General features: G+C 63.5%; 42 protein-coding genes. 32 read left to right on the forward strand and 10 right to left on the reverse strand.

Annotated features, from left to right (window positions below; translation table 11 throughout):
* On the forward strand, window positions 1-462 hold a 462-nt coding region (locus JHD73_RS08620; RefSeq protein ID WP_199029764.1), incomplete at its 5' end, for a PLP-dependent transferase.
* Window positions 463-473: 11 nt separating this feature from the next.
* Here JHD73_RS08620 and JHD73_RS08625 read toward each other — a convergent pair.
* Window positions 474-926, reverse strand: coding sequence for an Lrp/AsnC family transcriptional regulator (locus tag JHD73_RS08625; RefSeq protein ID WP_048936044.1), 453 nt, complete (start codon window positions 924-926; stop codon window positions 474-476).
* Window positions 927-1,059: 133 nt separating this feature from the next.
* Here JHD73_RS08625 and JHD73_RS08630 point away from each other — a divergent pair, with 133 nt between their 5' ends.
* The 7 genes from JHD73_RS08630 (at window position 1,060) to JHD73_RS08660 (ending at window position 5,597) form a co-directional block, all read left to right on the forward strand.
* Window positions 1,060-1,962: a DMT family transporter gene (locus JHD73_RS08630; RefSeq protein ID WP_199029766.1), complete on the forward strand. Its 903-nt coding sequence runs from the start codon at window positions 1,060-1,062 to the stop codon at window positions 1,960-1,962.
* Between the two features lie 146 nt (window positions 1,963-2,108).
* Window positions 2,109-2,360, forward strand: a complete 252-nt coding sequence (locus JHD73_RS08635; RefSeq protein ID WP_199029768.1) for an H-NS family nucleoid-associated regulatory protein — start codon at window positions 2,109-2,111, stop codon at window positions 2,358-2,360.
* Window positions 2,361-2,665: 305 nt separating this feature from the next.
* Entirely contained in the window at window positions 2,666-2,932 is a 267-nt protein-coding gene (locus JHD73_RS08640; RefSeq protein ID WP_199029771.1) for a DUF2282 domain-containing protein, read from the forward strand.
* A 28-nt stretch (window positions 2,933-2,960) separates the two neighbouring features.
* Window positions 2,961-3,830 (forward strand): DUF692 domain-containing protein, encoded by an 870-nt coding sequence (locus tag JHD73_RS08645; protein WP_199029774.1) that lies wholly within the window; start codon window positions 2,961-2,963, stop codon window positions 3,828-3,830.
* On the forward strand, window positions 3,817-4,593 hold the full coding sequence (locus tag JHD73_RS08650; protein WP_199029777.1) for a DNA-binding domain-containing protein: 777 nt from the start codon (window positions 3,817-3,819) through the stop codon (window positions 4,591-4,593). Before JHD73_RS08645 ends, JHD73_RS08650 begins: the two co-directional genes overlap by 14 nt.
* Window positions 4,590-5,075 carry a DoxX family protein gene (locus tag JHD73_RS08655; RefSeq protein WP_199029780.1) on the forward strand — a complete coding sequence of 162 codons (486 nt, stop codon included), beginning with the start codon at window positions 4,590-4,592 and terminating at the stop codon, window positions 5,073-5,075. Before JHD73_RS08650 ends, JHD73_RS08655 begins: the two co-directional genes overlap by 4 nt.
* Before the next feature lie 84 nt (window positions 5,076-5,159).
* The gene (locus JHD73_RS08660) at window positions 5,160-5,597 is read left to right on the forward strand and encodes a BON domain-containing protein (RefSeq protein WP_199029783.1); all 438 of its coding nucleotides are present in this window, start codon (window positions 5,160-5,162) and stop codon (window positions 5,595-5,597) included.
* Here JHD73_RS08660 and JHD73_RS08665 read toward each other — a convergent pair.
* Window positions 5,594-6,016: a hypothetical protein gene (locus JHD73_RS08665; protein WP_199029787.1), complete on the reverse strand. Its 423-nt coding sequence runs from the start codon at window positions 6,014-6,016 to the stop codon at window positions 5,594-5,596. The genes JHD73_RS08660 and JHD73_RS08665 overlap by 4 nt on opposite strands.
* Before the next feature lie 84 nt (window positions 6,017-6,100).
* On the opposite strand from JHD73_RS08665, the gene JHD73_RS08670 reads away from it, so the two are divergent.
* The 5 genes from JHD73_RS08670 to JHD73_RS08690 all read left to right on the forward strand — a co-directional run bounded on the left by JHD73_RS08670 (window position 6,101) and on the right by JHD73_RS08690 (window position 12,927).
* Window positions 6,101-6,487 carry a MerR family transcriptional regulator gene (locus JHD73_RS08670; RefSeq protein WP_199029790.1) on the forward strand — a complete coding sequence of 129 codons (387 nt, stop codon included), beginning with the start codon at window positions 6,101-6,103 and terminating at the stop codon, window positions 6,485-6,487.
* Between the two features lie 165 nt (window positions 6,488-6,652).
* Window positions 6,653-8,047, forward strand: coding sequence for a TolC family protein (locus JHD73_RS08675; RefSeq protein WP_199029793.1), 1,395 nt, complete (start codon window positions 6,653-6,655; stop codon window positions 8,045-8,047).
* Between the two features lie 4 nt (window positions 8,048-8,051).
* A complete protein-coding gene (locus tag JHD73_RS08680; RefSeq protein ID WP_199029796.1) occupies window positions 8,052-9,212 on the forward strand; it encodes an efflux RND transporter periplasmic adaptor subunit in 1,161 nt (386 codons plus the stop codon).
* A 2-nt stretch (window positions 9,213-9,214) separates the two neighbouring features.
* A complete protein-coding gene (locus tag JHD73_RS08685) occupies window positions 9,215-12,310 on the forward strand; it encodes an efflux RND transporter permease subunit (RefSeq protein ID WP_199029800.1) in 3,096 nt (1,031 codons plus the stop codon).
* A 173-nt stretch (window positions 12,311-12,483) separates the two neighbouring features.
* A complete protein-coding gene (locus JHD73_RS08690) occupies window positions 12,484-12,927 on the forward strand; it encodes an Hpt domain-containing protein (protein WP_199029802.1) in 444 nt (147 codons plus the stop codon).
* Here the strand turns inward: JHD73_RS08690 and JHD73_RS08695 are convergent.
* Window positions 12,924-14,336, reverse strand: a complete 1,413-nt coding sequence (locus JHD73_RS08695) for an APC family permease (RefSeq protein WP_199029804.1) — start codon at window positions 14,334-14,336, stop codon at window positions 12,924-12,926. The two genes, JHD73_RS08690 and JHD73_RS08695, sit on opposite strands and share 4 nt — an antisense overlap.
* 352 nt (window positions 14,337-14,688) lie before the next feature.
* On the opposite strand from JHD73_RS08695, the gene JHD73_RS08700 reads away from it, so the two are divergent.
* From JHD73_RS08700 to fdhD, 4 genes are read left to right on the forward strand one after another with little or no spacing between them, the layout of a single operon-like run.
* Complete coding sequence (locus JHD73_RS08700) at window positions 14,689-16,344, forward strand: OFA family MFS transporter (RefSeq protein ID WP_199029806.1); 1,656 nt, start codon at window positions 14,689-14,691, stop codon at window positions 16,342-16,344.
* 27 nt (window positions 16,345-16,371) lie between these two features.
* Window positions 16,372-18,711: an FdhF/YdeP family oxidoreductase gene (locus JHD73_RS08705; RefSeq protein ID WP_199029808.1), complete on the forward strand. Its 2,340-nt coding sequence runs from the start codon at window positions 16,372-16,374 to the stop codon at window positions 18,709-18,711.
* Window positions 18,711-18,956 (forward strand): MarR family transcriptional regulator, encoded by a 246-nt coding sequence (locus JHD73_RS08710; protein WP_199029810.1) that lies wholly within the window; start codon window positions 18,711-18,713, stop codon window positions 18,954-18,956. The genes JHD73_RS08705 and JHD73_RS08710 overlap by 1 nt, the downstream gene beginning before the upstream one ends.
* A complete protein-coding gene (gene fdhD, locus JHD73_RS08715) occupies window positions 18,953-19,768 on the forward strand; it encodes a formate dehydrogenase accessory sulfurtransferase FdhD (RefSeq protein ID WP_199029812.1) in 816 nt (271 codons plus the stop codon). The genes JHD73_RS08710 and fdhD overlap by 4 nt, the downstream gene beginning before the upstream one ends.
* A 41-nt stretch (window positions 19,769-19,809) precedes the next feature.
* Here fdhD and JHD73_RS08720 read toward each other — a convergent pair whose 3' ends face one another.
* Window positions 19,810-20,880 carry a LacI family DNA-binding transcriptional regulator gene (locus JHD73_RS08720; RefSeq protein ID WP_233176852.1) on the reverse strand — a complete coding sequence of 357 codons (1,071 nt, stop codon included), beginning with the start codon at window positions 20,878-20,880 and terminating at the stop codon, window positions 19,810-19,812.
* A 243-nt stretch (window positions 20,881-21,123) separates the two neighbouring features.
* Here JHD73_RS08720 and JHD73_RS08725 point away from each other — a divergent pair, with 243 nt between their 5' ends.
* From JHD73_RS08725 to JHD73_RS08740, 4 genes are read left to right on the forward strand one after another with little or no spacing between them, the layout of a single operon-like run.
* Window positions 21,124-22,494, forward strand: coding sequence for a uracil-xanthine permease family protein (locus JHD73_RS08725; protein WP_199029814.1), 1,371 nt, complete (start codon window positions 21,124-21,126; stop codon window positions 22,492-22,494).
* Window positions 22,495-22,527: 33 nt separating this feature from the next.
* A complete protein-coding gene (locus JHD73_RS08730; RefSeq protein ID WP_199029816.1) occupies window positions 22,528-23,985 on the forward strand; it encodes an amidohydrolase family protein in 1,458 nt (485 codons plus the stop codon).
* A gap of 30 nt (window positions 23,986-24,015) precedes the next feature.
* A complete protein-coding gene (locus JHD73_RS08735) occupies window positions 24,016-24,732 on the forward strand; it encodes a TSUP family transporter (protein WP_199029818.1) in 717 nt (238 codons plus the stop codon).
* A gap of 44 nt (window positions 24,733-24,776) precedes the next feature.
* Window positions 24,777-25,865 carry a porin gene (locus JHD73_RS08740; protein ID WP_199029819.1) on the forward strand — a complete coding sequence of 363 codons (1,089 nt, stop codon included), beginning with the start codon at window positions 24,777-24,779 and terminating at the stop codon, window positions 25,863-25,865.
* Window positions 25,866-25,997: 132 nt separating this feature from the next.
* Here JHD73_RS08740 and JHD73_RS08745 read toward each other — a convergent pair whose 3' ends face one another.
* Window positions 25,998-26,414, reverse strand: a complete 417-nt coding sequence (locus tag JHD73_RS08745) for a 4-oxalocrotonate tautomerase (protein ID WP_199029821.1) — start codon at window positions 26,412-26,414, stop codon at window positions 25,998-26,000.
* A gap of 311 nt (window positions 26,415-26,725) precedes the next feature.
* On the opposite strand from JHD73_RS08745, the gene JHD73_RS08750 reads away from it, so the two are divergent.
* A complete protein-coding gene (locus tag JHD73_RS08750; protein WP_233176853.1) occupies window positions 26,726-27,274 on the forward strand; it encodes a TetR/AcrR family transcriptional regulator in 549 nt (182 codons plus the stop codon).
* 8 nt (window positions 27,275-27,282) lie between these two features.
* On the opposite strand, the gene JHD73_RS08755 is transcribed toward JHD73_RS08750, so the two are convergent.
* The gene (locus tag JHD73_RS08755; protein WP_199029849.1) at window positions 27,283-29,178 is read right to left on the reverse strand and encodes a potassium transporter Kup; all 1,896 of its coding nucleotides are present in this window, start codon (window positions 29,176-29,178) and stop codon (window positions 27,283-27,285) included.
* Between the two features lie 353 nt (window positions 29,179-29,531).
* Here JHD73_RS08755 and JHD73_RS08760 point away from each other — a divergent pair, with 353 nt between their 5' ends.
* Together JHD73_RS08760 and JHD73_RS08765 are read left to right on the forward strand one after the other, a co-directional pair.
* Window positions 29,532-29,735, forward strand: coding sequence for a cold-shock protein (locus tag JHD73_RS08760; RefSeq protein WP_021192552.1), 204 nt, complete (start codon window positions 29,532-29,534; stop codon window positions 29,733-29,735).
* 212 nt (window positions 29,736-29,947) lie between these two features.
* On the forward strand, window positions 29,948-30,154 hold the full coding sequence (locus tag JHD73_RS08765; RefSeq protein WP_199029825.1) for a cold-shock protein: 207 nt from the start codon (window positions 29,948-29,950) through the stop codon (window positions 30,152-30,154).
* Window positions 30,155-30,229: 75 nt separating this feature from the next.
* Here the strand turns inward: JHD73_RS08765 and JHD73_RS08770 are convergent, their stop codons facing one another.
* The gene (locus tag JHD73_RS08770; RefSeq protein ID WP_199029827.1) at window positions 30,230-31,753 is read right to left on the reverse strand and encodes a CoA-acylating methylmalonate-semialdehyde dehydrogenase; all 1,524 of its coding nucleotides are present in this window, start codon (window positions 31,751-31,753) and stop codon (window positions 30,230-30,232) included.
* A gap of 1 nt (window position 31,754) precedes the next feature.
* Complete coding sequence (locus tag JHD73_RS08775; RefSeq protein ID WP_199029829.1) at window positions 31,755-33,092, reverse strand: aspartate aminotransferase family protein; 1,338 nt, start codon at window positions 33,090-33,092, stop codon at window positions 31,755-31,757.
* 160 nt (window positions 33,093-33,252) lie between these two features.
* Between JHD73_RS08775 and JHD73_RS08780 the strand changes: the two genes are divergently transcribed.
* The 4 genes from JHD73_RS08780 to JHD73_RS08795 all read left to right on the forward strand — a co-directional run bounded on the left by JHD73_RS08780 (window position 33,253) and on the right by JHD73_RS08795 (window position 37,841).
* Window positions 33,253-34,656 (forward strand): PLP-dependent aminotransferase family protein, encoded by a 1,404-nt coding sequence (locus JHD73_RS08780; RefSeq protein ID WP_199029831.1) that lies wholly within the window; start codon window positions 33,253-33,255, stop codon window positions 34,654-34,656.
* 357 nt (window positions 34,657-35,013) lie between these two features.
* Window positions 35,014-35,757 (forward strand): acetoacetate decarboxylase, encoded by a 744-nt coding sequence (locus tag JHD73_RS08785; RefSeq protein WP_199029833.1) that lies wholly within the window; start codon window positions 35,014-35,016, stop codon window positions 35,755-35,757.
* Window positions 35,758-35,791: 34 nt separating this feature from the next.
* Entirely contained in the window at window positions 35,792-36,577 is a 786-nt protein-coding gene (locus tag JHD73_RS08790) for a 3-hydroxybutyrate dehydrogenase (protein ID WP_199029835.1), read from the forward strand.
* A 13-nt stretch (window positions 36,578-36,590) separates the two neighbouring features.
* Window positions 36,591-37,841, forward strand: a complete 1,251-nt coding sequence (locus JHD73_RS08795) for a patatin-like phospholipase family protein (protein WP_199029837.1) — start codon at window positions 36,591-36,593, stop codon at window positions 37,839-37,841.
* 6 nt (window positions 37,842-37,847) lie between these two features.
* On the opposite strand, the gene JHD73_RS08800 is transcribed toward JHD73_RS08795, so the two are convergent.
* Both JHD73_RS08800 and JHD73_RS08805 read right to left on the reverse strand, forming a co-directional pair.
* Window positions 37,848-39,983: a cation:proton antiporter gene (locus tag JHD73_RS08800; protein ID WP_199029839.1), complete on the reverse strand. Its 2,136-nt coding sequence runs from the start codon at window positions 39,981-39,983 to the stop codon at window positions 37,848-37,850.
* On the reverse strand, window positions 39,980-41,080 hold the full coding sequence (locus tag JHD73_RS08805) for an oxidoreductase (RefSeq protein ID WP_199029841.1): 1,101 nt from the start codon (window positions 41,078-41,080) through the stop codon (window positions 39,980-39,982). Before JHD73_RS08805 ends, JHD73_RS08800 begins: the two co-directional genes overlap by 4 nt.
* A 314-nt stretch (window positions 41,081-41,394) precedes the next feature.
* On the opposite strand from JHD73_RS08805, the gene JHD73_RS08810 reads away from it, so the two are divergent.
* The 4 genes from JHD73_RS08810 to JHD73_RS29735 all read left to right on the forward strand — a co-directional run.
* On the forward strand, window positions 41,395-43,461 hold the full coding sequence (locus JHD73_RS08810; protein ID WP_199029851.1) for a TonB-dependent siderophore receptor: 2,067 nt from the start codon (window positions 41,395-41,397) through the stop codon (window positions 43,459-43,461).
* Between the two features lie 34 nt (window positions 43,462-43,495).
* Window positions 43,496-44,626, forward strand: a complete 1,131-nt coding sequence (locus JHD73_RS08815) for a PepSY-associated TM helix domain-containing protein (RefSeq protein WP_368735524.1) — start codon at window positions 43,496-43,498, stop codon at window positions 44,624-44,626.
* A gap of 55 nt (window positions 44,627-44,681) precedes the next feature.
* Window positions 44,682-45,224 carry a spermidine N1-acetyltransferase gene (gene speG / locus JHD73_RS08820; protein WP_199029845.1) on the forward strand — a complete coding sequence of 181 codons (543 nt, stop codon included), beginning with the start codon at window positions 44,682-44,684 and terminating at the stop codon, window positions 45,222-45,224.
* A 178-nt stretch (window positions 45,225-45,402) separates the two neighbouring features.
* On the forward strand, window positions 45,403-45,485 hold an 83-nt coding region (locus JHD73_RS29735; protein ID WP_368735496.1), incomplete at its 3' end, for a transposase.

Raw genomic sequence — 45,485 nt, forward strand, 5'->3', positions numbered from 1 at the left:
TCGCCCGATGACTGCAGCCTGGCGCTGCGTGGCCTGCAAACCCTGGGGCTACGGCTGGAGCGCCTACAAGCCTCCACGCTTGCGGTGGCGCGCTGGCTGCATCTGCAGGACAGCATCGCCACCGTGCTGCATCCGGCGCTGCCGTCCTGCCCTGGTCACGAATTCTGGAGGCGCGACTTTACCGGCGCGACAAGCGTGTTCTCGGTGGTGTTTCAGGAAAGCGTGTCAGCCGCACAGGTCAACGTGTTTATTGATGCGCTACGTGTATTCCGGATTGGCATGAGCTGGGGCGGCACAAGCAGCCTGGTGATGCCGTACCCCGATCTGGTACGTCCGAACCGCCAATATCGCGGCCGCCTGGTGCGGCTCAATGTCGGACTGGAGGCACCGGAAGACCTGATTGCCGATCTGCGGCAAGCCATGGCGCATGCGTTCACCACCCAGCTGGCCGTCACTGCATAGTGCCCAATACGTCAGTCGGCCGACACAAACGGCGGCGCCCGCCGCCGCACCGGCTGAGCCTTGACGATGGCAGTGTTGGTCTCGGCATGGTCGGCCACACGATCGAGGATGTGGTCGAGCTGGTCGATCGAGCGCACGTACAGCCGGGCGATAAAGCAATCCTCGCCCGTGACCTTGTCGCATTCGCCAATCTGCGGAATCTCTTCGATCAGCTTCTGCACGATATGCAGCTTGCCGGGCATGGGCCGCACCCGCACGATGGCCTGCAGCGTGTAGCCCAGCGCTTTCGGGTCAATGTCGACCGTGTAATGGCGGATCACGCCGCGCTCCTCCAGCCGGCGCAAACGCTCCGACACACTGGGGGACGACAGCCCCACCTGCTCGGCCAGTTGCTTGAGCGAGATGCGGGAATCGGTCAGCAGGACATCCAGAATCCGCTGATCCAGCTCATCAATCGTACTCATTGCACCTCCTAACGGCCATTGCTGTCTTTGGCCTTATTTCATTAGCAAGAACCCCGATTTTGCCTCAGAAAAGCAATGGAAGTCTGGCAATGCGCGTGCGATCCTTCTCGCATCCAACGCACAGGGTGTACGCATGAACGAGAAAACTCGCGGCACGGTCGAGATGACCACCGCCATGACGATTTCCGGGACGATCGGCTGGTTCGTGGTCCGCTCCGGCCAACCAGTGATGGACGTGGTGTTCTGGCGCTGCGTGTTCGGCGCGCTCACGCTGCTGGCGGTATGCGCAGGGCTGGGACTGCTGCGCGGCGCCATCACCTGGAAGCGCACCGGCATTGCGGCGCTGGGCGGGGTGGCCATCGTCATCAACTGGCTGCTGTTGTTTGCTGCGTATCCGCGGGCGTCCATCTCAATTGCCACGGCGGTCTACAACACGCAGCCGTTCATGCTGGTAGGGCTGGGCGCCCTATTCCTTTCAGAGCGGCTAACGTCGGCCAAGCTGACCTGGCTGGCCATCGCCTTTGTCGGGGTCGTGTTGATCGTGCAGGTGGGGCCGGCGGCGGCTAGCGGCACAGACTATCTGATGGGCATCGCGTTGGCGCTGGGTGCGGCCTTTGCCTATGCGGTGGCAGCCATCATCACCAAGAAGCTGGCCGGTACGCCACCGCACCTGATTGCGCTCGTCCAGGTGTGTGTGGGCGTGCTGATGCTGGCGCCACTGGCCAACCTGTCACACCCGCCGGCCGATGCCCATACGTGGGTGTTGCTGGTGACGGTGGGTGTAGTGCATACCGGGCTGATGTACATCCTGCTGTATGGCGCCATTCAACGGTTGCCGACGCACCTGACGGGGTCGCTCTCGTTCATCTACCCAATCGTTGCGATTGTCGTTGACATTATTGCCTTCGGGCACCGGCTGCAATTTGCGCAGTTTCTGGGGGCAGGGGCGATCCTGCTGGCGGCGGCGGGCATGAACCTGGGTTGGTCGCCATACCGGTGGCTGCGGCCGGGGGCAGATTCGGCCGCTGTCAAATAATGCAATACGCTTAAGCCCCCACAACACGAATCCGCCGCCCAACTGCTGTTATTCTTGTGCGTTTTCCGCCGGCCTCGGGCGCGCCCAGCGTCCGTCTCTCTCTCTTGACGCCGGACGGACACAAAACTCCAAAACATACGCACAAGATGAAGGATGGCAACCCGCCGCAGCCGGGCCGCGAAGCCGCGATCGCCTGGATCCGGGAACAAATGCAAACCTATGAGCTGTCGGTCGAAGACCTGCAGGCACGGGGCTGCTTCGATTTACCCCCCCCGCCCGTCGGCCCTATCTATATGAGTGCCGACGGTCAGCATTGGGACGGCGCAGGCGACATGCCCGACTGGCTGCAGCGCGCTGTCAACGCTGGGCAGAGCATCGAGCATTTCCGTGTGAGCTGAAAAAAGCTGTGCCCCATCTGGGGTAGTCGCTGGCGGCGCATTGAAAATGCGTCGCGCGCAATTGATTGACGTCCTCCCCCCTGTTCTGCACGAAGGCGACCCATTTCGGGCCGCCTTTTTTCTTGGGCAATGCGGTTTTTCGCCCGCCAAAAAAAAATTTCGTTTTCCGTATCAGGAATCTGTCAGTGCGGCGACCAAGTTGCACGGAACGCGTTTGCGCATTGCCGCGGCGCGCCGTACGGTAAAGACAGGGCAATCACGCCCTGTCCCCGTCAAAGACACCTGCTTAATCAAGGAGAACGCAAATGAAACAACAAGCCATCATCGCCGCCGCCCTGGGTAGCCTGCTCGCACTGGGCGCCCTGTCGACTCCGGTGCAAGCGGCAGACGCCGCTGGCAAGGAAAAGTGTTACGGCGTGGCCAAGGCCGGCCAGAACGATTGCGCCAGCCCGGGCAGCGCCCACGCCTGCGCCGGCCAATCGAAGATCGACAAGGACCCGATGTCGTGGAAGTACGTGCCGGCCGGTACCTGCGCGCAGATGGGCGGCACGATGCAGCCGATGTCCAAGTAAGCATCAGCCGACGACCCGGGTAACCGCCATGCAGACCACTCTGCCCACGTGCGCCGGCGCAGGCCTGCGCGCCCCGCACTTTCCCGCCCTGCTGCACGGGGAGGCCCGCTTCCCCTGGGTGGAAGTGCACAGCGAGAACTACCTGTATGGCGGCCCCGCCCGCGCCGCGCTGTTGGCTGCACGGGCCCACCAGCCCGTAAGCCTGCACGGCGTGGGCATGGGGCTCGGCAACGCCGATGGGCTGGACACCGACCACGTGCGTGCCATTGCCACGTTGGCCGAAGCTGTTGCGCCCGCCGCCATTTCCGAGCACCTGTGCTTCAACCGCAGTGGTGCCCAGGTCGTCAACGACCTGCTGCCCCTGCCCTATTCCCGCGAGTCGCTCGACCTCGTGTGCGCCAATGTCATGCGCGCGCAGGACATCCTCAAGCGGCCGCTGCTGATCGAGAACATCGCTGCCTATATAGACTGCCGCGCGCTGGTCGATGCCGATGAGGCCGTCTCCGAAGGCGCCTTTCTCACCGCACTCGCGCGCCGCACCGGCTGCGGCATCCTGCTGGACCTGAACAACCTCTACGTCAACAGCGTCAACCATGGCGTGACGGTGGAATCTGTGCTCGCCGACATCGACCCGACCCTGGTGGGCGAAATTCACCTGGCTGGCTTCAGCGTGGAAGACGGCATGCTGATCGACACGCACAGCGCGCCGGTACACGCGCCAGTCTGGGCGATCTACGAAGCCTGGATCGCCGCCCATGGGGCTCGTCCGACGCTTATCGAGTGGGATGCCGACATCCCGCCCGTGCAGGTGCTGCTGCAGGAGGCCGAACGTGCCCAGGTCGTCCTCGACCGGCATGCAAGTTCCACAGTCACGGAGAGCGATCATGCGCCTGCCTGACTGGGAAGCCCACCTCATCGGCACGCTCACAACGCCAACGGGCGGTGACGACTCGCACGGCGTAGCCATCTATCGCAACGCGCGCCTGGCCATCCTGCGCAACACGCTGGCGGGTGCCTATCCGGTCTGCCGTGCACTCGTTGGCGATGACTGCTTCGATGCCATCGTGCGCGACACGCTGGCAGTGCAAGGATCGACCTCGGCCAACCTGCATCGGTACGGAGATGCCTTGCCCGAGGTGATTGCGCAATCACCGCTGGCCGGCAGCGTGCCGTATCTGGCTGACGTGGCGCGATTGGAATGGCATGTGCACTGGGCGCACTACGCACCCGATGCGCACGCTCAGGTGCTGGACGCCGCTGCGCTCGGCACGCTGCTCGCGCAGCCGGCGGACACCCTCCGTGCCGGTCTCGTCGATGGGGCTTGGTACGTGACATCGCCGTGGCCGGTTGTGTCCATCTGGCGGGCGCATCAGCCCGACGCGGCCATCGCGTTGAGCAGTATTGACCTCGGCACGCGTGAAGCGGCGGTCGTCACCGTGCAAGACCACCGCGTCGTCGTGCTCGACCTTGATCCGAGCACCGCAGCATTTCTCGCTGCCTGCGATGCAACGCCGTCACTAGAGGCGGCCCTCACACAAACACTGACCGCCCAGGCAGATTTCGACCTCACCGCCTGCCTGGCTGGCCTCTACCGCGCAGGGATACTCGCACTGTCCGCGCAACCTGCATCCCCCCGCCTGCCTATTGGAGACACCCCATGAACACCACCCCACTTGCCCCGCTCACGCGCATCCGCGCCGCATTCGATCGCTTTGCCGGCCCACAGAGCGGGTTGTGTTCGTTCATCCTGCTGATCGCGCGGGCTTACCTCTTCTACGTGTTCTTCCGTTCAGGCCTGACCAAACTGCACGACTGGGACACCACCGTGCTGCTCTTTACCGAGGAATACAAGGTACCGTTGCTGCCGCCCATGCTGGCCGCAGCGCTGGGCACCTTCGGTGAAGTGGTCCTCCCAACACTGATGCTGATCGGCATCGTGCCGCGGCTGGCGGCTGCGGGGCTGTTCTTCGTCAACGTTGTCGCGGCACTGTCGTATTGGGCAAGCCTGTCCGCGTCGGCCGTCGAGTTCCACTTCGTGTGGGGTGTGCTGATCGCGATCGTGGCGACGGTCGGGCCAGGCTGGCTGGCATTGCAGACCTTGTGGCAGCGCAAGCAGAACACCGCGCCAGGGCACGCTTATTGACCAGCAGACTGCAAGACGCGCAGTTCCGGTGCAGGGCGGCAGGCTTATCATGTGGGCCTGTCGCCATTTTTTTCAGGAGCATCGATGCGCTTCCCCTTGTTGTCCCTGGTGGTCCGGTCTGGCGTGGCACGCCGGCAGATGGGTGTGCTGGCAGCAATCTGCGCCGCCTCGGCGCTGGCAGCTTGCGCCTGGGGTGATGGCCCCAACAACACCGGCGCCCGCATGACCGACGACTCCTTATTGTCGTATCAGGTGAAGGCCGCACTCGATCAGGACACCGCCCTGAATACCCGTCAGATCCGCATCCACACCACGCCAGAGGGCAAGGTCACCCTGACCGGCTGGGTCGATTCCGCCGAAATGGCGCGCCGCGCAGGTGAAGACGTCAAACGCTTCGTTGACCCCGCCAAGCTCGACAATCAATTGCGGATACTCTCCCGCAGCCAAGTGCTCGGCGGCGGCCCACTGATCCCGGCCGGTCTGCCGCCCGCAGTGCCGGCCAGCGCTCCGGCTGCACGCTAAGCGTGTTGCGTGTCCGCCCGGGCGGGCACGCGCCCCACCGGCATCATCTGCAACAGCCCAAAACCCACCTCCACGATCAGGAACGGCACCACCAGCAGCGTAGCCCCTGATATCAGCGCAAACACCTGCCAGGCTGAAAAGAGCCAACGTGCGACGGCATCGTAGCGGCCCAGCGTCACGCTCGCCTGCCGAATCCGCAATACAGACCACACGCACACCACCGATCCCATCAGATTGGCCATCAGCAAATGCGCAGGCTCAAACGCTGGCAACCCGCCGATGCCCAGCGCCTGAGCCACCGCGCTCAACGCCTGATGCAGCCAGGCGAACGTCCAGGGCGTTGCAAACGGAGCGCTCACGATCAAGTCGTACCAGGCGCTGGCGCGCACGACGCGCATAAAAGTCGATTCGGAAACCACGGCAAGACTCCAGAAGTGAAAGAAGCATCACCGTAAAGCCTGGTGTACGCTCCAAGGTCAAGCCCGTTTCTGTTGCGAGACCCCATGCCCGCCACCCTCCCCGCCCATATCGATGACCTCTCCATCGGTGATCTGGCCGCTGCCACCGGCGTCTCCCGCGATGGCCTGCGCTTCTATGAGACACGCGGCCTGATCCGCGCCCGCCGACGCAGCAACGGCTACCGCGCCTATCCGCCCGAAACCGTTGAACTGGTGCGCTACGTGCGCACGGCACAGCAGCTCGGCTTCACGCTGGCCGAAATTGGCGAGGGCATGACCCAGGTGTGGCAGCAGCCCGACACGGATGCCGCAGTCACCGCCTTGCTGCGCGAGAAGCTGATCAGCATCGACGCCCGCATCGCCAGCCTACAGGCCATGCGCGACGCCGTGGCCACTCGGGTGGGCCTGCCGTGCCCACTTGCAACGACCTGAGAAGGTCAACATGTCTTGTCATATAACTGACGCAGACTGCCGCCTTGGAGCGATTTGCTGCGGCTTTTTTGCGTTTTCCCACCTCCTGACGGCTTGCTGAGTCGTGAAAGGCGCTTGAAAGATCGCGTCGGTAAAAACGCTCCCGTCTCAAGGGGAGTCTCTGCAGTGAAACATTGGGGTGCATTCCATCCACGTGCCTGGGCCGCGCTGTGCGTGGCAACCAGCCTGCCGCTGACAGCGGCCTGGGCAGGCTCGTCAAAGCCGGCCACACCGGTACCGATGCCGACGATGCCGGCTGCCGCCAGCATGCCCGTCGCCACCATGCCGCCGGTCAAGCCATCGGTGGCAGGCGTGACCGGGCCGGGCTTCAACCTGGTTGAGCTGCTTCAAGAGTTGAAGAGCAACAACCCACAACTCATGCAGGCCCGCCACGTCTACCTCTCGGCCAAGGCGGTGCCGCCGCAACTGGCTGCGCCCAACAACCCGCAGATCGGCTACATCTGGAACAGCATCCCCAAGGGGTTCCCGCTGGCCGTCAACCGTGCGGGCGGCAGCCAGTACAACCTGACGCAGCAGATTCCGTTTCCGGGCAAGAAAGCACTGGCCGCCGAGATTGCGGACCGCCAGGCCGAGTCGCTCAACGCGCAGTCCGACGCGCTGTACCTGCAGCTCTACGCACAGCTTTCGACTACGTACTACCAGGCGATCTCGCTGCAGAAGCAGATCGACGTGCAGAAGCTGACCATCACGCGCCTGGAGCAGGTCAAGCAGATCACGCGCGTGCGCTACGCCAACAACGCGGCGGCGTATGCCGACTTCCTCAACGCGCAGGTCATGCAGAGCAGCGCGCAGAACGACCTGTTTGCCGCGCAGCGCCAGTACGACAGCACGCTGCAGACGCTCAACACCCTCATCGGCAAGGACCCGACCTTCCCGCTGGAACTGCGCACCGACGATGAATCCGTGCGCCTGCCCGACGAGCCGCTGCCCGAGCTGGAAAACCAGGCGCTGCGCGAGCACCCGTCGATCAAGGCATCCGCCGAGCTGATCGACGCCGCACGCAAGAGCGTGACGCTGGCGCGCAAGGCGTACCTGCCCGACTTCCAGGTCATTGCCACGGTCACGACGGACAACCCGCCGTACGGCGTGCGCCCGAACAGCTATCAGATCGAGCTGGACCTGATCATTCCGTTCTGGTTTTTCACCAAGGAGAAGTACGGCGTGAACCAGGCGGTGGAAAGCCAGATCGCCACCGAGGCCAATGACGTGTCCGTGCGTCAGCAAACGCTGCTGGCCGTCGATACCTCTTACAACACGCTGCGCCAGACGCTCGCGCAGCTCGACTTCAACAAGCAGCGGCAACTGCCGCAGGCGCTGGCGGCCTATCGCGTGACGATGACCAATTACGCCAGCAACAACGCCGATTTCAATGACCTGCTGACCGCGCAGGGCGCACTCAAAAACGCCGAACTGGCGGTCGCCCAGGCGCAGGCCACGGCCCTGCAGGCTTATCACGCATTGCTCGCGGCCACCGGCCGTTCGCCGGTTCAAGCTCAATAAGACCATGAAGAAGTTCTCTCCTATCGTTGCCGTGATTGCCCTGGCTGCCGCTGTTGCTGTTGGCGTGGTGGTCGGACGCAAATGGCCCGCTGCCCCGTCGCCCAACGCCGCCGAAGCTGCCAAGCCTGCAAGCAACGCTGCGTCAGCACCCGCCGCCACCGCAGCGCGTCCAAAACCGGATTCTGTGGAGATCCCGGCCGGCGGCTTCGACCCGCAGCAGGTGCAGGTCGCGCACGTCAGCCAGCTCACTGTGCCGGTGGAGCTGTCCTCCCCGGGCAAGCTGGCTTACAACGCCGAGCGCACCAAGCTGGCCTCTGCCCGCGTGGCTGGCCGGCTGGACCGCATCCTGGCGTTCGAAGGCGCATTGGTGCGCGAGGGCCAGCCGATTGCAGAGCTGTACGCACCGGATTTCATCTCCGCGCAGAAGGAATACCTGCTGGCGCTGAATACCGCGCGCCAGCTCAAGGGTTCCAACATGAAGGACTTGCAGGAAGACGCAGAAGCCACCGTGCAGTCCGCCGCCGGCCGCCTGCATGTGCTTGGCGTGAGCAACGATGAGGTTGCGCAGATCGCCAAGCGCGGCACGCCTGCCGAGCACCTGACGCTGCGTGCGCCGCTCTCGGGCACCATCGTCAAACGCAACATGGACCCGGGCGCCTTCCTGAATGTGGGCGACTCGTTCATGAGCATTGTCGATACGCGCCTGCTGTGGTTCACCGGCAATGTGTATGAGAACGACATTGCCAGCGTGCACATCGGCCAGCCCATCACGCTGCACACGGCCGCGTATCCGGATCGTGATTTCACTGGCCGCGTGAGCTTCATTGCCCCGAATATCGACCCGGCCACGCATACGCTGACGGTGCGCTGCGACGTGCCCAACCCCGATGGCCTGCTGCGCCCCGAGATGTATTCGACCGCGCGCATCCAGATTGGCAGCGGCCCGGCGTCGGTGGTGCCGAAATCCGCGCTGGTCAAGGAGCGCGGCAGCTACTACGTGATCGTGCAAAGCGATGCAACGCACTTCAAGCGCGTGCAGGTACAAGGCAAGGACACGGGCACCGATGGCAGCTTTGCGGTCACATCCGGCCTGGATGCCTCATCGCAAGTGGTGGTGCGCGGTGCCGCCCTGCTCAATGAAATGATCGTGAAGGCGGGAGCGTAGGCATGGGCTTCAACCCGATCGCGGGCATTCTCAAGCGACGGCTGCTGATCGTCTTCCTGGCGATTGCGCTGCTGGTGGCGGGCGTCCTGTCATTCAGGGAACTTCCGCTGCAGGCGTATCCGGGCGTGGCGCCGCTGTCCGTGCAGGCCATTACGCAGTGGCCGGGGCGCAGCACGACCGAGGTCGAGCAGCAGATCACCATCCCCATCGAGAACGCGCTGGCCGGCGTGCCGGACGTGCAGTCGTTCCGTTCGGTGTCGCTGTTCGGGCTGTCGGTGGTAACGCTCAAGTTCAAGGAAGGCACCGACAGCTTCAAGGCGCGGCAAAACTTCTCGCAGTACCTGGCGCAGGCCAATCTGCCCACCGGAATCCAACCCGCCCTGAGCCCGGACTCCGATGCGACCGGTGAAATCATGCGCTTCCGCCTGGTGGGCGACGGCGTGGATCTCACCACGCTCAAGAGCTACCAGGACTACGACATCACCAAGGAGCTCAAGCACGTTCAGGGCGTGGCTGACGTGAGCTCCTTCGGCGGCAAGGTGAAGGAGTACCACATCGTGCCGTCGCCGGCGAAGCTGCAGTCGTACGGCATCACGCTGACGCAGCTCATCACGGCCATCGGCAACGCCAACAACAACACTGGCGGCAACCTGCTGCGTGACGGCGAGCAGCAGTTCGTGGTGCGCGGCGTGGGTCTGCTGCAGACGGTGGAAGACATCCGCAACGTGGTGGTGGCCGCCAACAACGGCGTGCCGGTGCACGTGCGCGACATTGCCGAAGTGGAAGTCGGCAACGTGCAGCGCTTGGGCATGGTGCAGTACAACGACCAGCCCGACGTGGTGGAAGGCATCGTGCTGCTCAAGCGCGACGCCAATGCCACCGAGGTACTGGCCAAGGTGCGCGACAAGGTTGCCGAGCTGAACAACGGCATCCTACCGAAGGACATCCAGATCAAGCCGTTCTACGACCGCCAGGTGCTGCTCGACATCACCATGGGCACGGTGGAACACACGCTGGTGGTGGGCATCTCGCTGGTGTTGGCAGTGCTGTTCGTCTTCCTGGGCAACCTGCGCGCGGCCGCTGTGGTGGCGGCGGTGATTCCGCTGGCGCTGTGCGTGTCGTTCATCAGCATGGAGCACTTCCATGTGCCGGCCAATCTGATCTCGCTGGGCGCGATCGACTTTGGTGTGATTGTGGATGCGGCGGTGATCGTGATGGAAAACATCATGCGTCACCTGGAAGAAGGCGCCGAAAAGCTGGAAGACGCCATCGTCAAGGCCACCAGTGAAGTGCAGCGCGCGATGATCTTCTCCACGGGCATCATCATCGTGGCGTACTCGCCGCTGTTCTTCATTGGCGGTGTGGAAGGCATCATCTTCAAGCCGATGGCGTTCACGATGGGCTTTGCGCTCATGGCCTCGATCGTACTGAGCCTGACCTTCGTGCCGGCCACCACGTCGTTCGTGTTCGGCAAGTCGCTGCATCCGCATTCGCCAGCCTTTGTGGGCGCGATCCTGCGCTGGTACAAGCCACTGCTGCGCCGCCTCATTGCGCGCCCCAAGACGGTGTTTGCTGCCGCTCTGGCCGCGCTGGGCCTGACGCTGTACAGCGCCAGCTTCCTGGGTACGGAGTTCCTGCCGACGCTGGAAGAGAACAACCTGTGGCTGCGCATCACGCTGCCGAACACGGTGGATCTGGACTATTCCGCCTCCGTGGCCAACGACCTGCGCACGTACTTTGCCAAACAGCCGGAAATCCAGAAGGTTTCGGTACAGATCGGTCGGCCGGACGACGGCACCGACTCCACCGGCGTGTTCAACCAGGAATACGGCCTGTACTTCTCGTCGCCCGACAAGTGGGGCCCAGGCGTAACCAAGGCCCATCTGGTCGAGCGCCTGGCCAAGCATCTGGAGAAGATTCCGGGCATCGAATACAACTTCTCGCAGTACATCCAGGACAACGTGGATGAGGCGCTCTCGGGCGTGAAGGGCGAGAACTCGGTCAAGCTGTTCGGTAACGACCTCGACATGCTCGAGGCCAAGGCCACCGAAATTCAGGCACAGCTCAAAAAGGTGCAGGGTCTGGTGGACGTGGGCATCTTCCGTGAGTTGGGCCAGCCGACGCTGAACGTCACCATTGACCGCCAGGCCGCCGCACGCTTCAACATCAACGTGAGCGACGTGCAGAACCTGGTGCAATACGCCATTGGCGGCGCACCAGTCACGCAGATTCTGGAAGGCGAAAAATCGTTCGGGCTGGCAGTGCGCCTGAACCAGCAGTCGCGTGCCTCGTACGACGCCATTCGCGAGCTGCTGATCGACACGCCTGACGGCCAGCATATCCCGCTATCGATGATCGCCAAGGTGCAGATGACCGACGGCCCGTTCTTCATCTACCGCGAAGAAGGCAAGCGCTACATCGCCATCAAGTTTGGCGTGCGCGGGCGCGACCTCGGCAGTGCCGTGGATGAAGCGCAGCGCATGGTGGGTGACAGCGTCAAGCTGCCCGAGGGCTACACCGTCAAGTGGGACGGCCAGTTCAACGAGATGAAGGTCGCCCAGGGCAAGCTGATGGTGATCGTGCCGCTGACGATCCTGGTGATCTTCCTGCTGCTCTACAGCACGTTCGGCAACTTCAAGGACGCGCTGATGGTGGTGCTCAACGTACCGTTTGCGGCCATCGGCGGGTTGCTGGCGCTGCATATCGCCAACGAGACACTGTCGATCTCGGCGGGTATCGGCTTCCTGTCGCTGTTCGGTATTGCCATCCAGGACGGGGTGATTCTGATCTCGTACGTCAACCGCCTGGCGCACTCCGAGAACCTGCATGAAGCGACGGTGGAGGGTGCCGCGCTGCGCCTGCGCCCAGTCATCATGACGGCCATGCTGGCAGGCCTGGGCCTGCTGCCGGCAGCGCTATCGCACAGCATCGGTTCCGAGGCGCAACGCCCGCTGGCACTGGTGATCGTCGGCGGCATGGTGACGACCACGATCCTCACGCTGCTGGTGCTGCCGGTGGTGTTCACGTGGGCGCACCGCAATCGCCGCACGCCCCCGCGCGAACCAGACGTCACGCCGACTGCCGCCATGCTGCCCTGAGCCCCAAGCGCTCACAGCCCGGTTGGGCGTATCGCCTCACAAGCGGTACGCCCGATTTGTTTTTGGGGGTCTGCAAGCTCGTACCTGGCCACACTCAAATCGGACGAATCTCATTGCTGCAAGCAGGCCCGGCACGCAAAGTGTGGCTCGAGTCCAAAATCACGCGCCACACCATGCAGCCCCTCCGCGACACGCCCGCAACCCCTGCCTCCGACGAGGCCAGTCACGCCATCGTTGCTGGCCAGTTGCCCCTGCAAGTCATCCGCACGCTGACCGAGCTGTTCGGGCTCGACCTGCAACAGTGGCGCTTTATCGTCGACCTGTTTACCGAGACGATCGAGCAGGACCTCGCCAGCCTCGACCAGGCCCTGCGAGACGGCGTGGATGCGCAGATCATCGAAGCCTCGCATCGCATCGTGGGCTCGTCCCGCATGCTGGGGCATCTGGCCATCGGCGATGCCGCGCGTGCCATTGAGCGCGTAGCGCAAAGCGTGGGGCCTTATCACGAGCGTGCAGCGGAGATGCGGTTGAACTTCACGCACCTGCACGCGCTGGCGGATGAATTCCGCCAGCAGATCAGCCGCTGCGCCTGGCCGGACTCGGCAATTGGCGGCTAAGGGTTGCCAGCCAGGCGGCCATTGCGCTCGGCCAGCCTCCGGTTGAGCAACAGCGGAACAGTACCGATCGCAATGCCGCCCAAGCCGATCAGGTTGGTCGGCAGATCGAACGTCGGCACGCTGTAGGCCGCAATGAACCACAAGAACAGCGCACTGCCCAGCGGCCACAGCACCAGAAACACCGCATCGAACAGCGAGCGCAATGCATCGCGCCGGTAGTGCCACGCACAGGCAAAACCGGCCAGCCCGTAGTAGAACGCCACCTGAAAGCCGATGGCATTGACCGAGTCCTTGATGATCGCGTTGATGCTCGGGAAGAACGACGCGCCAAACAGCAGCACCAACCCAATCGTCGCGATGACGGCGGTCGCCAACCACGGCGTGTGCCACGTCTTGTGCAGCCTCGCATAACGCGCGTGCAGCATGCCGTCGCGCCCCTTGGCGTAGAGCGTGCGCGTGAACTGCAGGATGGAGGTCTCCAGCGTGCCGATCGTGCTGAGCATGACAGCCACCACGGCCACGTAGCTCCACGGGCGCGGCAACAGCTTCTCGGCCACGGCAAAGATAACGTTGGTGCTGGATTGCTCGATTTCCGCATCGCTCAGTACAAGCAGGATCACGGCGGCAAAACCCATGAACAGCGCCAGCACGATCACCATGGCCCAAAGCGCGCCGCGGCCCGGTGCGTGATTGGCGTCGCGTGTTTCTTCCGTCAGATTGACGGTCACGTCCCAGCCCCAGAAGAAGAACAACGCCGTGAGCGCCCCGGTGGCGAAGAGCTGCGGCGTGAATGCGCCGGGTGACAGCCAAGCCCACGACAGCGCATGCGCCGGGTGCGCACCGAACTTCGACACCGCCAGTGCAATCAGCGCAATCAGGATGGCGGTTTCCACCACCGTCATGGCGACCTGAGAATAGCTCGTCAGCTTGATGCCCTTGATGATGACGGCGCTTACCACCAGCAACCACGCGGCGGCCACCAGCGCTACCACAGCGGGCTGGTTGGCCAACGACGGTGCTACCAGGGTGAGCGTGGCGGTTGCCGCCGGGATCGTGCCCGACACCATGAATACGCCAGAGGCCACCAGCAGCGCCCAGCCGGCAAAGAAGCCCAGCGTGCGGTTGAAGATGGCGCCCACCCAGGCATATGCCGCGCCCGCGTGCGGGTTGATGCGATTCAGGTGCAGGTAGGCAAAGGTCACACCAAACATGATCAGCCCGCAGTACAGCAGGCTCGCTGGCGTGAGCGCACCGACCGCGGCAATCAGCGTGGCTGTCGTGGCGGCAATGCTGAAAGCGGGCGCGGTGCCCGCTACCCCCATGACAACGGATTCGCCAACGCCCAAGGCATGGGCATCGAGTCGCGCCTGTCCGTGCTGTGCATGCGCATCCGGCGTATGCGTCGTCATCCCCACCTCCGTTGTCGAGCGCTTTGAGACCACCCGTCTTCAGTATTGGCGCTGGCAGCCACAACACCAACCGCTTTGATGTCGTGCGCAAGCCACCGGCAGCAATGCTGATACGCACGGTTTATTTATGTTTCTACTCACATAAATAAATTAGATAGGCTGCGTGTTGCGTAATCCGCAATACAACGGATTTCTACAACTATTGATCTAGACCAAGGCTCATCACTATCTTCGCGGGCAACGTCGGCGCAGTCCCTCTGCGGCTGGCGGGCACCTACCAGCCATGACTGGTGCGGCCAACTCACTTCATACCGTAGCAACCAGGCACATCAACGCATCCGGGGGGATTTCGATGTCCGAAGCAGTACTGCATCCGTTTTTTTCACGCGAGCGGACCATCGCCGCAGTGGGGTTCAACCGCTGGCTGGTTCCGCCTGCCGCCTTGGCCATCCATCTGTGCATCGGCATGGCGTATGGTTTCTCCGTTTTCTGGCTGCCGCTCGGGCGCGCGCTGGGCAATGCCAAGCCGCAAACCTGCGGCGCCGATGTCTCGCTAATCACTGAACTGTTCACCACCACCTGTGACTGGCGCATCTCCAGCCTGGGTTGGATGTTCACGCTGTTCTTCGTCTTCCTCGGTCTGTCTGCTGCGCTGTGGGGCGGCTGGCTGGAACGCGTCGGCCCCCGCAAGGCCGGTGTCGTGTCGGCGGTGTGCTGGTGCGGCGGCCTGCTGATCTCTGCACTCGGCATCCAGATGCACCAGCTTTGGCTGCTGTGGGTCGGCTCCGGTGTGATCGGCGGCATTGGCCTGGGGCTGGGCTACATCTCGCCCGTATCAACGCTGATCAAATGGTTTCCGGACAAGCGCGGCATGGCGACCGGCATGGCCATCATGGGCTTTGGCGGCGGCGCGATGATCGGTGCGCCGCTGGCTGACCGCCTGATGAAGCTGTTTGCCACGCCGGATTCCGTGGGCGTCGCGCAAACGTTTATCGTGCTGGCCGGCATCTACTTCGTATTCATGATGGCGGGTGCACTGGGCTACCGCGTGCCGCCCACTGGCTGGAAGCCCGCCGGCTGGACGCCCTCACCCGCCAAGGCGAAGGACACCATGGTCACGCAACGCCATGTGCACGTGAACGAGGCACTGAAGACGCCGCAGTTCTGGCTGATCTGGGCCGTGCTGTGCCTGAACGTGTCGGCCGGCATTGGCGTACTGGGCATGGCTTCGCCGCTGCTGCAGGAAGTGTTTGGCGGCAAGCTGCTGGGCGTAACCACGGCCTTCACTGAGCTGACCGCAGCACAGAAGGGCCAGATCGCCGCCATCGCTGCCGGCTTCACGGGCCTGCTGAGCCTGTTCAACATCGGCGGCCGTTTCTTCTGGGCGTCGCTTTCGGACCGCTTGGGCCGCAAGATGACCTACGCGATCTTCTTCGTGTTGGGCTTCGTGCTGTACGCGTCGATTCCATGGACTTCGCACACCGGCAACATCGCGCTGTTCGCGCTGGCCTTCTGCGTGATCCTGTCGATGTACGGCGGCGGCTTTGCCACCGTGCCGGCCTACCTGGCCGACATGTTCGGCACGCAAATGGTGGGGGCCATCCACGGCCGGCTGCTGACCGCGTGGTCGACTGCCGGCATCCTGGGGCCGGTGCTGGTGAACTACCTGCGTGAATACCAGATCGCCCACGGCGTGGAACGCGCTGCCGTGTACGACATCACGATGATGATCTTGGCCGGCCTGCTGGTGCTGGGCTTTATCTGCAACCTGCTGGTGCGCCCGGTGAACGCAAAGCACTTCATGACCGACGCGCAGCTCGACGCGCAACGTCACGCAGTTGCGGCCAAGAGCCTGACGCCGTCGGTGGTTGCGCCAGAAACGTCACTGGAATGGAAGGCCCATCCGGGTTCGGCCGTGGCTGTGGTGCTGGCCTGGGCAGCCGTCGGCCTGCCGTTGGGCTGGGGGGTTTGGATTACACTCCAAAAAGCTGCTGTTCTGTTCTCTTAACGCCTGAAATCAAGCCACCGCGCCGTCATGAAGCATCAGAAGATCGAGTTTTACCGTCATCCGGCCGGTGGCTGGGGCGCGCTCAAGAGCGTTGCGCATCAACTGCTGTCGCAGGGCATCGCGGCCAAGGGTGCCAAGACGATGCTGTCGGCCAACCAGCCCGACGGCTTCGACTGCCCCGGCTGTGCATGGCCTGATCGTGACCACGCCTCCACCTTCGAGTTTTGCGAGAACGGCGTAAAGGCCGTGGCCGCCGAAGCCACGTCACGCCGCACCACGCCCGAGTTCTTCGCACAGCACACCGTGCAAGAACTGGCCGGGTGGTCCGACTACGCCCTCGAAGACCAGGGGCGCCTGACGCACCCGATGGTTTATGACGCCGCCAGCGACAAATACGTCCCGATCGAATGGGATGCCGCCTTCGCGTTGATCGCACAGCACCTGCGTGCGTTGCCCGATCCAAACCAGGCGATCTTCTACACCTCTGGCCGCACCAGCAATGAGGCGGCCTTCCTCTATCAGCTGTTTGTGCGTGCATACGGCACGAACAATTTCCCCGACTGTTCCAACATGTGCCACGAGCCTTCCGGCACGGGCATGCGGGGCAGCATCGGCGTCGGCAAGGGCACTGTCACGCTCGACGACTTCACCAAAGCCGACGCCATCTTCATCTTCGGCCAGAACCCGGGGACGAACCACCCGCGCATGCTGGGTGAGTTGCGTGAGACATCGAAGCGCGGCGCGAAGATCGTGTCATTCAACCCGCTGCGCGAGCGCGGGCTGGAGCGCTTTGCCGATCCTCAAAGCAAGATCGAGATGCTGACACTGGGCTCCACGCGCATCAGCACCGAGTACCACCAGGTCCGCATCGGCGGCGACCTGGCAACGGTCAAGGGCATCATCAAACATGTGATCGAGCGCGACGACGTGGCCCGCAGCCGCAGCGAGCCTGCCATCATCGACCACGCGTTCATCGCCCAGCACACCGGTGGCTTCGACGCCTTTGCCGCCGATGTCCGTGCCGAGTCGTGGGCGACCATCGAGGCCGAATCCGGCCTGCCCGAAGCCGAGATCCGCCAGGCTGGCGATACGTACATCAAGGCCGGTAGCGTCATCGCCTGCTGGGGCATGGGGATCACGCAGCACAAGCATTCCGTGGCGACGATCCAGATGATCGTCAACCTGCTGCTCCTGCGCGGCAACATCGGCCGCCCGGGCGCCGGCCCTTGCCCAGTGCGCGGCCACAGCAACGTGCAGGGCGACCGGACGATGGGCATTTATGAGAAGCCCGCCCCCGCGTTCCTGGATCGGCTCGAGCAAGTCTTTGGCATCCGGGTGCCGCGTGAGCACGGCTACGACACTGTTGGGGCCATCGAAGCGATGCGCAACGGCGCGGGGCGCGTGTTCTTCGCCATGGGCGGTAATTTTGCGGCCGCCACGCCGGACACCGCCGCTACGTGGGCCGGCCTGCGCCAATGCGACCTGACCGTGCACGTGACCACCAAGCTCAACCGCAGCCACATCGTGCATGGCAAGGCCGCGCTGATCCTGCCCTGCCTGGGCCGGACTGAAGTCGACCAGCAGGCAGGCGGCACGCAAGGCGTGACGGTGGAAGATTCGATGAGCATGGTGCACATGTCGGCGGGCATCAATCCGCCGGCATCACCGCATCTGTTGTCGGAGCCCGCCATCGTGGCACGGCTGGCCGAAGCGACGTTGCCCGAGAGCACCATCCCCTGGCGCTGGCTGGTGGAAGACTACGACCGCATCCGCGAACGCATTGAAGCCGTGTTCGACGACTTTGCTGGTTTTAACGAGAAGATCCGCGTGCCGGGTGGCTTCCGTCTGCGTAACACCGCATCGGAGCGTGTCTGGAATACACCGTCGGGCAAGGCGGAATTCCACACGCACGGCATTCCGACCGACACGCCCGTCCACCGGGCCCGCGAGCGCCATACCGATGCCACCGTCTTCACGCTGGCCACGGTGCGCTCCCACGACCAGTACAACACGACCATTTACGGCATGGACGACCGCTACCGCGGCGTGTTCGGGCAGCGCCGCGTGGTCTTCATCAACGCCGAAGACCTGCGTGCCATCCGCATGAAGGATGGTGAGTGGGTCGACATGATCACGCTGTCCGAAGACGGCACCACGCGCCGCGCCGATGGCTTCCGCCTGGTGGCGTATGACATCCCGCGCGGGTGCCTTGCGGCGTACTACCCGGAGACCAACCCACTGGTGCCGCTCTCTGCCGTGGCCGATCAGGCACGTACGCCGACCTCCAAGTCGATTCCGGTGATGCTGGTGCCGAGCCAAGTGGAACACACCGCCGACGCGCAGGCTGCGGCTCCAACCGAAGCCTGATGACGCACGAACCGGCGTGGTCCGCGCTGCAGCTTGCACTGCTGGCGGCTCTGCACGAGACCGAACCCGGCAAACCTGTGTCGTTGCCCTGGCTGACCAAACGCGTGGGGGAACGCGCCAGTACCGTGCTGCGCGCGTTGCATCCGCTGGCCGATGCAGGCCTGTTGCGTGTCACCATGGATGACACACGCTGGCTGGTCGTATTGCTCGATGCCGGCCGCGCTGTAACGAGTACCACCGCATGACCGCCCTCACCCGTCACCCTGCAGGCCTGCCCGTCGTCTCAACTCCAGCAACGCGCCGCACACGTGCTGGCGCGCACGAAGACGCCACCACCGCCGTCGCCGATGAGACACCGGTGGCGCTCGTCTTCAACGGCATCACGCACGCCGTGATGATGGCCTCGCCCTCCGATCTGGAAGACTTTGCGCTCGGCTTTGCACTGTCCGAGGGCATCATCGACAGCCGTGCCGACTGGCGTGGTGCCGATGTCGAAACGCACGCGCACGGCATCGAGATCCACACCGAAATCGCCACGCACTGCTTCGTCCGCTTGAAGGCGCGACGCCGCGCACTGGCTGGCCCAACTGGCTGCGGACTGTGCGGCATCGAGAGCCTGCAGACCTTTGAAGCTGCGCCGACACCTCTCGTACAGCCGACGTGGATGGCATCACTTGCTGATGCACAGGTGCTGGACGCCATGCAGGCAATGACTGCACATCAACCCGCCAACGCGCTCACTGGCGGTCTGCATGCAGCCGGCTGGGTGCCTGCGGATAGCGATGCACCGCTGCATGTGCTGGAAGACGTTGGCCGCCACAACGCGCTGGACAAGCTGATCGGTCGGCTGGCCCGGCTCGGCATCCACCCGGCAGACGGTTTTATCGTCATGACGAGTCGCGCGAGCTTCGAGTTGGCACGCAAATGCGTGCAGATGAAGGTGCCGCTGCTGGCGACGATCTCCGCACCGTCGTCACTCGCGATCCGACACGCCAAGGCGGGCAACCTGATGCTACTGGCGTTCTGCCGGGGCGACAGCGCAACGCGGTTTGCCTGAGCAGCGCACGCGTCTACAACACGGCCCAGCCTGCCTCAGACCTAGATCATCTGGGGCTCAACGCCAGCCGAAGACTCACGCACGACCAGATTCGGCAGGGGCGGCGCGATGGAGCGGCGGGCGTCTGCGTTCCCGCCAAGGTGATCAAACAACAGACCAACGGCCTGCGAGGCCATGTCATCCAGATGCAGATCCACTGCCGTCAACGGCGGGCGGCAACTTCTCGCCCGAATCCCGTCATAGCGCGTCACCACCCTGACGTTGTCTGGCACACGGAGCCCGTAGTCGTTGATGGCCTGCACCGCCCCCACCGCAAAGGCATCGACCAGTGCGCATAACCCATCGATGTCGGGGTGCTCGCGCAGCAGCGCGGCACAGGCATCCCGCCCCGCCGCCTCCCCGCCCGACTCATCCGCAACAGCAATGACCGGCTCCATGCCGTGCTCCGCACAGAACTTCTGGTAGCTCGCCCGGGATTCGATGTACGAATTGCGCTCCTGCGCGCCGATCAGGAGTGCGATGCGCTGGCTGCCTTCGTCCTTCAAGTGCTGCAGCAACATCTCGGTTGTTGCTGAGGAATGAATGTCCACGTAAGGCACCGCATCATTGCCGGGTTGCCGCCCCAGACACACGACCGGCAGGCCGCGCTCCAGCAGATGCGCGACGTTCGCATCGTCTGCCGTGGGCTCAAGCACGATTGCGCCGTCGATGTCGAGCTGCTCAAGCGGCAATCGGCTGCCCATCACGGGCGGCACCAGGACAAGTGCGAGGCCGCGCGTCAGTGCGCTGGCTGCAGCAACCGCAGCCACTTCCATCAGAAACCCAAGGCGCGACGCACCGCCCGCAACCTCGTACGGCATCGAAGAGATCAATGCGATCGAGCGGGCCTCCCCCGTGCGCAGACGTTGCGCCCGGATGCTTGGGCGGTAACCCAAGGCGCGTGCAGTCTCTTTGACACGCTCGCGCGTGTGCACGTCGACATAGCCTTTGTCATTCAGCGCGTGTGACACCGTCGTGGGCGACACCCCTGCCGCGCGGGCGACATCGGCAATCGTTGGCCGTCGCTTTGGCGACGCTGGAGTCTGCATGCTGCCTTCGGTGGATGTCCCCATGCCTTTCTCGTTTGAATAACGTACGCCGAGCACATCTATCGAGATGAAAAATCGATAGATTTTCGGACTTGACAACCCGATTCTAGCGCAGCATTCTACGTTAACAAATCGATTTGGGTCCTTGCCCATTTTTTTCGCCCCAACCCCAAATCGATTTGGGAAACAAAACCATCGCATCCGGATACCGGAGCATCCCGACGCCAGGGCAACCCGCCCCAGCCGGGAAATCGGAGACAAACCACCATGACGAACACCCAGCCGGCCGACCCCGTTGACGAGCGGTTGCCACTGCGCAAACTGATTCTGTTTGGACTACAGCACGTGATGGTGGTGGCGGCATCGCCAATCACTGCCGTGTTTCTGGTCGCCAAGGCGCTCGGGCTTCCGTCAGGGCTGACGGTGGACCTCATCAGTGCCACCTTCTTCGCCTGCGGGTTGGGCAGCCTGCTGCAGTCGTTCGGCCCGCTCGGGTTCGGGGCGCGCCTGCCATTCATCATGGTGCCCGGCGGGGCACCTCTCGTGTTGTTCGTGCTCATCGCCCAGCAGACCGACCTGCAGACCGCCACCGGCGCGGTCATCCTGGCAGGGCTGTTCTACTTTCTGCTGCTCCCGGTCTTCGCACGCTGCCTGAAGTTCTTTCCGCGCATTGTCATTGGTGCGATGCTGATTCTGGTGGCGATCAACCTGGTCAACATCTACGGCGGCGTCATCGTCGGCCGTCCGGGCACACCTGAGTTTGCCAACCCGCTCTGGATTGGTCTGGCACTTGCCACAGTCGCCTTCACGATCCTTTTCGCCCGGCTGTTCAAAGGCATGTTCGGACAGTTGGCGGTTCTGCTAGGCATGCTGGCCGGCGCCGCCCTGTCGGCCCTGCTCGGGCTGATGAACTTCACCGGTGTCTTGTCCGGCCCCCTGATCACGCTGCCCACGCCGCTGCCGTTCGGCATGCCGCATTTCGACGTGCTTGCCGCACTGCCGCTGCTGATCTTCAGCGTGATCTCGATGGCGGAAGCGACCGGGCAGACCGTCGCCATTGCCGAGGTCGTGGGCAAGGAAATCGACCCACGCGTGACGGTGCCGATGACCATCCGTGCAGACGCGCTGATGTCCGCACTGGGCGGACTGTTCGGCACGTCGATGATCATCACCAGCAGCGAGAACATCGGCATCGTCCAGGCGACCGGCGTGCGGTCCCGTTTCGTGACGGCAACCGCAGGCGTCATCCTGATCGTCATCGCGCTGCTGGCGCCGCTGGGCCGACTGGCCAATGCGATTCCCGCCGCCGTCGTGGGCGGGACAGCGCTGGTCGTGTTCTCGATCATCGGGGTGATGGGCATCAACCTGCTGCGCCAGGTCGATCTGCGCGCCCGCTCCAGCATGTACACCCTCGCCGCCGCGCTGACGATGGGGCTGCTCCCGATCGTCGTGCCCGGCATCTACAGCCGGTTTCCCGCAACGCTGCAGATCGTGCTCAACAACGGGCTCGCCATGGGCGCGTTGACGGCGGTGATCGTCAACATCGTCTTCGAGCACCTGCACTGGCGCCCACGGGATACCGCGAACCCAGCCATGCATCTTGAAACAGCAGTGAACGACAAGCGCCCCTGCCACTAACACTGACAACCGCCCCTTGACCAGGAACAACCCATGGCCTCTCTCGCCACGCCTCTCTCCACACCTGCCAGCCCGTCGCACACCGATCTGCGCGCCGATGAACTGCTGCTGTTGCCCGAGTACCTGTTGCTGGACAAGGCGCCAGTAACAGGCCACGGCGCAGTCGTTGCGGGTGGAAAGTTTCTCGACATCGACCGTGCCGACGCCCTGATCGCGCGCTACCCGCACCTCGCGCCGATCCGCCTGCCGGGCAAGCTGATCATGCCGGGCTTCATCGACACCCACCATCACCTCACACAGTCATTCGGCAAGGCACTTGCGTTTGGAGAGCCATCGGAGATCTTCCGTCGGATCTGGGTACCGCTGGAAAACTGCCTTGATGAGAACCTGTTGTACATGTCGGCAAAGCTTGCCGCATTGGAGTCGCTGCGCGGTGGCTTCACCACGGTCTGCGATGCGGGCACGCGTGCCGATGGCGATGCCACGACCATTGCAGCGGCAACGCAGGAAGTCGGTATCCGCTGTGTGCTCGGGTTGATCTGCAACGATATGGCCGACGACGTTGATGCACGCGAACGGGCCGCTATCCTTGTGCGCGCACAGCAGCACCTGGCGCGCTGGGAGAACCACCCGCTCGTGCATCCATCCCTGGCCATTTCGGTGCCGGAAGCGGGCTCCGACGGAATGCTTCAGGCCGCCGCGGCACTATGCGCCGACGCCGGCACGATCTTCCAGACCCATGCGAACGAGCACCTCGCATCGGTCGAGCGGTCAATCGTCCAACGCAAGATGCGCCCGATCGAGCATCTTCACTACGCTGGCGCGCTCGGCCCCCAGACGCTGATCGCCCATGCAACGCTCGTCACCCCCACCGAGCTGAACCTGCTGCGCGATACCGGTGCTGCGGTCAGCTACAACCCCATCGCCAGCTCATGGAAGGGCAATGCCGTGGCGCCTGCCATGCAGATGGCGGCGCTTGGCATTCGGGTTGGGCTGGGCACCGACGGCACGCGCGGCGACGCCTTCCGGCTGCTCGACGCGGCGGAATCTGCCCAGCGCTTTGCCTTCGGCCTCAGCACCGGCGATTCGGCCTGCGGTGACGGCGACCTGTGGCTGAACCTTGCCCTGCGCGGTGGCGCCAACGTGCTGCGCCTGGGTGCCCTCGCCGGCGAGATTGCGCTGGGCAAAGCTGCGGACTTTCTACTGGTCGACATCGACGTGCCAGAAATGCGGCCGTCGTGGAATCTCAACTGGGAACTCGTCCGACTCGCCAATCGCAGCCAGATCGATGCCGTCTTCGTCGCCGGGAAGCTACGCCTTTGGCAGGGCTGGCCATTGGACTGGGATGCCCGGGCCTTCCTGAAGGAGGTGGACAAAGCCGCCGCCGAGGTGGTGGCGCGCGCTCCGATCCAGCGGGTTCACGCCCCCTCGTGGTCCAACGCTCGCGTGCGGCAAACCACGCAACCCACCAATGCCACCACCGACCGGTGAGGGCCACTCAATCCAGAAGCGAGACATCTTGTGAGTTTGACCATCTTTATCCTCCTGGCCGCTACGGTCGCCATCGGTGCCTTTGTTCAGGGTGCAGTCGGTGTGGGGTTCGCACTCATTGCCGCTCCGGTCATCGGGCTCGTAGAGCCCGGTCTGCTGCCGGTGTCGCTGCTGATCCTGATGCTGCCGTTGAATGCCTATCTGGCGTGGCGTGAGCGACCCGCGCTGGATTCAAACGGTGCCATCTGGATCACGGCTGGGCGCATTGCCGGCGCAGTGGGCGGCGTGTGGATCCTGTCGCGCATCTCGACACACGATCTCAATCTGTTCATTGGCGCATCGACCGTTGCTGCCGCGGCCGCCACCCTGTGCGCACCGGCGTTTGCGCCGGGCCGCAACGCGTTCATGGCCGCCGGCGCTGTGACTGGCATTACCGAGACAGCAACCGGCATCGGTGGCCCAGCACTGGCCATGGTCTTCCAGCACTACCAGGCGCCGGCACTGCGGTCGACCATCGCCCTCTGCTTCGCCATCGGTGAGGCAGTGTCACTCGGGATGCTCAGCGTCACGGGGCAGATCACGCCCGACAAGTTTGTCTCGGCGCTGCAGCTCGTCCCGGCGGTCATCGTAGGGGCGTTCATCAGCCAGCACATCCACCACCACTTCAACGGCAAGGTTCTGCGCATCAGCGTGATGGGGTTCGCCATCGTGTCGGGCGCCGCCATCCTGTATCAGACATTGGCGTGAGCTACGGCTCAGCCGCACATACCAAATAGAACGGAGGAGACCATATGAAAAAGGGCCTGGCTTATATCGCCTTCCCACTATTGGCGGCTGCCGGCAGCGCACATGCGCAGAGCAGCGTGACGCTCTACGGCAGCCTGGATGCCGGTATCGGCTATGTCAGCAACCTGCATGGCAGTTCATCCTTCTTTGCCCAGCAAGGCACGTATCAGGCAGACCGCTGGGGCCTGATGGGCGTCGAAGATCTGGGTAGCGGGCTGAAATCCGTGTTCAAGCTCGAGTCTGGGTTCTCAACCATCACGGGCGCGATGTCCAGCGCAGGAACACTGTTCAACCGCCAAGCCTATGTCGGGCTGTCTGACAACCGCGTCGGCACCATCACACTCGGCCGCCAGACTGATTTCCACTTCGAGATGCTCGGGCCCCTCTCCACCGCCCAGGCGCTGGGCGATTTTTCCGCGTTCCACCCCGGCAACATCGACGGCCTGGGCAACACCCTGCCAGTGCAACTCTCGAATACGGTCAAGTTCCGCAGCCAGACGTTCGCTGGCATCACCCTGGGTGCCATGTATGGCTTCACCAACACGGCCAGCAGCACCGCAGGGCACAGTATCAGTTTGGGTGCCACCTATGCGAATGGCCCGCTCAATCTTGCCGCGGCTTACTCGGAATACCACGACCGCACACTGAACCTCGCGAGTGGCCTTGGCCTGACCAGCTTTCAGGGCGTCAACCTGGCAGGTGGTGCGCCGTTCGTGGCAGGCCACGTCAAGAACGCCGGCATTGGGGGCAGCTACCAACTGGGCGCCTTCAAGCTGCATGGGCTCGTCACCCAGGTGCGTATCGAGCGCAATGGCCAAACAGACAATTACCGAAGCGTCGACGGCGGCGTCAATTTCCAACTGACGCCGGCATACCAGATCGATGCGGGCGCATGGACCACAACGCTCGCAGGACAACGGTGGACGCAACTGACGCTGGCCAACGTCTACGAGCTATCGAAGACCACGCAGCTGTATGCGGACCTGATGGTTGGGCAGGCGTCCCGGGGCGCCGTAGCGACGACGTTGGGCATCGGCGCGTCGTCCTCAAATCGGCAGACCGTCGTGCTGACCGGCATTCATCACCTGTTCTGAGATTGCCCGCAAGGCATGCAAGCGTATTCCAGTGCGGCCTCCCTCCTGGCAGCGCACTGTTGAGCCCTCCTGCGCGAGGGCTGTTTTTTAGGGGGATGCACTTGGCACCCCTCCGCACCGAACACCGCTGACTTAGCCCTGTGCCACCGCAGCACCAAGCTCCGCATTGGTCACGGCCTGACCGTTCAGACTCCAGGCCCCGTCCACCGCATGCACCACATTCACAAAGATGGACTCCCGCGGCTGCCGCCCCGCCGACAACTCCTCAATGATGTTGGTGGCATCGGCAAAAAAGCCTTGCTGGACTTCGCGATTGGCGAACGCGATACCGGGCACCTTCCATTCCACCCACGCCCCGGCAAACGGTTTGCCGGCCGAGAACGTGGATGTCTTCGGCAGCACGTGGACGGTTGCCGTCACGTTGGGAGTCATGACGGTGTTGCCCAGCAACCCGTGCCATTTCAACATGGCCTCGGTGAGTCGGGAGACAGCAGTACTTTCACTGCCCGGGGGCAGCACGCCTTCAGTCAAGGTGAGCGTCAACGGCATGAGGAACTCCATCTGGTTGATGTTGCGATCGTTACATAACGACCGCAATACAATCTAGAAACCAAAACTCATGGCGTCAAGGAATAGATAGCGATCGCATTCTCACTGCGCGATCAAACGATGAGAGCCCCGCCACCTACTCATTAGAGTACACACTGCTTAAGCTCCACAGCGCCAGCTTGTTGTATACCGATCGCAATCTATACTATCGAAATGGCGCGAATGATTGCCAAGCATAGAATAGCGATCGCTCTATAACCCGACACACCATGAGATACCCGGAACGACACAAAGAGGAAGCCCGCGCCCGCATGGTTGCCGCCGCCGGCCGGGGGTTTCGCAAGCATGGCTTTGGCGGCATCGGCGTCGACGGGCTGGCCAAGGAAGCCAAGGTCACGTCAGGGGCGCTGTATGGCCATTTCCCATCAAAGAACGCGGCTTTCAAGGAAGCCGCGATCGCCGGCCTGGAAGAGCTGCGTAGCGGAGTGCTTGCATTACGCGCGCAACACGGCACGGACTGGCTTGAACCGTTTGTCGACTTCTATCTGGGCTTCAAGCGCGTGTGCGAACTCGGCGAAAGCTGTGGTCTGCAAAGCCTGACGCCAGAAGTTTGCCGGGCGGATGAGGACATACGCGCCGCCTATGAACTGCACCTGCAAGGGGTTGTGCATGCGGTGGCTGACGGACTGCCGGGCGGCACCCCGGCCGATCGCCACCAGCGCGCCTGGAGCCTGCTCTCCCTGCTGCCGGGCGCTGTAACCATGGCGCGCGCCACTTCGAGCGAAGCCGTCTCTGAGGAAATCGCGCGCGCGGTGCGTGCAGCAGCGCTGCTGGTGGCGCGCACGCCCGGCACGGCCTGATATCGAGGTTAGATCTCCACCTTGCTCCCCAGCTCAACCAACCGGTTGGCGGGAATCCGGAAGAAGTCCGATGGTTTGGCGCTGTTGTGCTGCATCCAGGCAAACAGCGACTCGCGCCACATCGCCATGCCGGGCAGCGGTGACGGCACCACCGTGGCGCGCGTAATGAAGAACGACGTCTCCATATCCTCAAACACGATATTCAGACGCTGGCCCACGTTCTTGACGATGTCGTCGACAGCGGGGGTTTCCTTGAAGCCGAAATCCACCACTGCGGTGTAGATGTCTTCGCCGATGGTCTTGAGCACCATCCGCTTGGCGGGCTCCACATAAGGCACGGCCAGCGTGCGGAAGTGAATGAACAGCACGCGCTTGTGCAGCACGTGGTTGTGCTTGAGGTTGTGCAACAGCGCCAGCGGCACGAACTCGATGCTCGGCGTGAGATACACAGCCGTACCATCCACGCGATATGGCGGATGGCGCAACAGGCCTTCCATGAAAGGTTCAAGCGGAATGCCGCCCTCCACGTTGCGCGCCTTGAGCAACTGCGTGCCCGTGTGCCACGTCACCATCAGGAAAAAGATCAGGCCGCCCAACAGCAGCGGGAACCAGCCACCTGCTGCAATCTTCAGCAGGTTGGCGCTGAAGAACGACAGGTCCACCGCCAGAAACACGGTGCCGAGGCAGGCCACCACGGGCAGACTCCACTTCCATGCGTTGTGCATGACGACGGTCACCAAGCCCGTGGTCAACAGCATGGTGGTCGTCACGGCAATGCCGTAGGCAGCCGCCAGATTGTCGGATTTGCCGAAGGCAAGCACCACTGCCACCACCAGCAACAGCAGGATGTAGTTCACGACCGGCACGTAGATCTGGCCGATTTCTACATCCGACGTATAGAGAATCTTCATGCGTGGTGCATAACCCAAGTGCACGGCCTGCGCCGTCATCGAGAACGCACCGGAGATGACTGCCTGCGATGCGATCACGGTGGCGGCTGTCGCCAGCACCACCATCGGCCCGACGGCCCAGCTCGGCATCAACAAGAAAAATGGATTCTGCACGGCAGAAGGCTCGCGCAGCAACAATGCGCCTTGCCCGAAATAATTCAGCAGCAGGCAAGGCATGGCGATGTAGAACCATGCAAAGCGGATCGGCCGCGCACCGAAGTGGCCCATGTCGGCATAGAGCGCCTCGGCACCGGTCAACGCCAGGAACACTGAGCCAAACACGATGAACGCCAGAATGGTGTGCCGGAACGCAAATTCCAGAGCATAGGTGGGGCTCAACGCCACAAGCACCTGCGGAGACTTCACCACCGAGGCCAGTCCAATCAGCCCCAACAGCACGAACCAGATCAACATAATCGGCCCGAACAGGCGCCCGACCACGTGCGTGCCCTGCTTCTGCAGCAGAAACAAGCCAATCAGCACCACCAACGCCAGCGGCAACACCCACGTCTGCAGCGCGGGCGCCATGATTTCCATACCTTCAATGGCGGAGAGCACCGAGATGGCCGGCGTGATGACCGCGTCGCCGTAGAACATCGCGGCACCCAACAGGCCAAGCATCATGAGCGTGCGGGTGAACCGGGCACCGCCGCCGCTGGCGCGCATTGCCAGCGCTGTCAATGCAAGGATGCCGCCTTCGCCGTTGTTGTCGGCGCGCATGACGAACACCACATATTTGATGGAAACCACCAGCGTCATCGCCCAAAACAGCATCGACAGGATGCCGAAAACGGTCTGGTCCGAGAACGGAACCCCATGCTCGGGGTTGAAGCATTCCTTTAATGCATACAAGGGGCTGGTGCCGATGTCCCCAAAAACCACGCCGATCGCCCCCACCATGGTGACCATCAACGCGGGTTTTTTTGTGATTGTGCTGGCGGTGGCTGTCGTCATGGTTGCCTGCGACTGGAACGGCGGGAGCACACGCAATTCTCGTGCGAAATCTGCCATGCCGCCCACGCCTAGCGCGGCTTTGGAGTGCGGCAGAAGCCACTAAAGCTTAGGTGAAAACGCTCGGTTTTGTGCGAGTGTTTGCACCGATGGCGAGAACGCCCGGACCCTGATGTGCCCGGCAGGCATCGTCTATGCTTGATCTAAACAAGAGAAGTGAAAAAAACAGACTTTGACGAGGAGACGCGCCAAGCATATATTCACCAAACGATCGTTTGGCCGGTTTGGCCGGGTCTGCCTGCTGTGTTTCTCTTGGCCGGCGGCCGATCGATTTCTCAACTTTACGACTCAAGATCATGGCTACTGGTACTGTTAAGTGGTTCAACGACGCAAAGGGCTTCGGCTTCATTACCCCGGATGACGGCGGTGAGGACCTTTTCGCGCATTTCTCTGCGATCAATGCGGCGGGCTTCAAAAGCCTGAAGGAAGGTCAAAAGGTATCGTTTGACGTCACGCAAGGCCCGAAGGGTAAGCAGGCGTCGAATATCGTGCCGCAGTAAGTCGAAGGCCGGGGCACAGGCACCGCCAAGATCGTCATTGCGATTGCAGGACGGCGCGCCATCCTTCCGGGCAGGCGGCGCGCCGGTCAAAAGCCCCTAGAAGTCAGGTTGTAAGGGTTGTTCAGTACGTGTTTGCCATCAAGCGGTCGAAGGGCTGCCGCCTCCTAAACAGCGGCGCTCCGGTTTGACGAAGTCCCTCATGGGAGAATGCAATGGCCAGCCGAATTGAAGATAACGCCGTTCAATATGATCCGCCCGCCGGGGCAGCTGCAGAAATGCACGCTGCCCCGCGTTTTATTCGGGATTCGGAGATCCAGTTTTCACGCGCCCCCGCATTCCACGAAGGCCAGCGTGTGAGTTTCGATATCGAGATCGGCCCGGATGGCGAGCCGATCGCCGTGAATATCAAGCCAATATGACAGCGCGGTTGACCGACCGCATGCGCAAAGAAAAAAGGGAGGCATAGCCTCCCTTCTTCATTGCTGCATACCGCTTTACTTGGCAGTCGGCATGACGAACTCGGCGCCCTTGGCAATCGAATCCGGCCAGCGTTGCATCACGCTCTTGTAGCGTGTGTAAAAACGTACACCCTCTTCGCCATAGGCGTGGTGATCGCCAAACAGCGAGCGCTTCCAGCCGCCAAAGCTGTGCCAGGCCATCGGCACCGGAATCGGCACGTTAATGCCGACCATGCCCACCTGAATCTGCCGTGCAAACGCACGCGCCACACCGCCATCGCTGGTGTAGCACGACACGCCATTGCCATATTCGTGCGCGTTGATCAGGTCCACTGCCTCGGCAAAATCGTGCACGCGCACCACTGACAGCACTGGGCCGAAGATCTCTTCCTTATAGATCGTCATGTCAGGCTTGACGTGATCGAACAACGTACCGCCCGTGAAGAAGCCTTGTGCGTAGCCATCCACCGTATGGCCGCGGCCATCCACCACCAGCTTGGCGCCCTCTTCCACACCCTTGGCGATATAGCCTTCCACCTTGGCCTTGTGCGCGCTGGTAACGAGCGGGCCCATTTCGCTGTCGGCGTCCATACCGTTGCCGATCTTGAGCGCTTTCGCGCGTTCCGCCAGACGCGGCACGAGGTTGTCCGCAACATCGCCCACCGCCACGGCCACGGAGATCGCCATGCAGCGCTCGCCGGCCGAACCGTAGCCGGCGCCGATCAATGCATCGACAGCCTGGTCGAGATCGGCATCGGGCATCACCACTAGATGGTTCTTCGCACCGCCCAGCGCCTGCACGCGCTTGCCGTGCTTCGTGCCTTCCGTATAGATGTACTCGGCGATGGGCGTGCTGCCGACGAAGGACAGCGCCTGCACATCCGGATGCACCAGCAGCGCATCCACGGCATCCTTGCCGCCTTGCACAACGTTGAACACGCCATCGGGCAGACCGGCTTGCTTGAGCAGATCGGCAATCATCAGGCTCGGGCTCGGGTCACGTTCGCTCGGCTTGAGGATGAACGTGTTGCCGCAGGCCAGCGCCACCGGCGCCATCCACATCGGCACCATGAAGGGGAAGTTGAACGGCGTGATGCCGGCCACCACGCCCAGCGGTTGGCGCAGGTTCCAGTTGTCGATGCCGCCGCCGATGTTGTCGGTGAATTCCGTCTTGAGCAGGTTCGGGATGCCGCAGGCAAACTCCACCACCTCAATGCCGCGCGTGACTTCGCCCTTGGCATCGGAGAACACCTTGCCGTGTTCACGGGTGATGGCCGCAGCCAGAGCGTCGTGATTCTGGTCGAGCAGTTCCTTGAACTTGAACAGAACGCGCGAGCGCTTGAGCGGTGAGGTCTCGGCCCACGCCGCTGCAGCGGCCTGCGCGGCAGCCACGGCGGCATCCACCTCAGCCTTGCCACCCAGCAGCACCTGCGCACTCACGGCGCCGGTGGCGGGGTTGAACACATCGGCACTACGTGTGCCTGCGCCGGCATAGCGCTGCCCGCCAATGTAGTGGCTGACCACGGATTCGGTGACGGCAGGGTCAATCGGTCGGTTCATCTCAAGCTACCTCTTGCAGAACGGTACGGACGGTGTCGAAGATGCGCGCAATCTGCGCCTCATCGATGATGAGCGGTGGCGAGAATGCCAGGATGTCGCCGGTGTAGCGCACCAGCACGCCGCGCTCCAGGCATTTCAGGAAGACTTCGTACGCGCGTGCACCAATCGCACCCGGGCGCGATTCCAGCTCGATGCCGGCCACCAGCCCCAAGTTGCGGATGTCCTTGACGTGCGGGGCGCCCTTGACCGAATGCGCCGCGGCTTCAAACGCCGGCGACAGCGCGCGCGCACGCTCGAACAAACCCTCACTGCGATACAGGTCGATAGCGGCAACCGCAGCGGCGGCGGCCAGCGGGTGTGCGGAATAGGTATAGCCGTGGAACAACTCGATCGCACCCGGCGCACCGGCGTCGATGATGGTGTCGTGCAGCGACTGGCGTACGGCCACGGCGCCCATCGGCACGGCGGCATTGTTGATGCCCTTGGCCATCGTCAGCAGATCCGGCGTCACGCCAAAGAACGCCGACGCGGTAGCGGCACCCAGGCGGCCGAAACCGGTGATGACCTCATCAAAGATCAGCAGGATGCCGTGCTTGTCACACAGCGCGCGCAGGCGCTGCAGGTAGCCCTTGGGTGGCACCAGCACGCCCGTCGAACCCGCCAGCGGCTCGACAATGACTGCTGCAATGGTGGACGCGTCATGCAGCGTGACGAGGCGCTCCAACTCGTCGGCGAGGTGTTCACCCCAGGCCGGTTGGCCCTTGGAGAATGCGTTGTGCTCCGGCGCGTGCGTATGCGGCAGGTGGTCAACACCCGGAATCAGGTTGCCCGAAAACGCCTTGCGGTTCGGCGAGATACCGCCCACCGAAATGCCCCCAAAGCCCACGCCGTGATAGCCGCGCTCACGGCCAATCAAGCGGGTGCGTTGCCCCTCGCCACGTGCTCGGTGGTAGGCCAGCGCGATCTTGAGCGCCGTGTCCACCGCCTCCGAACCGGAGTTGACGAAGAAGATGCGGTTCAGCCCTTCCGGCATCAGCTCGGCCACTTTCTCGGCCGCGCGGAAGGCCATCGGGTGGCCCATCTGGAAGGTGGGTGCGAAATCCAGCGTGCTGGCCTGCGCGGTGATGGCGTCGACGATCTCCTTGCGGCTGTGGCCAGCGTTGACGCACCACAGGCCGGCCGTACCGTCCAGCACTTCACGGCCATCAGCGTCGCGGTAGTACATGCCTTGTGCCGACGTGAGCAGGCGCGGTGCGGCCTTGTACTGGCGGTTGGCCGTAAACGGCATCCAGAAGTAGGACAGATCAGTCGTTTCCAGCGGGTGCGGTGCGGGTTTCATCGGCGTCTCCGGAAGAAAAGCAGGCAAGCGTGCATGCAGCACAACGGTTCGGGCAAACTGTACAGAGTCACACGCACTGCGGACATGCACAGATGACGGTTCTATACGAAACTGTATAGGTGCCCGCCGCGCTTATGTCGCTCAGATGCCGCATCGCAACATGCAACTCGAACTCGATCCCCATCATCCCCAGCGTACGTTGGTCGATCAGATAGTCCAAGGCATTCGTGCCGCCGTGGAAAGCCGCAGCCTGCCGCCAGGCACACGGCTGCCCTCGGTGCGCAAGCTTGCTCAGGCACACGACGTCAGCACGTTCACGGTGGCCGAGGCCTACACGCGGCTGGCCGCGCTGGGGGCCATCGTGGCGCGGCCGCGCTCGGGCTATCTGGTGGCCGCACGTGCGCCTGCACAGCCTGCGCCCGTCGCACCGCGCTGGGAGCCGCCCAAGCTCAACGCTGCATGGCTGCTGTCGGATGTGTTTGCCGATCGCTCCATCGCCATCAAGCCAGGCTGCGGTTGGCTGCCGAACGATTGGCTGGACGAGCGCGGCGTGCAAGAGGCGATGCGCGCCGTGAGCCGGGTTTCTGCATTGCGCGTGGCGGGCTACGGGCACCCGTGGGGCTATGCACCGCTGGGCGAGTACGTGGCGGAGTCGCTCACCCTGCGCGGGTTGCCCGTCGAACGCTCGCAGGTACTGCTGACCAGCGGAGCCACCCAGGGGCTCGACCTGATCGTGCGCACCCTGTTCAAAGCCGGTGACGTGGTGGCCGTGGATGAGCCGGGCTATTGCAATGTGCTTCAGGTGCTGAAACTGGCCGGCCTGCGCGTGGTTGGTGTGCCGCGCACGCCAGATGGCTTGGACACAGCGGCCCTGGAGGCCATCCTGCGCACCGATGATGCCGAACGCCCACGCGCGCTCTTCACCAGCTCCGTGCTGCAGAACCCCACCGGCACCTCCATGACGGCGCAGAACGCCTACCGCGTGTTGCAACTGGCCGAGCAGCACGGCCTATGGATCGTCGAAGACGACCTGCACCGCGAACTGGCCGACCCCGCCGCACCCATGCTGGCCGCGCTCGATGGCCTGCGGCGCACGCTGTATGTAAGCGGTTTCTCCAAGACAATCTCGCCGTCGCTGCGTTCGGGGTATGTGGTGGCGGATGCCGCCATCACGCGCGAATTGGCCCGTACCAAGATGGCCGTCGCCCTCACCTCATCGGAAATCACCGAGCGCATCGTGCATGCGTTCGTGACCCGGCCGGGCTATGCAGAGCACGTGACGCGACTCATTGCGCGCCTGGCCAAAGCGCATGCCGACGCGGAGGCCCAGATGCGCGAGCACGGTGCCGTCACGTTCGATACGCCGGGGCGGGGGCTCTTCCTGTGGGCGCGCCTGCCGGGCCACCCGAATGCCGCCGCGTTGGCCGACCAGGCAATCGGCCACAACATCTGGCTGGCACCGGGCCAGTATTTCCGCACCAACGAGGCGCCCGATCCTTGGCTACGCTTTAACGTGGCCTACTCCGCCGAGCCCGCACTGTGGGCATTCCTGAGCCAGCAATAGCGGCGCCCTCAAGCGCAACAACGCATTGCGCCCGTCAACCAAGGTTGTGGGTTTCGCATATATATGCGGCTTCGCAGTCCAATATTTGCCCATGCAATCATATAAATACGCATGGGAAACATCCCTCGGTACCGGTGATTCGCATCCGCATGTGACGATTTGACCGTCCTGTCACATAAGCCCGGCAGGATCGACTTTTGCGTCACATGCGTGTCGGCCGGCGCACCACCGTCAGGCTTTGTCTATCGTGTTCCAGGCGCGCCGGCTTCACACAACTGGTTCCACGGCCGGCTGATTTCTCGTTTTTCTCGCTGTCCGAAATCCCTCTCCTCGATCCCTCACCGCACAAGGAGTGCCATGGATATCAAGACTGTCCGCGAAACCGCGTTCGCGATGCCGATCACGAGCCCGGCCTACCCGCCCGGCCCGTACCGCTTTATCCACCGTGAGTTCTTCATCATCACGTACCGCACCGACCCGGCCAAGCTGCGCGCCATGGTGCCCGAGCCGCTGGAAGTGCCCGAGCCGCTGGTTGCCTATGAGTTCATCCGCATGGCCGACTCCACGGGCTTTGGCGACTACACCGAGAGCGGCCAGGTGATCCCCGTCACCTACGAAGGCAAGCCCGGCACCTACACGCTGGCGATGTACCTGGACGACCATCCGCCCCTGGCAGGCGGCCGCGAGATGTGGGGCTTCCCCAAAAAACTCGCCAGCCCCAAGCTCGAGACCGACAAGGACACGCTGATCGGCACGCTCGACTACGGCCCCGTGCGTGTCGCCACAGGCACCATGGGCTACAAGCACCGAGAACTGGATCTGGCCGAGCAGAAGCGCCGGCTGGGGCTACCCAACTACCTGCTCAAGATCATCCCGCACGTGGACGGCAAGACCGCGCGCATCTGCGAGCTGTCGCGCAACTATATGGTCGATATCGACATGAAAGGCGCCTGGAGCGGCCCCGCCTCGCTGGAGCTCGCCCACCACGCGCTGGCGCCGGTGGCCGAACTGCCGGTGCTGGAGATTGTCGAAGCTCGGCACATCATTGCAGACCTGACCCTCGGCATGGGCGAGGTCGTGTTCGACTACCTCGCGCAGTAATCCCTCCCCCGTCAACCCTCACGGAGTACACAACATGTCTGATTTGAAAGGCAAAGTCGCTGTTGTCACAGGCGCCGCCAGCGGCATCGGCAAGCAGATCGCCCTCACGCTCGCCAATTCGGGCGCGGCTATCGCCATCGTTGACCTGAACGAAGATGGCGCAAAGGCCGTCGCCAAGGAGATCACCGATGCGGGCGGCCGCGCCATCGGCCTGCGCATGGACGTGACCGATGAGCAAGCCGTTGACAGCGGCATCGACCGCGTGGCGGAAGAGCTCGGTTCGGTCGACATCCTCGTCTCGAACGCCGGCATCCAGATCGTCAACCCGTTCGTGAGCTACTCGTTTGCCGACTGGAAGAAGATGCAGGCCATCCATGTCGACGGCGCCTTCCTGACCACGCGCGCAGCGCTGCGCCACATGTACAAGGACGACCGCGGCGGCGTGGTGATCTACATGGGTTCGGTGCACTCGCACGAAGGCTCGCCGCTCAAGTCAGCCTACGTGGCGGCCAAGCACGCACTGCTGGGCCTGAACAAGGTGCTGGCCAAGGAAGGCGCGGCACACAACGTGCGCTCGCACGTGGTGTGCCCGGGCTTTGTGCGCACGCCGCTGGTTGAAAAGCAGATTCCCGAGCAGGCCAAGGAACTCGGTATCAGCGAGGAAGACGTTGTGAAGAAGGTCATGCTGGGCGAGACGGTGGACGGCGTGTTCACCACCGTGGAAGACGTGGCCGAGACAGTGCGCTTCCTGGCGACCTTCCCGAGCGCCGCGCTGACCGGCCAGTCGTTCGTGGTCAGCCACGGCTGGTTCATGCAGTAAGAACGGAGGAGACATGCCCGCACCCAAGCTACGCGTGGCGGCCAGCCGCGCCAAGTCCAACGACACTGCGCAAGCCGCCGGCACCTCGCCGTCACGCATTGAACTGCCGCCCTACGAAAACATCGCGCTGGTGCTGCAAGGCGGCGGCGCGCTCGGCTCGTATCAGGCCGGCGTGTTCGAAGGGCTGGATGCGGCCGGCATCATGCCGAACTGGATTGCGGGCATCTCCATCGGGGCGTTGAACACGGCCATCATCGCGGGCAACGCGCCTGAGCACCGGTTGGCAAGGCTGCGCGAGTTCTGGCAGATCATCACGCAGCCGACCTTCTCGCCACCGCTGCCGGACATCCTGGAAAACGCATGGTTTGACGGCAACTCGCATCTGCGCAAATGGCTGACCGCCATGCAAGCGGCCGACACCCTCATCGAGGGGCAGCGCGGTTTCTTCACACCACGTATTCCCGCGCCGCTGCCGGCCAATGAAATGGACCCGCTCGACGCCAGTTACTACGACACGACACCGTTGAAGGCCACGCTTGAGCGCCTGTGCGATTTCGATCGCATCAACGACGGTGGCATCCGCGTATCGGTGGGCGCTGTGAACGTTCGCACCGGCAACCTGGAAGCCTTCGACAACACCGAGCGCCGCTTGTGCGCGGAGCACTTCATGGCCTCCGGCGCGCTGCCGCCGGGCTTCCCACCGGTGCTGATCGACGGCGAGTACTACTGGGACGGCGGTGTCGTCTCCAACACGCCGCTGTCGTACGTGCTGGGCACCAAGCCACGCCGCGACACGCTCGTGTTTCAGGTGGACTTGTGGAGCGCACTGGGGCCGGTGCCCAACACCATGATCGGCGTAGCCAGCCGTCAGAAGGATCTGCAGTATTCCAGCCGCACCCGGCTTATCACCGACTGGATGGAGCGCTCGCAATCGACGCGCCGGTTGGTGCGCAAGTTGCTCGACCACCTGCCGGAGGAAGAATTCAAGCGCTCGCCATGGTACAAGCACGCGCAAGAACTGGCCTGCGCCAAACGCTACAACGTGATCCACCTGATCTACGCGGCCAAGGAGCACGAAGGGCCAGGTAAGGACATCCAGTTTGGGCCATCCACCATGCGCGACCACTGGGGCTCGGGTCTGGCGGACATCCGCGAATCGCTCTCGCACCCCGAGTGGCTAGCGATGCCCGATGACGAGTCCGGCTTCGTCACGCACGATATCCACCGCCACGCGCACGCCGAGCGGCGCGGCAAGCGGCTCTAAGGCCGGCTAACCGGGCGGCTGCGGCGCGCTTGCCTGCTGCGCACGCAGCGTCCGCAGCGACACGCCCAATGGCGGCCGCGGCAACGCCGCCGACCACGCCCGGCGGATCACGCCGCTGATCTGCTTGTAGACCTCCTTCGAGATCACCGTTTCGGCCAGCATGGCGTCAATCTTGTTCTGGCCGATGTGCAGCGCAAACAGCAACAGCAGGCGCTTTTCGAGCACGGCGCTGTAATCGCCAAACTTGTCGCGCAACTCGGTCAACCCTTCTTCTGCGGCTTCGATCCGCGCGATGAGCACGCCGTCGAGCAAGTCCGCCATGCGCTCGCCCAGTACCGGCTGCAATGACAAGCAGTTGTAGGCACGCAAGCGCTCCAGCACGGTCTGCCGGCAGACCAACAGCTCGAAGCGGTCAGCCAGCGCATTGGCCAGCGGCCGGTCGATATGCGCAACCCGGTGGATCCAGAACGCAGCGCGATAGCCGATGTGCTTGGCAAGAATCCGGCGCGATGCGCGCTTGTACCCAACGCGCCCCTCTGCGCGCGCCGCGTCGATCATGTCGGCGGTGTTGCGCATCATCACATCGAGGTTGCGGATGGAAACCAGGCCGTTGCCGTATTCGGGAATCAGCTCGCGCTCACGCGTGGCCAGCGAGACCAACCCGATGGTCAGACGCTCGCGCTCTGACAATGCGTCTTCAAGGTTCAACTCGGCAGCGCCGGCTGCCACTTCCAGCCGGTACGCTTCTGCCGCCTGATCTGTTGCCCCCGCCGCAAAGTGAAAGTGCCCACCGATGCGGCGCATGATCGACTCCACTTCCACCGTCGACAGGTTCAGCGCCTGCCGCTGCAGCGCCTGCTCTTGCGGCGAGAGCTGGTCGAGCCCGAGCTGGTGCATCACCCAGCGCAGTGTCGCGCCGTTGAAGAGCACGCTCACCAGCACGAAACCCGTGGCGAGGATGGTGACGAAATGGCGATCGGCCACGTGCACCGCGGCGTTCTCGGCCACGCCCAGCGCCAGTACCAAGGTGACGGCGCCGCGCAGGCCACCCCATGCGATCGCCAGCTTGTAGGCATGACTGACCGGCGCTGAGAGCTTGCACCACGCGAGCGCCGGCAACAGGCCAAACAGCACGGCCAGGCGCGCTGCCAGCGCAGCCACCACAACCACCGCCAGCCACAGCGCGTCTTTCCACACCACGCCGTGCAACAGCTCGGGCACGCGCACCGCAGCCAACAGGAAGACCACCGCCCCCGCCAGCGCTGCAATCTGCTCCCAGATCAACTGCAGGTGCGACCAGTTGCGTGGCGCCAGGCGCGTGCGCCCCAGCGCGCCGATCACCAGCCCCGCGCACACCACAGACACCACGCCCGACACGTCGAGCACGTTCTCCGCCACGAGGTACAGCGGATACGGCAACGCAAGCGTCCATGCGGCTTCCGCCTGCGCAATGCCGTGCAGCGCCGGCAACAGGAACGCGGCAACACGCCCGGCAATCAAGCCAAAGAGCACACCACCACCAAATGCCTTGGCCAGTTCACGCAGGCCACCGCTGACCGTCGCATCGGTGCCGTGGCCCGTGAGCATAGCCAACAACACGCCCATGATGGCAATGGCCGCCGCATCGTTGAGCAACGCCTCGCCCTCCACCAACCGGATCAGCCGCGCCGGCGCGCCCACATCGCGAAACACGGCAATCACAGCGGACGGGTCCGTGGTGGCAATCATCGCGCCCAGCAACAGGCAAGTGACGATGCCAAACGGCGTGACCGCCGCCGCAGCCAAGCCGATGACGCCCGTGGCCACGATCACTGCCACGATGGCCAGCATAAGAATGGGGGCGGCGTCCGGTGCCATGCTGCGCACGTCCACCGACAGCGCCGCCTGAAACAGCAGCGGCGGCAGGAACAACCACAGATAGGCTTCTGCCGGCCAGCTTGGATCAATGAGCGGTGCAAAGAAGGTCGTCGCAAATGCAGGCGCCGTATTCTGCAAGCCCACATAAGCGCCGCCGATGCCGATACCCGCCAGCGCCAGCAGCGTCGATTCGGGCAGCGTCAGTCGCGAAGCCAGCATCTGCACCAGCGCCACCACGGCGAGCAAACCGCCCGCCACCAGCAAGAGGATGACGACGCCGTTCACGAGGTGGACTCCCGTACGGCAAGCCAATCGGTGCGCTCGGTGTCGGTCAGGTCCGGCAGAACCGCTATGCCCGTCTCGGCAGCAGCGATGGCCGCTTCGAGCACCGCCATAACCGCCAATGCCTGCACCGGAGGAACAGGATTGGGGCGTTGACCGAGGATGGCATCGCGCACGGCAGCGTAGTACGCGCGCTGGTCACCCACAGGTGTGGCGACATCGCTTGCCGATGACGTCGCACCATCGATGAGAGCGCCCGTATCGGCATCCGCGCCCCAGCCCTGCGCACCGGGCATCATGCCGGCCAGCAGTTGCGCTTCCTGCTGATCCATACCGCGTTTGATGAAAGAGCCGCGCGTGCCATGCACGATCCAGCGCGGTGCGCCGCCGGCCACCAGCATGCTGGCGTGCAGGATGGTGCGGCGTTCGCCGTGGTGGAGAACCACGTGTGCCCAGTCGGCCGTCTCCGCACCGGGGCGTTGCCGAGCAAACGAGGCAGTCACCGCGTCAGGCAGGCCGAGCAGCAGCAACGCCTGGTCAATCAGATGCGGGCCGAGATCAAACCAGATGCCGGTGCCCTGCCCGGCCTGTTCGCGCCAACGCGCCCGCACCTGCGGGCGATAGCGGTCGAAATGCGCCTCCACGTGCATTGCTTCGCCCACGGCACCGCTGGCAATCACTGCCTGCACGGCAAGGAAATCACTGTCCCAACGCCGGTTCTGAAAAACCGACAGCAAACGCCCGGTCTCCCGCGCCGCGTAGGCCAGATGCCGTGCCTCCGCCAGCGTGACCGTAAAGGGCTTGTCCACCACAACGTGCTTGCCGGCACGCAGCGCGGCTTCAGCCAGCGGCGCGTGGCGGTCGTTGGGTGCGGCAATGACAACGAGATCGACCTCCCGGTGCACCGCTGCCGCTTCGGGCGCGCAAACCACAGCGTCCGGCCGGTCTGCGAGCACAGCGTCCGGCCGGTTCGAACCAATTACATGCAGGAGCAGACCCGGCGTGGCATCGATCAGGGCCGCGTGGAACAGCTTGCCCGCATACCCATAGCCCACCAGGGCAACGCGCAGGGGGCTCAATGGATGTGGTGAGGACGACATATCAGGAAAAGGCAGAAAGCAACTGAGTCAGACACAGCGCACGCAACTTGGTGCCGAAAATTCGCAATTGACTCATGGAAAGTTGCTGAATCTTGTACCCGCAAACGTTGTATTCCGTCAAAAGCATGATTTAACTCTCTTGTAAATAGGAATTGTTCTCATTATTATTTGCGCCTTCACAAAGTGAAGGCGCCGCAGATGACGGCGCCCTTCCCCATACCGGGGCTTTTTACTTTACGGGAACTGCAATGCCGCCGAATTTTCGACGAGATGGCCTGCGCCTGTCTCTGGCCGTCCTTGGAACCCTGCCGCTCATGCACGTGGCGGCGGCTGCCGACACGATTGCGGCCGCCGATGCCGGCACGCTGCCGACGTCCACCGTCAAGGGCACGCGCAGCAGCACGAGCTACGACACGCCTGTTGCCAACACGGCCACGAAGATTCCCGTGCCGTTGCGCGAGATTCCACAGTCGGTCAACGTCGTGCCGCGCGCGGTCATCCAGGATCAGGGCGCGCTGTCGCTCAACGACACCCTGCGCAATGTGCCCGGCGTATCGGCCTCGCTGGGCGATGCACAGCGCGATCAGGTGACCATTCGCGGCTTCTCGTCAATCAACGATCAGTACGTCGACGGCCTGCGCGATGACTCGCTGTACTTCCGCGATCTGTCGAACATCGACCGCATCGAAGTGTTGAAAGGCCCTGCCGCCGTGCTGTACGGGCGCGGCTCGTCGGGCGGCATCATCAACCGCGTCACCAAAAAGCCGCTGGCCACGCCGCTGGCCGAAATTGGCGTGCTGGTGGGCACCGAGCGCCAGAAGCGCGCCGAGTTCGACCTGAACACCTCCATCAACGACGACGCCATTCGCGCGCGCATCACCGGTGCGGTGGAAGACTCGGGCGGTTTCCGCAACGACTACTTCCTGCGCCGTCAGGCGATTTCGCCATCGTTCCTGTTCAACCTGTCACCCGACACCAAGCTGACGGTGCAGTTCGACTACCTGCACGACAAGCGCATTGCCGACCAGGGCGTGCCGTCGTACCACGGCCGCCCCGTGGATGTGCCCATCGGCACGCGCTACGGCTCGGCCGATGCGGGCGCGGGCAACATCGACACCACCGTCAAGAGCGTGACAGGCACACTGGATCATCGCTTCAACGATCAGTGGTCGTTCCACAGCGTGGTGCGCAACTATGAATACTCGCTGGGCCGCAACAACTACACGACCGTGAAGAGCGTGAACGACGGCCCGATCCCGACCGTCACGCTCAACGTCAACCAGCGCAACCGCAGCGATCGCGGCACCGTGTGGCAAAACGAGCTGACGCAGAAAGCCGAGACCTGGGGCATCCAGCACACGCTGCTGTACGGCATCGAACTGGGCTATCAGGACAAGAGCGACCGCGTGGCGTCCACCCCGGGCAACTTCAACGTCAACCTGTTCAATCCGGTGCTGCCGCTACTGCCCACGGTGCCCGCCAACGCCACGCCCAACAACTACGGCCTCTCGCACAACGAAACGTACGCCGCGTATGTGCAGGACCTGATCAAGTTCTCGCCGCAATGGACGGTGTTGGCCGGCCTGCGCTATGAAGCGCTCAAGCAGAGCCGCACAGACCTTACGCCCAGGAACCAGAACTACGCGCGCACCGACACACCGGTCAGCCCGCGCCTGGGGGTGGTGTATCACCCGGTGGAGCCGCTCTCGCTCTACGCGTCTTACAGCCGCTCGTTCCAACCGGTGGCGGACAGCTTCAGCGTGTACCCGAACAGCAGTGCACTGGCGCCGCAATCCACGACCAACTACGAGATCGGCGCCAAATACGATGTGTCGGCCAACGCCAGCCTGACCGCCGCACTGTTCGACATGAAACAGACCAACCTGACCGGCGTAGATCCGGCCACGCAGCTGGCAGTGCCCATCGGCACGCAGCGCACGCGCGGGCTGGAGCTGTCGTTCACGGGCGAGGTGGTGAAGACGTGGTCCCTCATCGCCAGCTATGCCTATCTGAACGGCGTGCTGACCAACCCGCTCGACAAGAGCGCCGGCGTGGCCGTCAACGGCAACCAGCCGTCGCTCACGCCACGGCATAGCGGTTCGCTTTGGCTAAAGCACGATCTGCCCAATGGCTTCTATGTGGCCGGTGGCGTGCGTGCAGAGGCCTCGCGCTATGCATCGCAGTACAACGTGACGACGCTGCCGGGCTACATGACGGTCGACCTGGGTGCGGGCTATCGCAGCAAGCACGTCGACGTCACGCTCAATCTGCAGAACCTGTTCAACCGCGCGTACTACGTGTCGGCCCATGGCGGCGCCGAGAACTACAACATGCCGGGCGCCCCGCGCATGGCGCTGCTGGGCGTGCGCTACAAGATGTAAGCGTGTAAAGGGCAAACACGCGATGCTACGACGGGTGCTCTTTCGCCTGCACTGGCTGATCGGGTTGTCAGCCAGTGTGGTACTGGCCGTCGTCGGCATCAGCGGTGCGCTGATGGCGTGCGACGAAGAACTGCTGCGCTGGCTGAACCCCAGCGTGTTCAACTTGCCGGCGCGCACCGGCCCGGCGCCCACGCTGCCACAGGTAGCGGCACAGGCGCGCGCCGCCATGCCCGAGCGCCCCGTCACGTTCATCACCGCAGCCTCGGGGCCCACTGAACCCTGGCGCATCTGGTACGCGTGGCCACCGGGCAAGCGCGGCGGCAGCAGCCGCGGCGAGTTGCGCTACTTCGACCCGACCACCGGCACTTTGCTGCCCGAGGCGCGTGGGCAACGCTTCTTCGCCACCGTCAAGCTGCTGCACCGGACATTGCTGGCAGACGAGATCGGCAAGCAGATCGTTGGGGCCAGCACGATAGCGCTGGTGGTGATGGCGCTGTCGGGGCTGTACTTGCGCTGGCCGCGCCGCGTGACTAACTGGCGTAGCTGGCTCATCATCCGCTGGAGCCGCAGCGGGCGCATCCGCTGGTGGGATGTACACACCGTCATCGGCACACTGGTGCTGCCGCTCTACCTGCTGGCCGCATTGAGCGGGCTGTACTGGGCCTATGACTGGTATCGCGAAGGCCTGCAGCACATGGCCGGCATGCCGGTTACCGCCAAGCCAATGCCAACGGAAGGCCCGCGCAATTCGCTCGACAATGCGGCATTGGAGCGCACCTGGAACGCTTTCCTCGCCAAGACGTCCAACTATGCGAGTGCCACCCTGCGCATCGACGATGCGCGCACCGGCAAGGTTGACATCAACTGGCTGCCGCTCAACGCACCGCACGACCGCGCCTTCAACCGCCTGACGCTCGACGCAGCCACTGGCGCGGTCCTCCGCCAGGAATCCTTCACTGACAAGCCACCGATGCAACGCCTGCTGGCTGGCATGCTGCCGCTGCACAATGGGCGTTACTTCGGGCCGATCGGCGTTCTGCTGGTATGGATCGGTGCGTTGATGCTGCCGGTCTTTGCGATAACGGGGTGGTGGCTGTATCTGGATCGGCGCAAGCGCGCGCAACCGCAGCGCAAACACGCATCCTCAGCGACACGTCCTTGCTGACCACGCAGGGACGTCGATGCGATGTCGAGCGCCCTCAACACAACAGGACAACATCATGGTGATTGAAAGAGCCCGCGACCTTTCCCTGCGCCCACTGGAGCGCAATGACCTGCGCTTCGTGCACGAGCTGAACAACGACGCGAAGATCATGCGCTACTGGTTCGAAGAACCGTACGAGACCTTCACCGAGCTGTCGCAACTCTATGACCGGCACGTACACGATCAGCGCGAACGCCGCTTCATCTGCGAGAACGACGCGGGCGAAGCCGTTGGCCTGGTCGAGCTGATGGAGCTCAACTACATCCACCGCCGAGGCGAGTTCCAGATCATCATCGCCCCCGGATGGCAAGGGCATGGCTATGCATCAATCGCGACACGGCTGGCGGTCGACTACGCCTTCATGGTGCTGAATCTGCACAAGCTGTATCTGGTCGTCGACGTGGAAAACGGGCGCGCCATCCACGTGTACGAGAAGTGTGGCTTCCAGCGTGAAGGTGAACTGATCGAAGAGTTTTTCAGCAACGGTGCGTACCACAACGCGCTAAGGATGTGCATTTTTCAGCGGGACTATTTGACCGCACTGAGCGCTAGCTGCTGACGTGATGTGGAGCGGTCAGGTGGACATCGTCTGCACAGACTTGCGCACACGCCATCCTTCATTTCGTGCCAAAAAAAACCTAGTGACTCGCCGCCGTGGAGCGTGTTCGTCCGCGATGCGATGGCTAAATCAAGGGTAATTCCTACCCAAACCGGACCAGAGTTACCCTGGTCCGACCATGAAGCGATGCCCGGATTGTTCCGCAAGCAGGCCCTACAAACTCTCCGATGGGCGGCTCAAATGCCGCGCATGCGGCAAGCG

Origin of the sequence: Ralstonia sp. ASV6, assembly GCF_016429285.1 — a bacterium.
Classification (GTDB): domain Bacteria; phylum Pseudomonadota; class Gammaproteobacteria; order Burkholderiales; family Burkholderiaceae; genus Ralstonia; species Ralstonia flaminis.

Bases quoted from the DNA above. Each gene is read 5' to 3' on its own strand.
- JHD73_RS08625 (WP_048936044.1), bottom strand. From the start codon at position 926: ATGAGTACGATTGATGAGCTGGATCAGCGGATTCTGGATGTCCTGCTG.
- JHD73_RS08630 (WP_199029766.1), top strand. From the start codon at position 1,060: ATGAACGAGAAAACTCGCGGCACGGTCGAGATGACCACCGCCATGACG.
- JHD73_RS08635 (WP_199029768.1), top strand. From the start codon at position 2,109: ATGAAGGATGGCAACCCGCCGCAGCCGGGCCGCGAAGCCGCGATCGCC.
- JHD73_RS08640 (WP_199029771.1), top strand. From the start codon at position 2,666: ATGAAACAACAAGCCATCATCGCCGCCGCCCTGGGTAGCCTGCTCGCA.
- JHD73_RS08645 (WP_199029774.1), top strand. From the start codon at position 2,961: ATGCAGACCACTCTGCCCACGTGCGCCGGCGCAGGCCTGCGCGCCCCG.
- JHD73_RS08650 (WP_199029777.1), top strand. From the start codon at position 3,817: ATGCGCCTGCCTGACTGGGAAGCCCACCTCATCGGCACGCTCACAACG.
- JHD73_RS08655 (WP_199029780.1), top strand. From the start codon at position 4,590: ATGAACACCACCCCACTTGCCCCGCTCACGCGCATCCGCGCCGCATTC.
- JHD73_RS08660 (WP_199029783.1), top strand. From the start codon at position 5,160: ATGCGCTTCCCCTTGTTGTCCCTGGTGGTCCGGTCTGGCGTGGCACGC.
- JHD73_RS08670 (WP_199029790.1), top strand. From the start codon at position 6,101: ATGCCCGCCACCCTCCCCGCCCATATCGATGACCTCTCCATCGGTGAT.
- JHD73_RS08680 (WP_199029796.1), top strand. From the start codon at position 8,052: ATGAAGAAGTTCTCTCCTATCGTTGCCGTGATTGCCCTGGCTGCCGCT.
- JHD73_RS08685 (WP_199029800.1), top strand. From the start codon at position 9,215: ATGGGCTTCAACCCGATCGCGGGCATTCTCAAGCGACGGCTGCTGATC.
- JHD73_RS08690 (WP_199029802.1), top strand. From the start codon at position 12,484: ATGCAGCCCCTCCGCGACACGCCCGCAACCCCTGCCTCCGACGAGGCC.
- JHD73_RS08695 (WP_199029804.1), bottom strand. From the start codon at position 14,336: ATGACGACGCATACGCCGGATGCGCATGCACAGCACGGACAGGCGCGA.
- JHD73_RS08700 (WP_199029806.1), top strand. From the start codon at position 14,689: ATGTCCGAAGCAGTACTGCATCCGTTTTTTTCACGCGAGCGGACCATC.
- JHD73_RS08705 (WP_199029808.1), top strand. From the start codon at position 16,372: ATGAAGCATCAGAAGATCGAGTTTTACCGTCATCCGGCCGGTGGCTGG.
- JHD73_RS08710 (WP_199029810.1), top strand. From the start codon at position 18,711: ATGACGCACGAACCGGCGTGGTCCGCGCTGCAGCTTGCACTGCTGGCG.
- fdhD (WP_199029812.1), top strand. From the start codon at position 18,953: ATGACCGCCCTCACCCGTCACCCTGCAGGCCTGCCCGTCGTCTCAACT.
- JHD73_RS08720 (WP_233176852.1), bottom strand. From the start codon at position 20,880: ATGGGGACATCCACCGAAGGCAGCATGCAGACTCCAGCGTCGCCAAAG.
- JHD73_RS08725 (WP_199029814.1), top strand. From the start codon at position 21,124: ATGACGAACACCCAGCCGGCCGACCCCGTTGACGAGCGGTTGCCACTG.
- JHD73_RS08730 (WP_199029816.1), top strand. From the start codon at position 22,528: ATGGCCTCTCTCGCCACGCCTCTCTCCACACCTGCCAGCCCGTCGCAC.
- JHD73_RS08740 (WP_199029819.1), top strand. From the start codon at position 24,777: ATGAAAAAGGGCCTGGCTTATATCGCCTTCCCACTATTGGCGGCTGCC.
- JHD73_RS08745 (WP_199029821.1), bottom strand. From the start codon at position 26,414: ATGCCGTTGACGCTCACCTTGACTGAAGGCGTGCTGCCCCCGGGCAGT.
- JHD73_RS08750 (WP_233176853.1), top strand. From the start codon at position 26,726: ATGGTTGCCGCCGCCGGCCGGGGGTTTCGCAAGCATGGCTTTGGCGGC.
- JHD73_RS08755 (WP_199029849.1), bottom strand. From the start codon at position 29,178: ATGACGACAGCCACCGCCAGCACAATCACAAAAAAACCCGCGTTGATG.
- JHD73_RS08760 (WP_021192552.1), top strand. From the start codon at position 29,532: ATGGCTACTGGTACTGTTAAGTGGTTCAACGACGCAAAGGGCTTCGGC.
- JHD73_RS08765 (WP_199029825.1), top strand. From the start codon at position 29,948: ATGGCCAGCCGAATTGAAGATAACGCCGTTCAATATGATCCGCCCGCC.
- JHD73_RS08770 (WP_199029827.1), bottom strand. From the start codon at position 31,753: ATGAACCGACCGATTGACCCTGCCGTCACCGAATCCGTGGTCAGCCAC.
- JHD73_RS08775 (WP_199029829.1), bottom strand. From the start codon at position 33,092: ATGAAACCCGCACCGCACCCGCTGGAAACGACTGATCTGTCCTACTTC.
- JHD73_RS08780 (WP_199029831.1), top strand. From the start codon at position 33,253: ATGCAACTCGAACTCGATCCCCATCATCCCCAGCGTACGTTGGTCGAT.
- JHD73_RS08785 (WP_199029833.1), top strand. From the start codon at position 35,014: ATGGATATCAAGACTGTCCGCGAAACCGCGTTCGCGATGCCGATCACG.
- JHD73_RS08790 (WP_199029835.1), top strand. From the start codon at position 35,792: ATGTCTGATTTGAAAGGCAAAGTCGCTGTTGTCACAGGCGCCGCCAGC.
- JHD73_RS08795 (WP_199029837.1), top strand. From the start codon at position 36,591: ATGCCCGCACCCAAGCTACGCGTGGCGGCCAGCCGCGCCAAGTCCAAC.
- JHD73_RS08805 (WP_199029841.1), bottom strand. From the start codon at position 41,080: ATGTCGTCCTCACCACATCCATTGAGCCCCCTGCGCGTTGCCCTGGTG.
- JHD73_RS08810 (WP_199029851.1), top strand. From the start codon at position 41,395: ATGCACGTGGCGGCGGCTGCCGACACGATTGCGGCCGCCGATGCCGGC.
- speG (WP_199029845.1), top strand. From the start codon at position 44,682: ATGGTGATTGAAAGAGCCCGCGACCTTTCCCTGCGCCCACTGGAGCGC.